The sequence below is a fragment of the Butyrivibrio sp. VCB2006 genome (assembly GCF_000420945.1).
Lineage (GTDB): Bacteria > Bacillota > Clostridia > Lachnospirales > Lachnospiraceae > Butyrivibrio.
Map to the genome: position 1 here is coordinate 288,357 of NZ_ATVX01000003.1, position 42,388 is coordinate 330,744.

A 42,388-nucleotide genomic window follows, 5' to 3' on the forward strand; every position below is an offset into this window, starting at 1 on the left:
AAGTATTATTATGCACTTTGCAGGGGCTCGTTTGAGGAAAAAAAGGGACGACTTGAAAATCTCCTTGTTAGAAAAGAGGATGGCTTTGCTGCTGTAGTTACAGAAGAAGAGAGTAAAACTCTTAAGGATGGCGCCATTACTAGTGATAATGGAGAAAAAATTAGGATAATTGCCGGAGAAGTTAAGAAGGCGATTCTTGAGTATGAGGTTGTGGTGGAAAAGGAAGATGTGTCACTTCTCAAGGTTAAGCTTATGACTGGTAGATTCCATCAGATCAGAGTACAGATGGCGAACCTTGGTCATCCTATAATTGGAGATCAGAAGTATGGATCAGATGAATCTTTGGAATTAACTCAGAAAATGGGGGCAAAGGACGTTTGCCTTGTAAGCTTCAAATATGTTATCAAGCACCCATCTACACACAAGAGGATGGAATTTGAGATAACTCCTGACAATCCTCAGATAAAAGAAATGCTTAATACTACTACATAACAAGGAACAAAGACTAAATGCAGATTCTCTACACAATATATCTGATACTTATATGCACCGTTTTACCTATATATATGAAGGATGGCTATTATGAACTTGGTGAAGCTAAGGCTCTTGGCTACCTTGTTATGAGTGCTCCATTCGCAGCACTCATGATTTATAATGTCATATTTTCGGCCAAATCACGAAAACCAGAAAAGGCAACTAGTATTTCTCTTACAGAGTTCTTTATGTATGGAACTGCATTTTCTATGGCTATTTCACTTTTATTTTCTGTGGATAAAAAAGTTGCCTTTACAGGTTATGCCGGCTGGAGAAACGGATTTTTGATTTCTTTTATAGCGCTTGCAATTGGTTTTGCTTTCAGTAAAAGCAGGTTCATTGTTAAGGACTGGCTTATTGTTCTTATATTAGTTTTTCCATTTTTTGAATTCGTTCTATCTATTCTTAACAGATTCTCTATTTATCCAATTTTGTTTAATGGTCAGGGTAATTCATTCCTTGCCACAATCGGAAACATCAACTGGTATTGTGGATTTCTGTCTATATGGGTTCCGCTTGGCATTGGAATAATGTATCTGCAAAAGAAATTCTCGTGGAAATTTTGGGCGTGCGGAGTGTACGTGGTTACAGGCCTTGTAGCTCTTTTTCTTCAGGGAAGTAACGGCGGAAGCTTAATTCTTTTGGCAAGTTACTTGCTGCTCCTATGGTGGTCCTTAAGCAGTAGAGAGGGATTTTATAGATTTCTTATCCAGCTTTTTGTACTTGGCCTTTCAATGTTTATTGTCTATGTGACTCTGTGGTTTGCCTCAGGGTCATATAACTACGAGGGAAATCTATTGGTATCAATATGCGAGGCCAATATCGGAATAATCCTCATGGCAGCAGCTTTTTTCATCTACAGAGTAAGCAGATTATTTGAAGAAATAAAAGTCCCTTTCAGAGAGAGACTTTATAAATCTATTGCGGGAGTAGGTATTGTTTTGCTTATCGGCGTAGGTTCTGTCTGGACTGTTCTTAGTTTTAGTGATGATTTTGGAAATGGCAGAGGAATCATCTATCGCATGTGCTTGGATATTTATATGGGACTTCCGTCCTGGCAAAAGCTTGTGGGAATAGGTCAGGATTGCCTCTATCCCTATGCCATGGCAGATGCAATATGGAGCAGCTCCTTTAGAAATGTATTTGGAGAACTGGCTCTTACCAACGCTCACTGCGAATTATTATCAGTTCTTATTGAAAGAGGACTATTGGGGGCTTTTCTTTATCTTGGACTTTTTGTTTCAGTGATACTGATGCTTTTCAGGGTAAAAGAAAAGGAGCCCAAAGCAGTATCTCTTGGACTCCCAATAATTTCATATTTTGTCTTTAATCAGATTTCTTTTTCTCAGGTAATGTCTATGCCATACCTCTATATTCTGATAGGGATGGCTACCACCTTAAGTGAGATCGGGAATCGGAATTGAGTCATCCAAATCGTGGAAAAAGGTTCTGGTTTCCACGATTCCATAAAGGGCCTCTTTGTATTCCCAAAGAAACTTCTCATTAATATTTTCTTTTCCATACATCATAACGCGGCCGGTGTAGGCATTAATGGTTGAAACATAACGCTTATCCTGGTCGAATTTCTTAAGGATTTCATCCTTTCTGCGTTTGTGGTGCTTGGCTGCAAATTTTCTGATATCAATCTGCAAATCTACAGGCAGAGGTTTTTCTCTTTCGTGAGCTGCGTGTAGATATTTGTCGTAAGTTTCTTCATCAATTTTCTCAAAATGATCCACAAACTCAAGACAACATGCACCATCTGGTAGTAATAGTCGTACTCTGTCTGCCCCATACACTTCTTCTACCTCGGCAACGACCTGGGGAACTAGTGGCTTGCCATTGTAGTCCAAAATGATAACTTTGTCACCTTTTTTATACATGTGTTATCCTCCCCTATTGTTGATGTCTGGTGATTTATTAATTATACCATGAAACGTGCATTTCCCTTTGTTAATAAAATCTAAAATTGTCTTTTTGTAGAAAAAATTTTGGTTTTAAGTAATTTTTAGGTTGCCTATTTAGAATGACTTCAACAGAAAACAAAAAAACAGTTTTTGCTCTGAACGGAAGGAATAAAGAAATGGCAGGATTTAAAGATGTTTTTGAAAGAATAGAAACGAAATTTCTGTTGGATGATATGCAGTACAAAGAGCTTATGAAGAGGCTGGAAAATATGGCAGCCGTCGACAGCTACGGAAAAACATCCATCTTAAACATATATTTTGATACTCCCGATTATAAGCTGATCGAGAGGTCATTGGAAAAACCCGTGTATAAAGAAAAACTGAGACTGAGGACCTACGGCGTTGCAGAAGATGACACCAATGCTTTTATAGAGATTAAGAAAAAGTATAAAGGTGTTGTCTACAAGAGAAGAATATCAATGCCGTACAAAGAAGCAATGGAGTACCTTGTTGAAGGAAAAAGACCTGAAAAGACAAGTCAGATTTCAAATGAGATAGATTATTTCCTTGGGTACTACAAAGGTATAAGACCGGCAATGGCCATATCCTATGACAGGATAGCAATGGCAGGGATCTATGATCCGGAGCTTAGGATCACTTTTGATACTAACATCAGATGGAGAACAGAAAAGCTCTCCTTAAAGGAAGGAAACACAGGAACTGAGATTTTACTTCCGGGCCAGCATCTTATGGAACTGAAAATAGCAGGAGCCATGTCGGTGGAGATGGCAAGAATTCTGGACGAACTTAACATCAGGCAAACATCTTTTTCTAAGTATGGAAGAGGATATCAGGACTTATTGAGTCAGAATATAGAGAAGGCAAGAAAGGAACAATCCCAAATTGCCACATTTCGAAGAGCAGTTTAAGAACAATGTTTTTGAGGAAAAGGAGATAATACTATGACAACAGATATGATTTTTGGAAGCATAATGGCAAGTGGCACAATTACAGGGGCAACATTCCTGATAGCCACACTTTGCTCTCTTGCAATCGGAATATTCATTGCGTTTATGTACACGATCAAGAATAACTATTCTAAGAGCTATATTGTGACGTTAGCTCTTTTGCCGGCAATAGTACAGGTGGTTATCATGCTTGTAAATGGTAATATTGGCGCAGGTGTTGCCGTTGCCGGAGCATTCTCTCTTGTAAGATTCCGTAGTGCACCTGGAACTGGAAAAGAGATCACAAGCATTTTCCTTGCAATGGCAGTTGGTCTTGCAACAGGTATGGGATATATCGGAATCGCTGCAATGTTCGCAGTAATAATCACACTGGCAAATCTTATTCTGTCCAATTGTGGATTTGGAGACAGCCTCGCAGAGGAGAAAACTCTTAAGATAGCAGTTCCGGAGAGCCTTGATTTTGAAGGTATCTTTGATGACATATTTGAAAGATATACAGCAAAAGCCGAGCTTGAAGAAGTTAAGACTTCAGGCATGGGTAGCATTTATAAGCTTACCTATAAGGTTGTTCTCAGACAGAAGGCCAGCACAAAGGCTATGATCGATGAGATGAGACAGAGAAATGGAAACCTTGAGATCAGCTGTTCAAGACCGGTTATGGTTAAGAGCGAGGAACTGTAATTTAAGCTTCACAAGGATGTAGAAAAAACCGTTATCAGATCCGAATTGTTGTCTGATAACGGTTTTTGTTTTATTTCTGAGTTTTATTTTTGGGAAGCTGTTTCGGGAGCTTAACTATAAACCTGATAATCTTATCTCCGTCCCGTACTGCTTCTATGTTTCCGCCATGGGAAACGGCTATTGCACGGGCAACGGAAAGACCTATTCCATAGCCTCCGGTGTCACGGCTTCTGGAAGAATCTGCCCTATAGAATCTGTCAAATAATCTGTCCAGATTTCCATCCGGAATACAGTCGTAGGTATTTGAAACCTCCAGGACTATATTTTTATCTTTTGACAAGATCACGTGAATGCTGCCCTTTTCTGAGGAATACTTAATAGCATTATCAAGTAGCAAAGATGCCAATTGATTCATGGAGTTCTTATCACCGGTAATGTGTATTCCATCTGTGATATCAACCTGGTAGTTCTTTCCTTTGGATTCGGCTACAGCTTGGAAAGAACTTGCGGTTTCTGCGATGGTCTGGCTTAGGTTAAAGTCTGAGAAAACGACATTTATTCTCTCTTCATCCATTCTGGACAGGGTCAAAAGATTTTTTACCAGACTGTTCATCCTCTTGGTCTGATTGCGGATACTGCTTGTCCATTCATTTTTACCGGATTCAAGTTCCAAAACATCCACGTTTGCTGAGATGACAGCAAGGGGAGTTTTTAGCTCGTGACCAGCGTCTGTGATGAATCTCTTTTGCTTTTCAAGGGATTCCACAACAGGAGCCACAGCCTGACTTGAGAAAATGAATACCAGGATGAACATTGCAATAAGTGCCAATGCTCCAATTAGTAGTGACTGAGTTAACAGTTTAAATGCGTTGAATATAGAGGAACTTAGGTCAATGAATACGATAAAAGAGGATCCGTCATCTTTTGAGGCTTTTTTATAGCGGTAGGAGTGGTACATCCCTTTGATTTTGGAGGAGGAGTATACCTTGGCCGCATAGTCCTTGGCGGAATCTTCGGAAACTGCTGCAATGTGAGACACATCTGTCTCTGTGACATTGCCCTGTGCATCGAATCTTACAACAAAGTATCTCGACTGGTAGGGCATTTCCGCAGATCGGATGTTGTTTAATCTGTTGAAATCAAAGGGTGAATCCGGACCAAAGCGCTCATTGGGTGGGATGAAATCTTCCTCGAAATCTTTTTTGAAAGCCTGTTCCCTCATACCGGGAAATTGTCCGTCGTTGGTGGTCAGAATGGATAACAGGTTATCAGCATCCTGATACATACTATGAAGATTGACGACATTGATTATTCCGATCATTACAGCCAGTATCAGCAAAAGAGATAACATGGCGGTTATTACGAATTTTTTTCTGAGTTTTTTGACCATTTTTATCCTCGCATTTGTTTAGAGAGAAGAAAGAATCAGGTCTCGTTTATTGAATAGCCAAGGCCTCTTGAAGCTTTTATTTCACAGGTTGCGCCAAGGGATGTCAGTTTTTTCCTGAGATTGGATACATATACCCAGACTACGTTTACATCTGCTTCTCCGTCGGCCCAGATGCGGTCCATAAAAGAATCGACAGAGATAATCCTGCCCGGAGATGTCATCAGCATTTCCATCATCTGGAATTCGCGGCCTGACAGGCGGATTTTGTCGTGATCCGGAGTTGAGAGTTCATAACCTGATCTGTCCAAAGTTAGATTACCGCAGGTTAGATTAGGCTGTGAAAAGTCCGCTTTTCTTCTGAGCATAGCACGGACTCTTGCCAGAAGTTCGCCCATATCAAAGGGCTTGGGAAGGTAATCGTCTGCGCCTAGGTCCAGACCTTTTATCCTGTCTTCCACCTCTGTTTTGGCGGTAAGAAATAGAACAGGGGTTGAAAGACCTTTTTCACGGATCTTTTTGAGAACCTCTGTGCCGTCCATTCCTGGCATCATGATATCGAGAATAATACCGTCGTAGTCGCCTGCAAGGGCATAGTCAAGGGCATCGGTGCCGTTATAGACAGCATCTACCGTGTAATTACTATGTTTAAGAATGGCAACAAGCGCGTTGACCAGTTCTGTTTCATCGTCTGCAATAAGAAGTTTCATATTAACCGTCCATTTCCTGCTATCTTTAGTTACTCTTTAATTTTATCAAAAGAAGGCTGTGATTGCTACTTATGTAATTATGTATAAACTATGAACAGATTTAGTGTTTTTGGACATTTGCAGTACATATTTGGAGAGTAAAATATGCATTAACTTGATTTATCAGGGGGGATTGCAATGAAGAAAAGGGGAAGTGCTTTTTCTTTACCCATTATAATAACAATGGCGCTATGCGTTATCTTTAATCTGGCTGCATGGAAGAGTGCGGCTTTTTCTGACTTCTACGTAACTAATATTTTTCCTAAGATCACAAGTATATATGGAAGGATCACCAGCCTTGTTCATTTTTCCGTAGGGGAGAAAATGCTTGTTGCTGTGGTGATTTATCTTACGGTGGTTGTACTTTTTGTTGTTTTCCATACAATTCTTATGCTGTATGGAAAGCTGAAGAAATCTCACGGTAAAAGATATACATCCATGGCAAAGTTCTGCGATGCTATGTCAGATGGGTTATACAGGGTCACACCGGTTCTTTTGGCAATCACAATGGTTGTAATGAGTCTTAACTGCTTTGTACTGTATCACTGCTCTAAGCTTGAGGTGGTTCCTGACAAGGAAAGCGAGCAATACAATCTGGAGGAACTGGCCCAGCTTCGTGACTATATCGTTCGCAAATGCAATGAGTTATCCACCAAGGTGCCCCATGACGAGAACGGGAATGTGAAGTTTGAGGGGGACATGGCGGGGACAGCAATTGCCGCAATGCAGAATATATCAGGGGATTATCCAAGGCTTGGTGGTTATTATGTAACTCCCAAAGCTCTTTATTTTTCTGATTTCATGTGCCAGCAGTACATGCAGGGGTACTATTTCCCATTTTCTATGGAAGCTAATTACAATGACACCATGAATCTTATGAATAAGCCTTTTACCATGTGCCATGAACTTGCCCATACCCATGGATATATTTATGAAGACGAGGCAAATTTCTTTGGATTTTTGGCCTGCATAAGTTCAGATGATATTGTTTTCCAGTACAGTGGCTATCTGGGAGTTCTCAATTACGTCAACAATGATTTTTATAAGGCTGTCAGTGAAAAAGAATATAAGTCTCACGTGAAGATATCGGACAGAGTTAAATATGATAATCAGTTTCTGTCCCAGGAAGGTTGGCAGGAAGTTGAGAAAAAAGCTGTAATCAAGACTGAGACGGTAAAAAAGGCAGCAGATGCCTTTATTGATACTAATCTTAAGGTGAACGGAGTTTCCTCGGGAAAAGTTAGTTACGCTCACGTTGTAGGGCTTATTATGGACTACTACTATGAGAATTGCATATTGGCATCAGCAGGCTAAGAGGTATAATAGGACTATCGGACTTTACACAGAAATGGAGATTTAGATGAAAAAGAAAAGATCAGTTCTATTAACTACGCTTCTTATGATAGTTCTCTTAGCAGGTTGTAAGCCTTCTGAGGAAAAGCTAAGTGAGGCTGAAAGCGCCAGGTCTTCGCTACTTGCTGCGAGAGATACTGCAGAGGAAACCTATCTTGATATTGCAGATACATCAATGAGATCAGAGCTCGATGCACTTGGTGTCCAGGTTGCAGAAATAGAAGCAATCGATTTTACAAATATGAGTGACAAGAAGATCAACGAAGTTCTTCCCAAGATTGCAGAGCTGTCAGAGAGTTACGGCACTGTCCAGGCCAAGCTGTCAGGAACCTATCAGGAAGAGACAGCGGTAAAAAAGGAGCAGGCCAAGAATGTTCAGATTGATGCTTATATCATCAATAAAATGGGTGCTGATCTTTCAAGTATTGTTCTTCATGACTTATCAGCGGATACATATTCTGATGATTTAATAGCTGGAGAAGATGCGCTTACAGCGGGCTACACACTTATGGGTGTTAAGCTTGAGATATATACTGATAGTTCACAGTGGGAGTTTGTAGTAACCGATACTGCGGGAAATACTTACAACGTTCCATGTGAGGATCTGCGAGGCTTCACGGAGAAGGGCGTTTCTTTATCCTTTGAATATGATAAGGAGACGGATTCAGGCGTAGTAACTTTTGGCGGATACTTCTAAAACTTGATTTATTTTACGTTTTTTGTTAAAAATGAACAAAATCTTAAGGAAATCTTAAGATATTATGCACAAGTTCATTCGTGACATTATTTTTTTTCGAGTATATAATCTTATTTCGTACTGAAGCAATTGGCTTGCAATAGAATTGCAAAGTATAGGTAAGAAGAGGAGATTATATATTATGAAGAAGAATATCGTAACATTACTTTCAGCATTAACACTTTCTGCAGCAGTACTTGCTGGTTGCGGAGAGGCTACAGTAGAGACAGCAGTTGAGGAGACATCTGTAGAGGCTTCTGTTGAGGCATCTGTAGAGGTTGTAGAAGAGGCTGTTGAGGCTGCTTCAGACGCTTCATCTGTAGAAGAGGCTGTTGAGGCTGCTTCAGATGCTTCATCTGTAGAAGAGGCTGCTGAGGATGCTTCTGCTGAGGCTTCATCAGTAGAGGAGGCAGTTGAGGCTGCTTCAGAAGCTACATCAGAGGCTTCAAACAACTAATTCAATTAGATTTTTTACACCAGGTAATATAACTAGTTAATAATCAATTGCTTTAGTCAGTACATAACGATAAGAGCCATTACATCATATTCGATGTAATGGCTCTTTTTTCATTCTGTATTATGCGTTTTGTGCACAGTCCTTACAGTATCCGTAAACCTCAAGGTTGTGTCCGGTGATCTCAAAGCCTGGAACTGAATGCTCAATCTCATGACTTATCTCGTGGAGAGGGCAGGTTCCAAGCGGAATCTTTTTGTGACATTTAAGGCAAACCGCGTAGTGTTTGTGTTTTCCTGTCTTTAGTTCATAGACAGCATTTTCTTCCGTGGAAAGGTTTGTCTTGGCAATGATACCCGCTTTTTCAAATGCAATAAGGTTTCTATATATAGTAGAAAAGGCATACATTTCAGAAGGATGCTCTTTGTTGAGAAGAGTGTATATTTCTGCAGCAGAGATAGGTTCCTGAGATGAATAAAGTACTTTGAATATGTCAATTCTCTGCTTGGTCTTCTTGACGCCCTCCGGCCAGTTGCGTTCTATAATTTCATCGTAGGATTCCGGGTGTATCTTACAACTCATAGTTATTCTCCATTTTTAAGATTAAATAGTTATTCCCATTAAATCAATAAGAAGTCCGACTACTGTACCGACTAAGAAAAGTAAAAGAGTTATGTTTATGTTCTCTTTTTTATCATCATTTACTCTAAAGAGCACCAGTAATCCAATGCCGGCGCCAACAAGAAGTCCTGACATCATGGTTCCTAAAGTGATCATCTGATCAAGATAAAGCTCCGTGATGATTACAGAAGCTGCACAGTTAGGAATAAGTCCGATAATTCCTGCAAGAATATGGCTTATTACAGGGCTTGTCTTAAGGAGTCTTGCGAGATTCTCAGATCCGATAAGCTCAATGGCCAGATTAAGAAACAGGGATAACACAAGTACAAAAAGGAATATATGCACAGTGTGAACAAGAGCTGACTTAACTATTCCAAGGAAACCTGCGTCTTCCTCATCGTCGCAGTGGCAATGTTCCTTTTCGCAAAGAGCTTCTATACGGACCGGATCATTTGCGGATCTGCTATGGGCTTTGTGGTAAGCATGAACTACAAAGTCGATTACAAAACCGGCAATGATTCCGATAAGAGCCTTGATTGCAAGAATCTGTATCATAGTCATAATAGGAACCTGTTCGGAAATAAAAAGAGGTACCATCTCGTCTGATGTTGACAGATAAATTGCAATAAGTGTACCAAGAGTAATTACTCTGCCGGCATAGAGGTTGGATGCAGCGGCAGAAAATCCACACTGAGGAAATACACCGATAAGTCCGCCCCAAAGAGGTCCAAGATGTTCAGTTTTCTCTACAATGCCTGAAGTAAACTCTGCAGTTTTATGTTCAAGATACTCCATTATTAAATAAGTAATAAATAGGAAGGGAAGTATCTTAAGTGAATCAATCAGAGCGTCAATAACTACGTCTATTATTAGTCCCATTCTGTAGCCTCCTGTGGTGAGAAATAATTAAATGCAAATGCAAATCATTTGCATTTAGAAAAAGCGATAAAAAAATGAGTACCGCTAATGCAAGTACTCTGTAAAGCGGGTGATGGGAATCGAACCCACGTATCCAGCTTGGAAGGCTGGTGTTCTACCATTGAACTACACCCGCATGGTGCTGACAAGAATATATACTACCTATTTTTATATAGTATGTCAAGGGTTTTTGTGATAAACTATCTGTGTTTGTCATTTGACATAGTGTTTTACTGGTGTTAATATAAATCCTACTAAGTTGGTAGGAAATGCTTTTGCATATATGAAAGGAAGCTTTTTATGTCAGAACAGTCTTTATTACAGGTCAAGGATTTATCAGTATCTATAGATAATGAACTGCCTATACTTCATAACATTAATTTGGATATCAAACCGGGAGAGACTCATGTACTCATGGGACCAAACGGTGCCGGTAAGTCAACTCTTGGCTTCACACTTATGGGAAATCCTCACTATAACGTAACAGAGGGTAATATTCTTTTTGCTGGTCAGGATATTACAACTGCTTCATCAGATAAGAGAGCTAAGGCCGGAATGTTCCTTTCTTTCCAGAATCCATATGAAGTTCCGGGTATTTCACTTAGCAGTTTCATAAGAAATGCATATCATGCACAGACAGGTGCACCTGTTAAGCTTCTTGCCTTCCAGAAGTCACTTAAGGCTGCAATGGAGATTCTTTCAATGGATGAGTCTTATGCAGACAGAGATCTTAACGTAGGTTTCTCAGGCGGTGAGAAAAAGAAGGCTGAGATTCTTCAGCTCCTTATGCTTAATCCTAAGTTTGCAATCCTTGATGAGACAGACTCAGGTCTTGACGTTGACGCTGTTCGTACTGTTTCCAAGGGGATCGAAGAGTACCAGAAAAAGAAGGATGGCGCTCTTCTTATCATTACTCACAGCACCAAGATTCTTGAATCTCTTCACGTTGATTACACTCACGTTCTTGTAAAGGGTAACATCGTTCATACCGGCGATGGATCACTTGTTGATGAGATCAACGCAAATGGTTTCGAGAGATTTGTCTGATATTAGAGGGTGAATATGAGCGATAATAAGCAGGTTGTGGCCGATATCGACCGCAGTTTATATGATTTTAAAGATGTAGAGTCAGAAAAAGACTTTTATCGTATGGCAGAGGGTTTGACCGAGGAGACAGTTCTTAAGGTTTCCGAGGAAAAAAATGACCCTGAATGGATGCGAGACTTTAGGCTTAAATGCCTTAAATTATATGAAGAGATCAAGATGCCAAACTGGGGACCTAGTATTGAAGGCCTTGATATGGATAGGATTTCTTCTTATGTAAGACACAAGTCAGATATGAAGGGCAAGTGGGAGGATGTTCCTGAGGATATCAAGAACACCTTCGAAAAGCTTGGTATTCCTCAGGCGGAGAGGGAATCTCTTGCAGGAGTTGGTGCCCAGTATGATTCAGAACTTGTTTATCACAATGTAAAAGATGAAGTAGCAGCCCAGGGTGTTATCTACACTGACCTTGAGAGCGCACTTCATGGTGAATATGCGGATATGATCAAGGAACACTTTATGAAGCTTGTTCCTCCTACAGATCATAAATTTGCTGCTCTTCACGGTGCTGTATGGTCAGGTGGATCTTTCGTATATGTTCCTAAGGGAGTAAAGGTTGAGATTCCGCTTCAGTCATATTTCAGACTTAATGCAGCCGGAGCCGGACAGTTTGAGCACACACTTATTATTGTAGATGAAGGAGCAGATCTTCACTTCATAGAGGGTTGTTCTGCACCTAAATATAACGTTGCCAATCTTCACGCAGGTTGCGTAGAACTATTTGTTGGCAAGAATGCACATCTTCGCTATTCAACAATTGAGAACTGGTCCAAGAATATGTACAACCTCAATACCAAGAGAGCTGTAGTTGAGGAAAATGGCGTAATGGAGTGGGTATCAGGATCTTTTGGATCACATACTTCATACCTGTATCCAATGACTATTCTCAAGGGCGAAGGTTCCAAGATGGAGTTTACAGGAATTACTTTCGCCGGTAAGGGACAGAACCTTGATACCGGAGCCAAGGTAGTTCATGTTGGAGAGAGAACATCTTCTCACATTTCCACCAAGTCCATTTCCAAGGACGGAGGAATCGGTACATACAGAAGTAGCGTAACTATTCAGAAGACTGCCAAAAAGGCTAAGGCTTCAGTTTCTTGTGATTCTCTTATGCTCGACAGTATTTCCAGAGCAGATACTGTTCCTGCCATGGATATTAGAACCAGTGATGCGGATGTAGGACATGAGGCCAAGATTGGAAGAATCAGCGATGAAGCAGTATTCTACCTGATGTCACGTGGTATCAGCGAAGAGGATGCAAAGGCCATGATCGTAAGCGGCTTTGCTAATCCTGTATCCAAAGAGCTTCCGCTTGAGTATGCGGTAGAGATGAATAATCTCATCAAGCTCGAAATGGGCGGACATTGATCGGGAGGTAGCAGAACATGAATACAGATTTGAATATGAAGGTCAATGTACTGCCGGTTTATACCTACAATTTCCTCAAGGTTAATGACAGCAATATTGAGCTTTCAGATATAAGTATTGATACAGTAGAAAGTCCGGCGGCAGCAGAACTTCCACAGGGAGTATCTGTTAAGAGAGGTATCTCTTTTGACGAAGCCGGCGAAGTTTTTAGAGCTAACAAGGATAGAATTCTTGTTACAACCGGTGTTCCCGGAGACCCTAATGGTGATACATCTGCAAGGGATTCTGAGCAGGCTGTTAGAACCGGTATGGGCATAGATGCTGATAAGCTCTTTATTTCAGCAGGAGCAAAGAGTGAAGTTTATACTGTAGAAGAAAATGCCAAGGTTGAGAAACCTGTTGTCATCCGCTTTGATATGAAGGATGGTAAGGGGGTTTTAGCTTCTCAGGTTATACATGCCAAAAAGAATTCTGAAGTTACAATAATCATGGATTATGATTCAGGAGCTGATAAAGAGGCAGCAGGATTTCTCGGAGTTAGTACAAGAATTCTTGCTGAAGAAGGCGCAAAAGTAACTGTTGTTAAGACACAGCTTCTTGGAAGTAGATATCTTCATTTTGATGATCTTGGCGGTGCATGTTTTGAAAAGGGCGCAATAAGGCTTGTTTCTCTTGAGCTTGGCGCACAGAAGGTTTGGAATGGCAGTTATATCAATTTGGCTGAGAAAGAAGCTGATTTTACCAGCGATACAGGATACCTGTGCCGTGGCGAAGATAAGCTTGATATAAACTTCGTAACTGATCACAGAGGCAAGAAGACTAATGCTCTCATGCAGTTCAAGGGTGTTCTTATGGATAAGGCCCAGAAAACCCTTAGATTCACAATTGACTTCAAGAATGGAAGTTCAGGATCTGCAGGAGATGAACAGGAGGATGCGCTTCTTTTAAGTGAAGACGTTATCAACCGTTCTATGCCTATTATCCTTTGCCAGGAAGAGGATGTAGACGGAAGACATGGCGCAACAATCGGTCAGCTTGGCGAGGACCTTCTTTTCTATATGCAGTCCAGAGGAATTGATGAGGAAGAAGCAAAACGTATCATGATCAAGGCAAGACTTGATAGTGTGGCAAGAATTATTCCTGACCCTGAGCTTATGCAGAGGGTTCAGTATTATATCCAGAATATTATCTAAGGATAATCTTACGAACTGCGCAGATAGAGCGCAGTTCTGCTATGTAGATTGGAGACATTATGAGTAAACTCGAGGATTTTCGCAAGGACTTTGATATCTTGAATTCCGGCGATTACGTATATTTTGATAATGCAGCTACATCTCAGAGACCAAGACAGGTCCTTGATGCAGTTACTGAGTTTTATAAGACTGCCAATGCTAATCCTCTTAGAGGTCTTTATGACTGGAGTGTTGCGGCAACAGATGCTTATGAGAATGCCAGAAAAGAAGTCGCAGACTTTATAGGTGCTTCAAGAAGCGAAGAAATCATCTTTACAAGAAACACCACAGAATCTCTTAATCTTGTGGCATATAGCTATGGAATGGAAAATGTTCATGAAGGCGATGAGATTGTCGTAACAGTCATGGAGCATCACAGTAATCTTCTTCCATGGCAGATGGTAGCCAGGAAAAATGGAGCGAAGCTTGTATTCCTGGAGCCTGATGAAGAGGGCGTAATCAGTAAAGAGGAATATGAATCCAAGATTACAGATAAGACCAAAATTGTAGCTGTAGGACATGTTTCCAATGTTATGGGCATAACCAATCCGGTAAAAGAGATTGCGGCTTATGCACATTACAAGGGAGCCATTGTTGTTGTTGACGGAGCTCAGTCAACACCCCATATGCCTGTTGATGTACAGGCTATCGGAGCAGATTTCTTTGCACTTTCCGGTCACAAGATGCTGGCACCTATGGGCATTGGAGCTCTTTACGGCAGATATGAACTTCTGGAAAAAATGCAGCCATTTTTAACCGGCGGCGAAATGATAGAGTATGTTACAAGAACTGATGCAACCTATGCTGAGATCCCTCACAAATTTGAAGCTGGAACAGTTAATGCAGGAGATGCAGTAGGTCTTGCGGCAGCAATTAAGTATCTTAAAAACGTAGGATTTGATACAATAGAAGAGCAGGAACAAAAGCTTACAAAGCTTCTTATGGAAGGCTTGGAGAAACTTCCTTATATCAAGGTGTTTGGTTCCAAGGATTATAGGAAGCACTGCGGAATTGTGACTTTCACCATGGAGGGTGTACATCCTCATGATATGGCATCTGTCCTCAATGATGATCATGTATGCATTAGAGCAGGACATCATTGTGCTCAGCCACTTATGCAGTTTATTGGGGCAGGATCTACCGCAAGGGTCAGTGTGTATTTTTACAATACAGAAGAGGAAGTTAAGACATTCCTGAAGAAGCTATCCAAGGTAAGAGAGGTTATGGGATATGGAGCTTAAGCAGTTATATCGCGAAATAGTTAATGAACACAATCTTCATCCGGTTCACAAGGGCAAGATGGAGAACGCGGATCTTGTACTTAGAGGAGTAAATCCAAGCTGTGGTGATGATATTACTCTTTATTTGAAGCTTGAAGGAGAAGCAATTTCAGAAGCTTCATATGACGGCAGCGGATGCGCAATTTCACAGGCATCTGTAGATATGATGGTAGACCAGATTATCGGCAAAAAGAAGGACGAGGCAATTAAGCTTGCCGAAACCTTTATGGGTATGATCAAGGGAGAGATTACCGATGAGGAGAGCATTGAGGCTCTTGACGAAGCTGCAGCTCTTCAGGATGTAGCTCATATGCCTGCAAGAGTTAAATGTGCAGTACTTGGCTGGCATACAATGCAGGAAATGCTGGAGCATCCCGAGAAGGCAGTGCCTGAAAACTAAATTGGCGATTAGAAATGGGAGAGTATCGAAGGATGCTCTCCCTTAAGTGTATAAAGGGGTATTTATTTGAATATAGAGCTGATAAGAAGTAACAGAAGGACATTATGCATAGAAGTATCTGCTGACTGCAGAGTAATAGTAAGAGCACCGATGCATATGCCTGAAAAGGAAATAAACAGGTTTATTGGGGAAAAAGCCGACTGGATAGATGCGCATCTTAGGAAAATGGAAAAACGCAGAAAAGAGAAAGAAAATGCTAATATCCAGGGGGATGAGAAAAAGCCGCTAAACGAGCAGGATATAAAGCTTCTGATAACAAGGGCCAAAAGGACTATTCCATCAAAAGTCAGGAAGTATGCGCAGCAGATCGGAGTGACTTACGGACGTATCACTATAAGGATGCAAAAGAGTAGGTGGGGAAGTTGTTCGGGGCAGGGAAATTTGAATTTTAACTGCCTTCTGATGAATGCTCCGGATGAAATAATAGATTATGTGGTTGTTCATGAACTTTGTCATAGAAAAGAGATGAATCATTCGCCGAGATTCTGGGCACTTGTTGAGGAGGTAATTCCAGATTATAAAGAAAAACGAAAGTGGTTGAAAGATCATGGATCGGAATTGATTTTAAAGTGAACCATGCCGACAGACTCGGAACAAAGTTCCTCGTTGTCGCGGCGTTCGCCGTATGAATAATAATAAAAAGGTATCAGTTTGTGAGCAAGCTCCCACTGATACCTTTTATTATTATTCGCATGGTTCACTTTTACGCGCAAAAGAAAAGTACCATCCCCATGGGATATACCCACGAAAACAGTACTCGGCGTGCACCGCCAGGGTCTCGAACCCTGGACAACCTGATTAAGAGTCAGGTGCTCTACCAACTGAGCTAGCGGTGCATTTCGTATTCAACTTGGCGTTGCCATGTCTTAACGACAAGTGATATCTTACTACGTAAATTATATTAATGCAAGCACTTTTTTTAAATTTTTTTAAGTTTTTTTAAGAATGCAGTATTTATGCGGTTTTCAGGACGAAAATTTTGTGGTAAATTAGAATGATGATATGGATTTTTTAAAAAAGGAATAGAAAAATGATTTTTGATACTCATGCTCATTATGATGATGAGCAATTTGATATAGACAGAGAAGAGTTAATTGCCTCTTTTAAGGAGGCTGGAATAGGAAATGTTACCAATATAGGAGCAAATCTTGCGGGGTCACAAAGGTCCATGGATCTTGCTCATAAATATGATTTCTTTTATGCGGCTGTTGGAGTACATCCAAGTGATACGGAAGAATTAAATGAGGAAAACATTAAGGCTTTATATGAATGGAGCAGGGATGAGAAGTGCGTGGCTATCGGAGAGATAGGTCTTGATTACCATTGGCCGGATCCGACACCTGAGGTGCAAAAGAAATGGTTTGTTCGACAGCTGCAAATAGCAAGGAAAGTTAAGCTTCCTGTTATTATCCATTCCAGGGAAGCTGCGGCAGATACGCTTCAGATAATGCATGACGAGCATGCTGAGGATATTGGCGGAGTTGTTCACTGTTTTTCCTACTCCAAGGAAGTGGCTAAACAGTGTGTAGATATGGGTTTTTATATTGGTATTGGCGGTGTGCTGACCTTTAAAAACGGCAGGAAGATGGTAGAGGTTGTCGAAAATACTCCTATGGACAGAATTCTTCTTGAGACGGATTGTCCCTACCTGGCTCCCGAACCCTACAGAGGTAAAAGAAACAACTCAACCTATTTGCCCTATGTTGTAACCAAGATGGCGCAGATCAAGGGCATTAGTGAGGAAGAAGTAATAAGAATCACAACGGAAAATGCTAAACGTATGTATAGGATTAGCTGACTAAATATTGGAGGTAATATGGCGTACTTAGGAAATGCGGCCAGAACAAAAGAAGTTCTTGCAAAATATGGCATGAGTGCCAAAAAGAAATTCGGACAGAACTTTTTGATAGATAGCGGTGTCCTTGATGGAATCGTGAGCGCAGCCGGAGTTACAGATAAGGACTGTGTTTTGGAAATTGGACCGGGAATCGGAAGTCTTACCCAGTATCTGGCAGAGGCAGCGGGCAAGGTTGTGGCAGTAGAAATTGACAAGACCCTGATACCTGTTCTTGCTGATACTTTATCTGAATATGATAACGTTACGGTTATCAATGAAGATGTCCTTAAAGTAGATATAGATGAGATTGTAAGGAAATATAATGGTGGCAAGCCGATTAAGGTTGTTGCCAATCTGCCATATTACATTACAACTCCTATTATCATGAAGCTTTTTGAAAGCGGTGCTCCGATAGAGAGCATAACTGTAATGGTTCAAAAAGAGGTTGCAGATAGAATGGCCATGGGACCCGGGAACAAGGACTATGGATCTCTTTCACTGGCAGTTGGATTTTATGCTTCCGCAGAAGAGGTTATGGATGTTCCGCCAAGCAGCTTTATCCCGCAGCCGGGAGTAGGCTCAGCTGTTGTAAAGCTCACAAGGTACAGCGAACCTGCAGTTAAAGTTCAGGATGAGAAGTACATGTTTGAAGTGATCAGGACCTCTTTTAACCAGAGAAGAAAAACACTTTCCAATTCACTGTCAAATAACCCTGCTCTCAGGGTTTCAAGACAGCAGGTCACTGATGCTTTAGTTGAAATGGGGATTGACGAAAAAGCCAGGGGCGAAATTCTTAGTTTAGAGCAGTTTGCGAGGCTTTCTGATATTTTACAAAGAAGTAGCGCTATGATAAACTAATTTTGTATGTAATTTGGGTACCAAAGAGGAAAAAAGTTTTGGATAAAGTGGAGTATAAAATCAGGGCGGATGAGATTAAGGCTCTGATCGGGGAAGGCAGATATGCCGAAGCAGTGAAAATTGCTGATACTATAGACTGGAAGCGCGTCAAGAGCGTATCAATGCTCTGTACTATCAGTGACTTATATAAGATCAATCGTCGTTTTGAAGAGAGTAGAGATGTCCTTCTGATGGCTTATGACAAGCATCCTACAGGAAGACCGATCGTTTATTCTCTGTGCGAGCTTGCCATTAAGATGGGCGAATTTGTTCAGGCGGTTGAATATTACAAAGAATTTGTCAGAATCGCGCCTAGAGATACAGGCCGATATATCTTACAGTACAAGCTCTACGAGGCACAGGAAGTAAGCCTTGAAGAGCGTATTGCTGTCCTTGAAGAATTCAAAAAACATGATTATAGGGAAAGATGGGCATATGAGTTGGCTTACCTTTATCACAGGGTAGGTCTTACTACTGAGTGCGTAGAAGAGTGCGACGAAATGTTCCTTTGGTTCGGTGAGGGCAAGTATGTTATGAAAGCCCTTGAACTTAAGGCACTTCATGAGCCTCTTTCTCCGGAGCAGCAGGACAGATACAACAGGTATAAGAGTAAAAATGGCATCATCACAGAGAATGCCAATATCCCTGCATCTAATGTGGCTGTTAATGCAGAGACTGTAAATAATCCTGCTCCTTCAGTAGCATATGTACAGGAGAGCAAGCAGCCTACCAAGGAAATGCCACCTGTAACCGACGAGGATATCAAGGAATATACCATGTCCAGAAACGCGGTACAGGAGCCTGTTCAAGACACTGTGGTTTACGGAGAGCCTTTGACAGGAATGGTAGACCAGACAGCCCAGGAACCACCTCAGGATACAGTGATTTATGAGCCAGCTATGCCTAAGGATGAAATCACATATCCTCATATTAACGAGATTAAGGAACCCTCTGTAGATGTAAGTGACTATAACACTATGAACCTGCAGGAAACATTGGCAGAAGGGTTAAAAGAGATATATGCATCTGAAAGTGATGTTGAAGAGCCTAAGCAGCCAACAGGTGAGATGCAGGAAATCTTTTTTGATACACAGACAGTTGATATCCCAACTGCACCACAGATGGGCATTGACATCAAGTATGGCGGAAACGGACCTATTCTTGGAGAGGCCAAGGAATATCAGGAGATAGCTTCTGACCTTGATACAGGTGATATTGAGGTTCCGGATGAGGCGCAGGAAATTCCTGCAGCACCTGTTTATGAGGAAAAGCCCCTTGAGGACGAGGTGCCGGGAGCTGTAATTCATCCGAATGCAAGCTATCAGATGCCTACTCATTTTGAGAATATTCTGGCTCAGGAATCAGATGGCCAGATCAGTATGGCAGTTCAGCCGGAGCCTGAGGTCGAGAAACAGATCACAGGTCAGATCAGTATTGAAGAGTACCTTGGAAACTGGGAGAAATTCAAGCAGGATCAGAAAGAGAAACAGTTCGCTGCAGTTAAAAAGAGAGTTGCAGACGAAACCGGAAATATGTTTGCCGACTATGACGAGCAGGCCAAGGAAGGTCTTCAGGAAAAGATAGAAAAAGCTATTTCCGAAGCCCTTAAGAAAGAACAGTATGACAAAGCCTCCGGAAGAGGTGACTGGTCAGTCAATAAAGAAGATGTAATTAATGCCGCAGTTGATGAAGTAATGGATGAAGCTGAGGCAAAAGAGATAGAAGTTTCAGATTCTGCAGAGCTTGATAAGATTCCAGAGGAGCTTCCAGAGGAAGTTGATGCCGACACGGAAACTGTAGAGCAGGAGCTTGCAGCCAGCAGAGAAGCAGAACCGGAGTCCGAAGATCAAGAAGAGGAGCCTGTAGAAGAGCCTTCAGAAGAAGCTAAGGAGCAGCCAACAGTAGCTCCTGATTCAGAGGAAGCTGATCCGGAGGATGAGGATTCAGAGGATGAAGAAGAGTCTGAAACCAAAGCACAGGCCGAGGAAAAGCCACAGCCTCAGAAAAAGGAAAGCAAAAAGCCAGCGCCTGAGACCGGCAAGAAGCACCTTGGAAACAGAGAAATCGAAGAGCGTGTCAGAACAATGACACCTGAGGAAAAAGAGCTCTTTGGACCATATATCCATCATAAGAAATCAAGAAGACAGATCATCAACGCTATTGATAATCTGAGTATGGATGCATTTACCGGAAATGCAATTGTAACCGGTGAAGAGGGGGCAGGCACAGTTAATCTTGCCAAGGGACTTATCAAGGCAGTTCAGGCATCCGATTCCAACTTTAGTGGTAAGGTTGCCAAGATTACAGCTAACACTCTCAACAAAAAGAGCACAAGCAGCATTTTTGATAAGCTTGCAAACGGCGCACTTATCATTCAGAGAGCCGCTGATCTTACTCAGGAGACAGTTAATGAGCTTCTTCGTATTCTTCAGGAAGAAAACAAGGGACTTATCCTTGTAATGGAAGATACCAAGGAGGACATGGATAGATTCCTTGATAAGAATCCATCTCTCAAGCAGAGCTTTAACGTAAGGGTGGATATTGAAGCTCTTGATGATGATTCTCTTGTAGCATATGCGAGACAGTACGCATATGAAAAGGAATATGCAATAGATAACCTTGGAATTCTTGCTCTTCACACTAGAATTTCAGAAAGACAGACTCTTGACCATGAAGTTACGGTTGCAGAGGTCAAGGATATCGTCGATGATGCGATTTATTATGCTGAGAAGCGTTCACTTTCGCATTTTGTTGATGTCATTGTCAACAAGAGATACGACGAGAACGATATGGTTATCTTAAGAGAAAAAGACTTTATGCATTAAGAATAAGTAACATATAACATGAGGGGGTTATGTATGAGTCAAAAGGTTTTTATATCTGAGGACGACGAATACTTATTTGGGCAGGGAACTCATTACGATATTTATGATAAATTAGGTGCTCACCCATCTGAAGAGAAGGGCAAAAAAGGCTTCTTTTTTGCAGTGTGGGCTCCAAATGCAGCTGATGTTCATGTTGTAGGTGATTTCAATGGATGGGACGAGAATGCCCATCAGATGCAGCGCACCAAGACAGGCAACATTTGGACAATCTTCATTCCCGGAGTAGGAATTGGTGAGCTTTACAAATATCTTATTACTACTCAGGATGGCAGAAAGCTTTATAAAGCTGATCCATATGCTAACTTTGCTGAGCTTCGCCCGGGAAATGCGTCAAGAACAACTGATCTTTCAGGATTTAAGTGGTCAGATTCAAAGTGGTATGAGGGACTTAAAGGCAAGGATATGAATCGCCAGCCAATAGCCATCTATGAATGCCAGATTGGTTCCTGGATGAAGCATCCCGACGGAACTGAGGACGGGTTTTATACCTACAGACAGTTCGCAGATAGAATTGTTGAATATCTCAAGGAAATGAAATATACACATATCGAGCTTATCGGTATTGCGGAGCATCCTTTTGACGGATCCTGGGGATATCAGGTAACTGGTTATTATGCACCTACTGCAAGGTATGGTGAGCCTACAGATTTCATGTATCTTGTCAATAAGCTCCACAAGCATGGCATTGGTGTTATTCTTGACTGGGTTCCTGCGCACTTCTGTCCTGATGAATTTGGTCTTGCCTGCTTTGACGGAACATGTATCTATGAAGATCCGGACCCACGTAAAGGAGAGCATCCTGATTGGGGAACCAAGATCTTTAACCTGGCTAAGCCTGAAGTTAAGAACTTCCTCATTGCAAATGCACTTTATTGGATCCGCAAGTTCCATATTGATGGCCTTAGAGTAGATGCTGTTGCTTCAATGCTTTATCTCGACTATGGCAAAAAAGATGGACAGTGGGTTCCAAATAAATATGGCGATAACAAGAACCTGGATGCAATTGAGTTCTTCAAGCACTTCAATAGTGTTGTAAGAGGAACATATCCTAACGTACTTACAATTGCTGAGGAGTCTACTGCATGGCCTAAGGTTACAGCTGCTCCTGAAGAGGATGGTCTTGGATTTGCATTCAAGTGGAATATGGGATGGATGCATGACTTCTGTGAATATATGAAGCTTGATCCATACTTTAGACAGGGTGCTCATTACATGATGACCTTTGCAATGAGCTACAATGATTCAGAGAATTATATCCTGCCTCTTTCCCACGATGAGGTTGTGCATCTTAAGTGTTCTATGGTTGAGAAGATGCCAGGATATCAGGTTGATAAATACGCTAATCTGCGTGTTGGCTATACTTATATGTTCGGTCACTCCGGTAAAAAGCTGTTGTTCATGGGTCAGGACTTTGGACAGGAGCGCGAGTGGAGTGAGAAGAGAGAGCTTGACTGGTTCCTTCTGGAAAATGATCTCAACAGAGGCATGAAGGACTATGTGGGTAAACTCCTAGAACTTTACAGAAAATATCCTGCTCTTTATGAAGTAGATAATGACTGGGGCGGCTTTGAATGGATAAACGCCGATGACAAGGAACGCAGCATTTACAGCTTCTATAGAAGAGCAATTAACGGTAAGGATAACATTTTGTTTGTCCTTAACATGACACCTATGGAGAGAAAGGGCTTCAAGGTAGGTGTTCCTTTTGAAGGAACTTACACCAAACTTCTTGATAGTGCTCTTGAGTGCTACGGAGGAATGGGAAGCGGAGTTCCTGACAAGATCAAGGCTGTTAAGGGACTTTGTGATTACAAGGATTACAGTATTGAATTTGATCTGCCACCATACGGAGCAGAGGTATTCCTCTTCCAGCAGAAGAAAACAAAGAATTAAAGAATTTTGAAACTAAGCCGAAATAAATGGTGATGAAGGAAGTATATTCTTTCATCACCATTATTTTTGTGAGGTAAAAGATGAATATTACTTTTCAGGCAATTACCGGTCAGAGGAAGGATGAAAGCCTAGATACCCTTAAGATGGATCCTAAGGAGACTTTTTCTTTCAAGACTGGGAAGTCAAGCTCTAGTATTACAGATCCTGTAAGTATACAGCTTGATGCAAGCATTTTCAGTAATGATGCATATTCCTGTCAGGCCAAAAGCGCTGCAGATGTAAGCGATATGGCTAACAACACGGACGTTTTGACACAGCATAACTATATGGCTCTTTTATCAAATACCATGTCAGGGGAAGACTATGCCAAAGCCCTTGAGGAAGGATTTGATATTAAAAATACAGATACTGCAGAAACTGTAACTATCCTTGATAAGATCAAGAGTGTTCTTCTGGAGTCCGGACAAGAAATTGTTGGCTTTAATGATGACATCAGTCTTGATAAACTCGCCAGGATTACAGGCAGTATGTCTTTTGCAAATGAGCTTCAACAGAGCTTTCATGAAAACGACATCCCAGTAACTTATGAAAATAGCAAGGCAGCAGGCGTTGCATTTAGCGAAGTCTCTGATATTCAGGGGCTTGATGATGCTGCGGTTAAATATCTTGTTCTTAATAACATGCGCCCATCCATTGAGAATGTTTATTTTGCTTCTCATAGTACCAATGGACAGAACGTTTCCGGAAGAGGCTTTTATGCGCAGGATGCAGGGGGCTACTATGCTCAGAAGGCTGAAAGCTACGATTGGGAGCAGCTAGATGGCCAGATCGATAAGATAATTGAAGAGGCGGGGCTTGATAAGGAAGACAGTAATGTCAGAGAAGAAGCCCGATGGACAATACAGCAGGGCATTCCTCTGACAACAGAGACGCTTAAGAGAGTTCATACGATAAAAGAAATTTCTTTTCCTATAACAGAGAAGCTTGGAGCTAAGGCAATTGCTGCGGCTATAGCAGATGGAAGAAAGGCGGCTCAGGCTGATCTTTCTGATCCAAGAAGTATCTACGTGAAGGCGCTGGATATAAAGAATGATACCCATCTTTTGGAATCCAGAATGCAGCTGGAAGAAGTTAGACTTCGCATGACTACTGAGGCTAACAGGCAGCTTCTTGACAGTGGTTTCTCCATCGACACAGCGCCAATGGAGCAGTTCATAGAAAGAATAAAGAATATACTTGGTCAGGTTTCGGATGAAGTTGCAGGTTCTGCCGTTGATGAGATTACAGAAGTTACACCTCAGAATCAGGCTTTACTTATAAGTGCCACAATAAACCGGGTTAGTATTATTCAAAATGGCCCTATTGATGTTACCGGAGCCATGATAGATACCATAGAAACCGCCTCTCTGACTCAGATCAGTGCTGTGTCCAAGGACTTAACGCTTCAATATGAGAAGGCGGCGAAAGGCTACGAGCCACTTATGACAGCTCCAAGAGCAGACCTTGGCGACAATATTAAAAAGGCATTTCAGAATGTTGATGAAATTCTTAAGGATCTTGGACAGGAGCTCACTGAAGAGAATAGAAGGGCTGTACGAGTTCTTGGCTACAACAGCATGGAGATGAACCAGGAGAATTTTGAGAAGGTCAGAGCTTTTGACCAGATGCTGAAGACAACTCTTGAGAGGCTCAAGCCCGGTGCGGTTCTTGATATTATCAGAGAGGGCAAGAATCCTCTTTCCATGACAATAGATGAGATTTCCCAGAACCTGGATAAGAATTTCATGGGGGATGGTGACAGTTCAGGAAAAGGCCGTTCAAAGTCTGATGAGAAATATTCCAAATTCCTATACAAGCTTGAGCATCAAAAGGGCATTACCGAAGATGAGAAGGAATCCTTTATTGGAATATACAGATTGTTCCATACCCTTAAGGCAGAAGATTACAGAGCCATTGGCTCAGTTCTTAAGACAGGGGCCGAGATGACTTTAAAAAATCTTTTGATGGCCACAAGAACAGGGCATACATCCAAAAAGGGAATCGATTATGTGGTTGATGATGACTTTGGTGGTGTTGAGGCTGCTTCGAGTTCATCATCTAAATTAAAAATTGATGAACAAATCAGTTTGGCCTTCAGATATCACAGTGCTAAGGCCGATATAGTATATGAGAATCTTGAGCCCGAAAAACTTCTAAAGGCTAAACCTACAGAGAATACTCTTTTACCAAAACTTGCAGAAGATCTGCAAAATGCTGGGGTAGATGAGAATCTTGAAAGGGAATATGCTTCGGAAGTTGTCAGGCAGATAAGAGAAGTTGCCCAGGTCAAGGTTGGTGATAATGCGTTTGAAGAGCTTAAGAGTCTTCAGCTGGAAGCCAACTTTAATAATCTGGAAGCAATGATCTCAAATAGAAGGGACCGGAAGACAGGTAGTATATGGCGTAGGACAGAAGAGCTGTTAAAAGAGATGGCCACCAAAGAGCAGGATATGCTGGTGGACGCTCTTGGTGAGCCAAAGTACGAGGACATATACCAAAAAAGTCTTCAGAACATTTCAGACAGCCTTGAAGAACTGCTAATGGATGAGAAGGATACCTATATTGATGTAAAGGCAATCAATCTCATGCAAAGAAGACTATCTGTAATGAGCCAGGGCTCAGAGAGGGGTTCCTTCGAAGTACCTGTCTACTTAGACGGGCAAAAGATTTCCATGCACATTACTCTTAAGAACGACGAAAGCATGGATTCACGGATGGAAGCCAGTGTTCAAACCTATGAATATGGTCTGATAACAGCCAGTCTATCAGAAAAGAATGGCGTTGTAAGTGGAATGATCACCACAAATTATGACCAGAATACAGAGGAAGTTGAATATCTGGAAAGCGTTAGATCTAAAATGTGCGTCAAATTGGCTGAGAAACTAAAGGAATCTGGCGTAAGTCAGGAAAACATAGCAATCCTTTACCATGCGCAGACACAGCCTATCTCAGTAGGACCAGCTAATGCAAATGCCACGGATGGCAATCAAAAGAAATTAACAGACACTAGTACGCTACTGTCTATGGCAAAAGCATTTATAGAGGCTCTCTAAGGAGGTAGAAATGAAAGTAAATTATAATGTGTCAGCGATGATCGCCAATAACGCGCTTCAGAGAAATGATACTCTTTTATCAGATTCACTGGAGAGATTATCCAGCGGTCTCAAGATCGCTAATGCCAAGGATAATCCTTCAGGTCTTGCCATGTCGAGAAGAATGAATTCCCAAATTGAAGGATTAGGAGTTGCAGGTGATACCTCCAATGACGCAATCTCTATTGTTCAGGTTGCGGACGGTTCCCTGTCAGAGATACAGGATATTCTCCAGAGAATGAACCAGCTTGCTGTTCAGGCAAGTAACGGAACTCTGACAGATTCGGACAGAGAGGCTATCCAGGAAGAGGTTACTCTTTTAAAGCAAGAAGTTGATAGAATGGCAAGTACTACTCAGTTTAATGGACAGAGTATTCTCGATGGTTCTTTTGATCTGAAGGGATATGCTACGATCGGAGATACCTTCTCCGGTTCCAAGACTGATGCATCGGTGAGGGTTGTGAATTACTCGGATGTAGTAGAAGCTGGAGTATACAAGATTTCAGGCATCGATGTTTCTTATATGCATGTGACAGGAACAACCGGTGTGGATAAGAAGGGTATCTTCTTTGAGAATGGCAGTGACCAGACTATCAAGATAGAGAAGTTGAATGAGGATGGCTCTTATTCACCGTATTTGAACAACGGAATGATTGCCACAATCAATGAAGATGTTCTGACTCTCAGTGACAGCACAGGTAAAAAGATTGATATTCAGATAGACAGAGCCCTCAGCGATACAGTATTTGTTGACCTTACTGCAAGCGGAGCAATGACAATGCAGGTTGGAGCCAATGAGGGACAGACACTGGATATTAGAATTCCAAAGGTTAATCTTACAACTCTTGGAATCTACAATCTGGATATGGCCAATCCTGTAGGTGCGCTGGAGGCTATCGAGGATATTAAGGGAGCTCTTTCAAGCATCAGTGCTATCCGAAGCAGACTTGGATCATATCAGAACAGACTGGAGCATACTTCAAACAGTATTGATATCACAGTAGAGAACATGACAGCAGCTTATTCCAGAATTATGGATGTAGATATGGCTGAGGAGATGACAGTATATTCAACTCAGCAGGTTCTTTCACAGGCAGGAATTTCAATGATGGCCCAGGCAAATGAGAGACCATCACAGGTATTGCAGCTTTTGCAGTGAAGAAATTGATCTTTTAGAGAGGACATGCCATGACTCAGGAAAAGAAACAGGAATATACCCTTAGAATAACCCAGGCCAATAAAACCCAGATGATCACTATACTCTATGAGATGGTCATTGATTATATTTGCGATGCAAAAGCCGCTATGACTCTTGCGCAGTATGATATCGCGGATAGGAACCTTGGTTATGCCCAGAATGTGGTAGATGAACTGATCCGATCGGTAAACAGAAAATATGAACTGGGAAGACTTCTTCATAGGCTTTATATCTTTTCCAAAAAGGAGCTTACTGCAGCTGGGGTTCAAAAGAGCGTTAACAGGCTTAGCAAAGTAGAGCAGAATTTCAGAGCTCTTCATGCAGCATATAAAGAAATCGAGAATGAGGATACCAGTGCTCCGACTATGGGAAATATCCAGACAGTCTATGCCGGGTTGACCTACGGAAAATACAGCCTGAATGAGGAAGTTGCATCCTCTTCCTACAACCGGGGATTTATGGCTTAAGAAAATCTTAAGACTATTAATTTTGCATCCGAATTTTATATCATTAAGAATCAATAATAACGAAATTGCAAAGAGCGGATAGAACATATTTCAATATGATTTATGTTCAAAGCCGCTCTTTTTCTGTGATTTTCTAAGTTTATAAAGTGTTCGATTGCAATCGAACAAAAAATTAATTATGCACTTTGATGATGGTAAATGAGGGGGTTTACAAAGCTTTTTTTACATGCTAAATTCTTTAATCGCGAGCTCGACAAAAGAAAAACGAAAGGAGTGGAGAAAGATAAAAGCGGTTTTACTCTTGTTTTTGACGGGAGCGGTTATTACTGATCTGTGCAAGGACAAGATATATAATGTTTGGGTGATACCCGGAATGATCACCGGACTTCTTATGGCGTTTTGCAGCGAACCGGGAAGGTTGTCTGAAGCGCTCATGACGGTGGTTGTCACGTTTTTGGTGCTCATGCCGGTATACTTTTTAAAGGGTATTGCGGCGGGCGATGTAAAACTATTATTGTCTACAGCATCTTTTTTATCATTTCAGGAATGTTATTCCTGTATCTTATATTCTTTCCTGATTGCAGGAGCAATTTCACTTGTAATTATCATTTTTAAGAGAGAAAAGAAAACCTTGCATTTTGCAGTTCCAGTCCTTATTAGCACCATTTTGGTCATGGGAGGAATTGTATGAACAGATATAAACTGGCTATTTGCGATGAAGACGAGATATATTGCAGAAGGCTTGATGAGTACCTTAGAGGAAATCTTGGACTTGGGTTTGAAATCTTTTCTTTTACCAGTTTTGAAATTATGGAAAAATTTCTGGAAAAAACAAAGGTATCTCTTTTGATGATTGCTGAAAGTGCGCTGGAAGGGATCGATGATCTTAGATTATCCGGAAATATCAAGAATGTTCTTGTGCTTGATGAGGGACTTGGCGGAAGCAACAGGGTATCGGAAGATGGTGCTTTTTTAGTAAACAAAAGATACATTAACAAATACCAGCCGGCGTCCCTTATAGTGAATGATATTGTGGGCTTTTGCACAGAGGAATCAGAAGACTTCACAGGATTAGGTCTTCAGTCATCTTCGGGAAAAGGCAGAGTAATAGGCTTATATTCACCTCTTTCAAAATGTGGACAGACAACGCTGGCAGTGAATATTGCAGAGAGACTTGCCCGGGAAGGCAAAGTGGTTTTTCTTAGCTTCGAGAGTTTTTCGACGCTTCCGCAGATGCTGGATATTTCCAGCAATGAGGACATCAATGATCTTATGTATTATGCAGAACTTGAGAGGGATAAATTCGGCCTTTATCTTGAAAAGATCAAAAAGACAAGAAACGGCGTTGATTACATAATGCCCGCCAAGACTGCGATGCAGATAAAGGAGATAGGTCTTTCGAAAGTAAGTAATCTGTATAAGCTCTTGGCAGCAGAATGCGGCTATGACTACATTGTGGTTGATCTGACCCAGTACCCGGATGACTTTTTCGAAATAGCAGCTCTTAGCTACAGGCTTATAGCCATAACAAGGGCTCATGCATCAGACCTGTATAAGTTAAAGCTTTTTGAGGAAGTTTTGATGCAAAGTGGGTTGGAAGAAGTTAGGGAAAAGCTTGTTAAATGTCAGGTACCTGACATACGGGACAAAAAGGCTTATGAGGATTATGTCAGAGATCTTTTGGAGAGTGAGGGGATAACCGGTGGATCAGAAGTTTGAGGCTCTGAAGAGAAACATCCGGCAGCAGATAATCAGTTCCATTGATTATTCCAAGGACATATCCGATGAAGAGATGTATGAACTTGTGGACCAAAAGCTTTCCGAGAACCTTCGACATGCATTTATTTCGGTGGAAGACAGGAAAAGACTTCGTATGCAGGTCTTTAATTCCATAAGGAAGCTGGATATTTTGCAGCAACTGGTGGATGACCCCGGTGTTACGGAAATCATGGTCAACGGCACAGACAATATTTTCATTGAAAGAAATGGAGCTTTGTCCAGATTTAACGGAAAGTTCGAATCAAGAGAAAAGCTTGAAGACGTGGTGCAGCAGATAGTTGCGTCCTGTAACCGAGTAGTAAACCAGTCCCAGCCCATTGTTGATGCAAGGCTTTCCAACGGAAGCCGAGTAAATATAGTACTTGATCCGGTGGCTTTAAACGGCCCTATTATTACGATCAGAAGATTTCCGGATAAGCCGATTGACATCGGAAGGCTTATCGGACTGGATTCAATATCGCCGTATCTGTGCGATTATCTAAGAATTCTTGTAAAGGCAGGCTACAATATCTTTATTTCAGGAGGTACCGGTTCCGGTAAAACCACCTTTCTAAATGCTTTGTCAGATTTTATTCCCAAGGATTTAAGAGTTTTGACAATTGAGGACTCGGCTGAATTGCAGATTATGGGCGTCCCAAACCTTGTAAGACTGGAAGCAAGAAATGCCAATGTTGAGGGGTGCGAGCCCATCACTATCAGGGACTTGATCAAGTCTTCACTCAGAATGCGTCCTGACTGGGTAATAGTTGGAGAAGTCAGGGGCGGTGAGTGCGTAGATATGCTACAGGCTATGAATACTGGTCACATGTCAATGTCAACGGGACATGCCAATAGCGCTTACGATATGCTCTATAGACTAGAGACCATGAGCCTTATGGGAATGGGAGAACTTCCGCTTGCGGCAGTGAGGGGACAAATTGCTGCCGGAATAGACATTATTGTCCATCTTGGAAGGCTCAGAGACAGATCCAGAAAGGTTTTAGAAATCTGTGAGGTGGAAAAAGAACTGGACATTAGCGGAAAAATCAAGCTGAATCCTTTGTTTAGATTTTGTGAAGATACAGGAAACAAGGGAGAGCGAATAAAAGGAGAGTGGAAAAAGGTTGGTGAACTCAAAAACACTGAAAAACTCGTGGCAGCAGGTCTTACAATTCCGGCCAAGGAAAAGTGATCTGGTTTATCTGTTCCAGGGGATGGCCATTGCCACTATGTTCGGAAGGCTATTCTTTGATTCATGGATTGCTGTGGGGATAGTATCTCCTATCTCGATTGTTTGGACTTTATTACAAAGGAAAAACGAGAGTGTTAAGAGATGCAGGCAGATAGGGATTCAATTTAAAGATGCGATATTTTCGGTGCTTACAAGCTTAAAGGCCGGATATTCAATAGAGAATTCCTTTTTGGAAGCAAGGAAAGACATGGATATTTTGTATGGAAAAAATAGCGATATATCTTTTTACCTGTCCAAGATAAGTAAGGGCCTTAGAAACAGCGTACCTTTGGAAAAGCTGATCTTTGGTATGGGAAAAGAAACCGGCAACACGGACATTCAGGATTTTGCCCTGGTTTTTGCCGTGGCCAAAAGAAGCGGCGGTAACATGACGGAGATTATTGACAGAACAATTGGCGTTATATCCGGAAAACTTGAGGTTGAAAAAGAAATAGATGTACTTATAAGTGCCAAGAGGCTTGAAGCAAGGATAATGAACATGGTACCTTTCTTTATTATTTTTTATATCAGTGTCACCAGCCCGGGCTTTTTTGATTCGTTGTATCACAACTTCCTTGGGATAATTCTGATGAGCGTCTGCATGGCAATCTACTGTGTGTCTTATGTTCTTTCCGAGAAAATCGTCAACATTACAATTTGAGGAGGGATTTTGAATTGATAGTTTTGGCTTATTTGATAATCCCTATTACTGTTTGCGTGCTTGTTTTTTTGTCAAAAGATATTAAGCTTGATCAGGACGTTTCGGAAAGCGGTATTTCAAGGCTCTTTTACAGAATTTCTCTTTTCATATACCGGATTCTTAGATCTAAAAGGACAATTGTTAATTCTCAAAAAGTAAGAGCAAGCCTTGCGACCCTTAACAGAGAAACCAATGCGGACAAGCTTGAAGAAAATTACTATGCGCAGAAGATCAGCATTGTTTTGCTTCTTTCTATTTGTGGTAGCTTTCTGGCAATTCTGCTTCACTTATCAACAATCTATGGGGGAAATATCCGGGACGGCAAGTTTATTGACAGGAAAGAGCCGGGGGACGGAGCTTTGGCGCTTAATATTGTTGCCAGTAATGAGGATGGAGAAGCACTGGGGGAGTTCAATATAACAATTGATGAAATGACCTACACCAAGAAAGAGGCAGATGAGCTTTTTGAAAAAGCTGCTTCGGAATTGGAGAATCTGATACTTGGACAGAACGAATCCCTGGAAAAAGTAACCGGAGATCTTAATCTTGTTCAGAAGATTGATGGTTATCCCTTTGAAATATCCTGGAAGGTGGACAATCTTGATGTTTGCAAATATGACGGTGAAATTGACTTTGATTTTGTGCCCAAGGAGGGAGTAATCGTGACTCTTGCAGCGTCGTTTAAATATAACGATGACAGGTGGGAGCAGGTGCTATATGCAAATGTTATTCCAAGGCAGTTGTCTCCGGCAGAAATTGTACAAAAGGAAATTCGGGATCTTATTGAAGAAAGCAATGAGAAAAGTAGATACGAGGCACAGATGGAACTGCCGGGAAAATATAAAGAAGAGACGGTCCTTTGGAAGGAAAAAGAGGAGGACAACAGCCTTTTACTTATGCTTCTTATGATAGTAACCGGCGGAATCTGCTTTGTTCTTAAAGACAAGGAGCTGGCCGGAAAGATAGAGGATAGAAACAAGGGGCTATTGCGGGATTATCCCTCACTTGTCTCACAGATGGTTCTCTATCTTGGCGCCGGCATGACCATGAGAAATATTTTTGGAAAGTTATCTGAGAATTACGTCGCCAAGCTAAAGGCAGGACAGGAAAAGAGCTTCGCCTACGAGGAGATACTTAGGACAACAAGGCAGCTTGCTGCGGGTAAATCTGAGGGTGATGCCTATGAGGAGTTCGGGTATAGATGCGGTGGGCAGCAGTATACAAGACTTAGTACTTTGCTATCGCAAAACTTGCGAAAAGGTAACAGTGAGCTTCTTAAGCTTCTTAATGAGGAGGCAAGAAAGGCTCAGGAAGACAGGCTGGACAGAGCAAGAAAAGCGGGAGAAGAAGCCGGCACTAAGTTGCTTCTTCCAATGATACTAATGCTGCTTATTGTAATGATAATCATTATGATTCCGGCATACATGACTTTCTGACACATCAAAGTGGCAGAAAAAGACAATTCAAATGTGTTTGATAGAGAGGAAATGAAAAATGAAAGAATTACAGATTAGAACTAAGAATTTAGGAAAAAGAATTACAGAAGGAGTTAAGGCCTTTTGGAAGGATGAGTCCGGAATGGGTACAGTGGAGGTTATCCTTATTATCGTTGTTTTGATTGGACTTGTTATTGTCTTTAAAAAGCAGATTTCAGGAATCGTAGAAGACATCTTTAAGACAATTAGGGAAGAAACTCGTGAGATCACAAACTAAAGGATATATCACAGTTTTTTTATCCCTGTCCTTAATGATAATACTATCTCTTGTTCTGGCTCTCTTTCAGGGGGCCAGAATAGGGGCAGTCAGAATGAAAACAGAGTGCGTCTGCGACATTGCGATGAACTCGGTCTTGTCAGAATATAGCAGAGCTCTGTATGAGCAATATGGTCTTCTTATGGTGGATGCCTCCTACGGGACCGGAGCTCATTCAATAACAAATGTCCAGGAGCATTTAAGAAACTATGCGGAAATGAATTTTAAAAGAAGCACTGCTGGAGGTCTTTTGAATGCCCAGACCATGACTGCTATGTACTGTAAAGATGCGAGAATTTCAGGATATTCGGTGGCCACAGATAATAACATGGCGGTACTTGCAAGGCAAATAATGGCATACATGGAAGGGGAGCCGATTGGAAACCTTATGAGTGATGTGCTTGGAAATGCGCAAAGCCTTCAGGACGGCGAACTTGACACTATCGATGTAGATGAACTAGCAAGGGAGAACCAGGAGCTGATTGATTCTTATGAGCTTCCGGAAATAGAAAAAGAAAACGGAGAAAAAGAAGTTATTTCCATAGGCAATCCTGCAGATGTGGTCAATTCTCAGCGTGGGATAGGGGCGTTAAATCTTGCGATCAAAGATAAATCAATAATCTCAACGGCAGTGGTGAATACATCCGAATATGCATCTTGCAGAAACCTTAATAAGGGGACAGGTCTTGACGAATCCGGAACTTCTACGGGACAGAATCTGATTTTGGATGAGTATTATTACGAGAAATGCAGCAGGTATGGAGAGGAGCTGGAGAAATCTCTTTTGAAGTATCAGCTGGAATACCTGATTTATGGCCAGGGAAGCGACTACGGGAATCTTGAGAAGATGGCCAGGACCCTACTTTTCTGGAGACAGGCATCCAATATGCTGTATTTATTTGGGTGTACACCCAAGGTTAATGAGGCCGATCTCCTGGCCAGTGCACTGTCAGTTATTCTTTTTGTTCCAGAGTTAAAAGATCCTATTAAATATTCTATTTTATTTGCATGGACGTTTGCTGAGTCCATCTCCGATCTTCATATCCTCTTTTCCGGAGGAAGAGTTCCACTTTTTAAATCTGATTCCACTTGGAAGCTAAGTCTTACAAATATGTTTTCTTTTAGGGACCATATGAATGGAGGCGACCTTGGAGAAGGTCTTTATTACAAAGACTATCTGAGGATGAAGCTTCTTTTTACTGATGCAGGGACTAAGCTATGCAGAATGGCGGACATAATAGAAATGGATGTTAGGCAAACCGATGGAAATGGAGCATTTAAGCTGGATTACTGCGTTGACATAATACGTGGGGAACTGCTTATCGGTACGAGATTTGGCTATGAAGCAAAGATAGAAAGGATATACGGATATGAGAGGTAGGTGGCAAAAGATATGCCGACATGCAGTCGTGGATGGATACAAAGGCACTTCTGCAAAACCAACAATAAATAAAAGATATATACTCCAGACAATCAGAACTCTAAAGGAAGTGTCTTTTTCTGCATCCATGACTCTTGAAGCATCTATTGCGCTTCCTCTTTTTATCTTTTTCTTTGTAAACATAATCGGAGCTATAGAGATCATCAGGGTTCAGTCGGATGTGGAAGCTGTTCTCCATCAGGTGGGAAATGAAGTGACTATAAGAGCCTACGACATTAGAGAAGGTGAGAACCTCCTTGGGGCAGATGGTGGGGGCACTATTTTGGAAGGGGGCGCGCTAAGCGGATACGCAATCTATGAAGTAAGAAGCAGGCTTTCAGAAAGGCTTGACCGAAATACGGTAATGGATGGATCTTCCGGGCTTAACATGCTTTCCTCCAGAATAATGATGAGCGGAGATATTGTTGATATTGTGGCCAGGTACAAGGTTCATCCGGTTATTCCGCTCATCGGATTTAAGGATTTTCTTGTGGAATCCAGGTATTATGGACATGCCTGGACCGGATATGATATCTCTTTCGGCCCGGATACGGAAGCTATGCAGGAAGAAATGGTCTATGTGACTGAGCACGGAACTGTTTATCACAGAAATGTCGGATGCAAGTATCTTAAGCCCAGCGTAAAGAGCGTGCACTTTTCTGATGTAGGAGGGCTGCGAAATAAAGACCGCTCCAAGTACTACGCCTGCGAGTATTGTGGGGGGAAAGTTGCCGGGGGAGATGTTTTCATAACGGATTATGGAGAAAAATATCATACAAGTGTCAGCTGCCCAGGGTTAAAACGAAAGATTTATACAATTCCAATCTCCGAAGTGGGAGGCAGGGGCCCTTGCAGTGCATGTGGAGGATGATTATGTGGATGATAACAAGAATAGTTTTTATGGTGCTGCTACTTTCTGCGGCGTTTACTGATCTTAAGAGAAAAGAGATACCGATGCTACTGATTGTATTACAGGCATTAACTGCTGTAGTTGCCATGGTATCAGTCATTGTGCAAGGCAATATGTGGCCATATGGATTACTGTCCCTTATCCCCGGGGTAGTCATGATAGTTATTAGCTTTGCGACAAGGGGAGAGCTTGGAGTGGGAGATGGCCTTATTCTCCTGTGTATGGGACCTGTTTATGGAATGGAAACGACCTGCTTAGGGCTTTTTATATCACTACTTTTAAGTTGCCTGTTTTCTATAGGTATTTTGGTGCTTGGAAAGGGAAACCGTAAGACAAGGCTTCCTTTTGTACCTTTTTTGACAATGGGAATGGGGGTGATCGTATTATGCGGAAGCTTCCGGGTTATATGACAGTAGAAGCATCATTTATCGTACCTATGATCATTTGTGTCTTTGTGTTGATCATATATTTCTCAAATTATGTATATGCAAGATGCATTCTCGCGCAGGATAGCTATATTCTGGCTTTTCGTGCCTCCATGGATAAAGAGGCCAATCCGGCTACTGTTGTTGATAGTAAGAAAAATGCTGTGGCCGGGAAAAAATACTATGGAAACAGGTCCCCAACATTTGACTGCAGCACTTCGGGAAAAGAAATAGAGGTGACCGGAGGAACAGAAACAAAGCATTCGGCAATGGGGCGTTTTTTTCTAAAGCCAAAAGGAAGCTGGAAGCTAAAGAGCAGACAGTATGCCAAAAAGAGAGATTATTCAGGACACATAAGGACCGTTAAAAGAATCAGGGATATAGGAACTAAGGAGTAAAAATGGAATATAGATATTGTAGAGAACTTAAACATAATTATTTGATTGTAAAAAACGAGAACCTCGACGTACCCAAAAACGTCAGCTATCAGACAAGGATGCTGGAACGAGGAAATTTATCCGGCTTTATCCCATGTGATATGAGGACCATAAACAATGAGAGCTATCTGTATTATGAGATTAATTCCATGCAGAGTCTTAAGGACAGATTTTCGGTAAAGGGTATGAGTGCTATGGATGTTCGAATGCTCCTGGAAGCTCTGAAGAATTCCCTTGAGAGTCTGTCTGAATATCTTCTTGGCATGGAAAATGTCATTTTGAACAACCAAAGCGTATTTGTTGATCTTTCCACATCACAGTTCAGATTCATGTATTGCCCGTTTGATACAAATAATGCCGGTTTTGCAGGCTTTGTAGACGAGCTTTTTGAAATTGTTGATCATGAAGATGAAAAAGCTGTAGAGATGATTTATTCCTGCTCGGAGAAAATGCAGGTTGAAAGCATGCTTGTTATAGACTGCATTTCACAGGTCTTGGAGGAGGATAATGAAACTACTGAAGAACCCAAAGTCTCGGACACGGCGGCTGACACAAAAGAACTAATGGATACCGACGATTCTTTTTACGAAGATGAATTCGAACCTGAGGAAACTTCAACAAAACTGAAAAAGCCAAGATCAAAGCATTCAAAAATAGACGGAAAAGTTCAGATTATATTTGGCTTTTTATTCATTGGATTGTTGGTAGCGATGATGTATATCAGAATGAATTACGTTCTTTCCAAGCAGGAGGACGTTCTTTCAATTATCGTGATTGTTATCTCTATGATTACAGGACTAATGGCCGTTTTGACAGGGGTTAAGGATATATGCGCAGGAGGCATTTCGGGGATTAAGCTTAAGAACAAGTCAGGTATAGAAGAGGAAAATGAAGAGGACTATGGGTATGATTTTGAAACCTCTGGAGAAGAAGATTTTTTTGCTGATACCGATTATGTTAAGGAAGACAGTTATAAGCGTAAAGTGAGTGTGATATCAAATACTGCGCCTTCGAAAAGAAATCCTGTTACCTGCAGTGAGACTGTTGTACTTATGAGTGAAGAAGATGATGATAAGGATATTACTTTATATAGTAGAAACGCGGACAAAACAATCCGAATTCCCCTTGAAAAGCTGCCCCTTACAATAGGCAAAATGGAAGGCTGCGTCGATAAGGTGATCAGTGATATGAGTATTTCAAGGATTCATTGCAGATTCATGAGAGATAGTCAGGGGCGGGTGTCAGTCGTTGATCTTGGCTCTACGAACGGTACTTTCAGGAACGGACTTAAGCTCAACCCCCAAGAAGAATGCCATATAGAGGAAGGCGATGAAATTAAAATAGGAAGAATCTGTTTTGACTGTAGGTGAAAAATGGTATAATACCCTTAACTAGTTGGAGGGGTATCCATGAAGATTAATATCTATTACGGTGGCAGAGGAATAATTGACGATCCTACGCTATACGTTATCTCACAGATCACTGCAATCTTACAGGAATTAAATGTCAAAGTTCAGCAATACAATTTATATGAGCAGCGTAACGGAATCACCGCGCTTCCTAATACACTCAAGGATGCAGATGGTGTAATTCTTGCGTCCACAGTCGAGTGGTACGGCGTTGGCGGATATCTTATGCAGTTCCTTGATGCATGCTGGTTATATGGAGACAAGGACCGTATTAAAGAGATTTATATGGCGCCTGTTGTTATGTCTACCACACATGGCGAACGTGAAGGAATGATGAGCCTTGCAGCAGCATGGGAAATGCTTGGGGGACTTCCATGTGATGGAATGTGCGGCTATATTGCTGATACTACAAAGCTTGAGAACAGCACAGAATATACCAAGATAATCGAGAAAAAGACTGAGAATATTTACCGTACTATTAATCAGAAAATGCCGGTTTTTCCAGCCAGTAACCAGGCGGTTATCAATAAAGTCTCTGTTGCAAAAGGAATCGACCTTACTCCGCAGGAGTCTGAGCAACTTTCCGAATATGCATCAGATGATAATTATGTTCGTACTCAGAAAGAGGATTTGCAGGAACTTGCAAGTATCTTCAGAGACAAGATGGGCCAGGATGATGCAGCGGTTGGAAATGTGGATGAGTATGTCAAACTTCTCAGTAAGAAATTTACCCCTGTTGCGGGAGTTCGCGCTAAGTATAAAATCACTTTACAAGATAATCCCAAGGCTAAACCTATCATAATTGATGTGGACAACAGCAAATGTGACTGTCGTATAGCCGACGAGGATAATTGCGATGTTGTTATTACTACAGATCAGCATATTCTCGAAGATGTTCTTGAGGGTAGAATGACCTTCCAGAGAGCATTTATGGCGGGCAGTATCAAGATGAAGGGAGACTTTAAGCTTCTAAGGAGTATGGATCAGCTCTTTGATCTAATGGCGTAATCCTAAGCTTAATGCATTGGAATGCCGGATAATTCTAATAATAACAACGAAGAATTCTTCGAAAAGCAAAAACAGATCTATAAAACGTCCTATGTTACATTGGCACTGGTACTTATCAATGTTGTAGTGTTTGCGCTGAGCAACACGATTTTGCAGCTTTTGTATTCGATAGGGATGATGTACACCCCCGGAGTGCTTGAGAATGGTGAGTACCATCGTCTTATAACAGCTATGTTTCTGCACCAGGATATAAATCATCTTTTTAATAACATGATGATGCTTCTTTTGGTAGGGGCAATCGTGGAGCACTACCTCGGACATATCGCATATATTATCATGTATATGGTAGCAGGTATCTTTGGAAATCTACTATCTATGGCCTATGAGGTAAAGAATAATCTTAACTGGGTTTCGCTTGGAGCCAGCGGTGCTGTTATGGGAATAGTTGGTTTTCTGGTTGTGTGGCTGTTTATTAACCGCAAGACGCTTGTGAAAGACAAATCCATGCTTATAAGGCTATTTTTTCTCATGCTGTTTGTAATTGAGTCATGCTTCTTTCAGGCAGGAGCCAATACAGTGGCACATCTGGGAGGCTTTCTTGCTGGCTTCGTTTTTGGAATAATCAATATTATCTTATTTAATAACAGAAAAGACATGGAGGGAATTGCGTAATGAGTGACTGTATTTTTTGTAAAATAGCAAATGGGGAAATACCTTCTAACACTATTTTTGAGAATGATGATTTCAGAGTAATTTTGGACCTTGGCCCTGCTACAAAGGGACATGCTCTTGTTCTTCCCAAAAAGCATTATGCAGATCTTTTTGAAATTCCTGCAGATACTCTTGCTGAGGCTTCAAAGGTTGCCAAGGAAGTTGCGGCTACTATGAAAAAGAAGCTTGGTTGTGATGGTCTTAATCTGGTGCAGAACAATGGATCTGCAGCAGGTCAGACAGTTATGCATTTCCATCTTCACATCATTCCAAGATACGTTAACGATGGACAGCACATTCTCTGGAAGCCAACAAGCCCATCTCCTGAAGAGCTTGTAGAAATCAAGAATACAATTTTGGGCTGATAGCGGCTTTTTCTACTATAATTGAGGAGTTTTGTTTTTATGCGTGAGATTAATGTCGCTGAAGTAACCAAAACAGTTAGGCAGATGTGCATAGATGTTAATTATGAGCTTTCCGAGGATATGCAGGCTGCACTTAAAAAGGCACAAAATGAAGAAGAATCCGAGCTGGGAAAGACTATTTTTTCCAAGCTTCAGGAGAATTTGGTGATTGCAAAAGAAGATCAGATTCCGATTTGCCAGGATACAGGAATGGCTGTCTTTTTCTTTAAAATAGGACAGGACGTTCATTTTGTGGGCGGAAATCTAACAGATGCGATCAATGAAGGCGTAAGACAGGGATATACAGATGGGTATCTCAGAAAGTCCGTAGTTGGAGATCCTCTTATCAGAAAGAATACAGGAGATAATACTCCTGCTGTTGTGCATTACGACATTGTGCCTGGAGATGGTGTAACTATTACCTGTGCCCCAAAGGGATTTGGCAGTGAGAATATGAGCAGAGTCTTTATGCTAAAGCCGGCTGACGGAGAAGAAGGCGTCAAAAATGCCATAGTACAGTCTGTACTGGATGCAGGACCAAATGCCTGCCCTCCGATGGTAGTAGGCGTTGGCATAGGAGGCACTTTTGAAAAATGCGCCGAGATGGCTAAAGAGGCCCTTACAAGACCAGTAGGTCAACACTCGGAAATTGATTATGTAAAAGACATGGAAGAAGAAGTTCTTAATAGAATAAATGCTACCGGAATAGGCCCGGCTGGACTTGGGGGTAAGATTACAGCACTGGCTGTCAACATCAACACCTATGCAACGCATATAGCGGGGCTTCCTGTTGCAGTTAATATATGCTGCCATGTGAATAGACATATAACAAGAGAAATCTGAGACCTAACGGAGTAAATTTATTATATGGAAAAGAAAATCCAGGCGCCTTTAAATAAAGAGGTGGTTAAAGAACTTAGAAGCGGCGATATGGTATATATTAGCGGCACTATATATACTGCGAGAGATGCAGCCCATAAGAGAATGTCAGAAATTCTTGCAAGTGGCGGAGAGCTTCCTATAGATATTAGGGAAAATGTGATCTATTATATGGGACCTTCCCCTGCAAGAGAGGGAAGACCTATTGGATCTGCAGGACCGACAACAGCAAGCAGAATGGATAAGTATACTCCTAAACTTCTTGATCTCGGACTTGGCGGAATGATAGGAAAAGGTAAAAGATCTGCTGAAGTTAAAGAAGCTATAGTTAGAAATAAGTCTGTATACTTTGCTGCTATTGGCGGCGCAGGTGCTCTTCTTTCAAAAGCTATAAAAGCATCAGAAGTAGTTGCCTATGATGATCTTGGAACAGAAGCCATAAGAAAGCTTGAGGTCGAGGATTTCCCTGCAATAGTTGTGATAGACTCTGAGGGGAACGACCTATATAATAAATAAAATAAGACAAACCAATTGACAAAGGCATTTGCTCTTTGTATAATTACATTTGCGTCTTGATTAAATCAGGCGTAAGAATTCACAACCACATATTGGTAGAGGGATTCAGGCATGGAGAAATACTCAAGTGGCTGAAGAGGCGCCCCTGCTAAGGGTGTAGACCGTTCACGCGGTGCGCGGGTTCAAATCCCGCTTTCTCCGTTTAGCACATAACTCCTAAGGATTAAATCCTTAGGAGTTTTTTGTTGCCCTGGATCAATATGATTCGTATAAAGAATTATCCAGTGCAAATACAAATGCATCTACAAATTGGGGTTAAAAAGCTTTGAAGTGCCCATATATAGTGACTTATAAACTTTTTCGAAATTTCTGAAAAAAGTTGTTGCATTTGTAAAAGTGCTTTGCTATAATAACTTTTGCCCGTTGCGAGAGGGCAGCTACCCACACAGAAAGAGGCTTTGACCCAGTAGCTGTTTTCGAAAGGGCAAAAATCTTTTTAAAAAAGTTGTTGACAAGAACTTGAAGCTGTGATATTCTAAATGAGTTGCGGCTGAGAGCTACAACGACAAAGAACCTTGACAAATAAACAGTAATGCAACCCTGAAAAATTCCAAGAGAATTATTCAGAACAAAAATTAGTAAATAACGGACAGAACAAAAGCCAAGCTTGAGTTCTGGCCAGATCAAACTTTTAAACGTGAGAGTTCGATCCTGGCTCAGGATGAACGCTGGCGGCGTGCCTAACACATGCAAGTCGAACGGAGATTT

At 41.4% G+C, this 42,388-nt stretch carries 41 protein-coding genes, 3 tRNA genes and 1 rRNA gene (1 of these 45 running past the window's edge); 38 read left to right on the plus strand and 7 right to left on the minus strand.

Translation table 11 applies throughout. The features are described from left to right. A protein-coding gene (locus G613_RS0104085; RefSeq protein ID WP_029231447.1) for an RluA family pseudouridine synthase crosses the window boundary here: on the plus strand, window positions 1–492 show its 3' portion. It extends 282 nt beyond the left edge of the window; the window shows 492 of its 774 coding nt (coding positions 283–774); its start codon lies beyond the left edge, outside the window; the stop codon is at window positions 490–492. Between the two features lie 17 nt (window positions 493–509). Beyond that, the gene (locus G613_RS0104090) at window positions 510–1,958 is read left to right on the plus strand and encodes an O-antigen ligase family protein (RefSeq protein ID WP_029231448.1); all 1,449 of its coding nucleotides are present in this window, start codon (window positions 510–512) and stop codon (window positions 1,956–1,958) included. On the opposite strand, the gene G613_RS0104095 is transcribed toward G613_RS0104090, so the two are convergent. Then, window positions 1,932–2,417, minus strand: coding sequence for a hypothetical protein (locus G613_RS0104095; RefSeq protein ID WP_029231449.1), 486 nt, complete (start codon window positions 2,415–2,417; stop codon window positions 1,932–1,934). The two genes, G613_RS0104090 and G613_RS0104095, sit on opposite strands and share 27 nt — an antisense overlap. 143 nt (window positions 2,418–2,560) lie before the next feature. Here G613_RS0104095 and G613_RS0104100 point away from each other — a divergent pair, with 143 nt between their 5' ends. Together G613_RS0104100 and G613_RS0104105 are read left to right on the plus strand one after the other, a co-directional pair. Then, window positions 2,561–3,370, plus strand: coding sequence for a polyphosphate polymerase domain-containing protein (locus tag G613_RS0104100; RefSeq protein ID WP_330361441.1), 810 nt, complete (start codon window positions 2,561–2,563; stop codon window positions 3,368–3,370). A 33-nt stretch (window positions 3,371–3,403) separates the two neighbouring features. Then, window positions 3,404–4,090 carry a DUF4956 domain-containing protein gene (locus G613_RS0104105; protein WP_029231451.1) on the plus strand — a complete coding sequence of 229 codons (687 nt, stop codon included), beginning with the start codon at window positions 3,404–3,406 and terminating at the stop codon, window positions 4,088–4,090. A 70-nt stretch (window positions 4,091–4,160) separates the two neighbouring features. On the opposite strand, the gene G613_RS0104110 is transcribed toward G613_RS0104105, so the two are convergent. After that, a complete protein-coding gene (locus tag G613_RS0104110) occupies window positions 4,161–5,480 on the minus strand; it encodes a sensor histidine kinase (protein ID WP_029231452.1) in 1,320 nt (439 codons plus the stop codon). A 35-nt stretch (window positions 5,481–5,515) separates the two neighbouring features. Beyond that, window positions 5,516–6,187 (minus strand): response regulator transcription factor, encoded by a 672-nt coding sequence (locus G613_RS0104115; RefSeq protein WP_029231453.1) that lies wholly within the window; start codon window positions 6,185–6,187, stop codon window positions 5,516–5,518. A 177-nt stretch (window positions 6,188–6,364) separates the two neighbouring features. Between G613_RS0104115 and G613_RS0104120 the strand changes: the two genes are divergently transcribed. From G613_RS0104120 to G613_RS0104130, 3 genes are all read left to right on the plus strand, one after another. Beyond that, window positions 6,365–7,540 carry a DUF3810 domain-containing protein gene (locus G613_RS0104120; RefSeq protein ID WP_029231454.1) on the plus strand — a complete coding sequence of 392 codons (1,176 nt, stop codon included), beginning with the start codon at window positions 6,365–6,367 and terminating at the stop codon, window positions 7,538–7,540. A gap of 46 nt (window positions 7,541–7,586) precedes the next feature. Further along, window positions 7,587–8,276 (plus strand): hypothetical protein, encoded by a 690-nt coding sequence (locus tag G613_RS0104125; RefSeq protein ID WP_029231455.1) that lies wholly within the window; start codon window positions 7,587–7,589, stop codon window positions 8,274–8,276. Between the two features lie 181 nt (window positions 8,277–8,457). Then, a complete protein-coding gene (locus G613_RS0104130; protein ID WP_029231456.1) occupies window positions 8,458–8,772 on the plus strand; it encodes a hypothetical protein in 315 nt (104 codons plus the stop codon). 120 nt (window positions 8,773–8,892) lie between these two features. Here the strand turns inward: G613_RS0104130 and G613_RS0104135 are convergent, their stop codons facing one another. The 3 genes from G613_RS0104135 to G613_RS0104145 form a co-directional block, all read right to left on the minus strand. After that, complete coding sequence (locus tag G613_RS0104135; protein WP_029231457.1) at window positions 8,893–9,351, minus strand: Fur family transcriptional regulator; 459 nt, start codon at window positions 9,349–9,351, stop codon at window positions 8,893–8,895. Window positions 9,352–9,372: 21 nt separating this feature from the next. Beyond that, a complete protein-coding gene (locus G613_RS0104140) occupies window positions 9,373–10,269 on the minus strand; it encodes a putative manganese transporter (RefSeq protein ID WP_029674511.1) in 897 nt (298 codons plus the stop codon). A 104-nt stretch (window positions 10,270–10,373) separates the two neighbouring features. Beyond that, window positions 10,374–10,444 (minus strand) — tRNA-Gly (locus G613_RS0104145). Window positions 10,445–10,608: 164 nt separating this feature from the next. On the opposite strand from G613_RS0104145, the gene sufC reads away from it, so the two are divergent. The 6 genes from sufC (at window position 10,609) to G613_RS0104175 (ending at window position 16,325) form a co-directional block, all read left to right on the plus strand. After that, window positions 10,609–11,355 (plus strand): Fe-S cluster assembly ATPase SufC, encoded by a 747-nt coding sequence (gene sufC, locus G613_RS0104150; protein ID WP_029231459.1) that lies wholly within the window; start codon window positions 10,609–10,611, stop codon window positions 11,353–11,355. 15 nt (window positions 11,356–11,370) lie between these two features. Beyond that, window positions 11,371–12,780, plus strand: coding sequence for a Fe-S cluster assembly protein SufB (gene sufB, locus G613_RS0104155; RefSeq protein ID WP_029231460.1), 1,410 nt, complete (start codon window positions 11,371–11,373; stop codon window positions 12,778–12,780). 17 nt (window positions 12,781–12,797) lie between these two features. Next, window positions 12,798–13,973 (plus strand): SufB/SufD family protein, encoded by a 1,176-nt coding sequence (locus G613_RS0104160; protein ID WP_029231461.1) that lies wholly within the window; start codon window positions 12,798–12,800, stop codon window positions 13,971–13,973. 59 nt (window positions 13,974–14,032) lie between these two features. Further along, the gene (locus tag G613_RS0104165; protein ID WP_029231462.1) at window positions 14,033–15,253 is read left to right on the plus strand and encodes an aminotransferase class V-fold PLP-dependent enzyme; all 1,221 of its coding nucleotides are present in this window, start codon (window positions 14,033–14,035) and stop codon (window positions 15,251–15,253) included. Further along, entirely contained in the window at window positions 15,243–15,692 is a 450-nt protein-coding gene (gene sufU, locus G613_RS0104170; RefSeq protein WP_029231463.1) for a Fe-S cluster assembly sulfur transfer protein SufU, read from the plus strand. Before G613_RS0104165 ends, sufU begins: the two co-directional genes overlap by 11 nt. A 66-nt stretch (window positions 15,693–15,758) precedes the next feature. After that, entirely contained in the window at window positions 15,759–16,325 is a 567-nt protein-coding gene (locus G613_RS0104175) for a M48 family metallopeptidase (protein ID WP_029231464.1), read from the plus strand. A 190-nt stretch (window positions 16,326–16,515) separates the two neighbouring features. Here the strand turns inward: G613_RS0104175 and G613_RS0104180 are convergent. Then, window positions 16,516–16,588, minus strand: a tRNA-Lys gene (locus G613_RS0104180). Window positions 16,589–16,782: 194 nt separating this feature from the next. Here G613_RS0104180 and G613_RS0104185 point away from each other — a divergent pair. The 25 genes from G613_RS0104185 to G613_RS0104310 all read left to right on the plus strand — a co-directional run. Continuing rightward, window positions 16,783–17,550 (plus strand): TatD family hydrolase, encoded by a 768-nt coding sequence (locus G613_RS0104185; RefSeq protein WP_029231465.1) that lies wholly within the window; start codon window positions 16,783–16,785, stop codon window positions 17,548–17,550. An 18-nt stretch (window positions 17,551–17,568) separates the two neighbouring features. After that, window positions 17,569–18,447, plus strand: a complete 879-nt coding sequence (gene rsmA / locus G613_RS0104190) for a 16S rRNA (adenine(1518)-N(6)/adenine(1519)-N(6))-dimethyltransferase RsmA (protein WP_029231466.1) — start codon at window positions 17,569–17,571, stop codon at window positions 18,445–18,447. A 38-nt stretch (window positions 18,448–18,485) separates the two neighbouring features. Continuing rightward, window positions 18,486–21,311 carry a tetratricopeptide repeat protein gene (locus tag G613_RS0104195; RefSeq protein WP_029231467.1) on the plus strand — a complete coding sequence of 942 codons (2,826 nt, stop codon included), beginning with the start codon at window positions 18,486–18,488 and terminating at the stop codon, window positions 21,309–21,311. Between the two features lie 33 nt (window positions 21,312–21,344). Further along, complete coding sequence (gene glgB, locus G613_RS0104200) at window positions 21,345–23,264, plus strand: 1,4-alpha-glucan branching protein GlgB (protein WP_029231468.1); 1,920 nt, start codon at window positions 21,345–21,347, stop codon at window positions 23,262–23,264. Window positions 23,265–23,344: 80 nt separating this feature from the next. Then, window positions 23,345–26,356, plus strand: coding sequence for a DUF6240 domain-containing protein (locus tag G613_RS0104205; protein WP_029231469.1), 3,012 nt, complete (start codon window positions 23,345–23,347; stop codon window positions 26,354–26,356). A gap of 10 nt (window positions 26,357–26,366) precedes the next feature. After that, the gene (locus tag G613_RS0104210; protein ID WP_029231470.1) at window positions 26,367–27,554 is read left to right on the plus strand and encodes a flagellin N-terminal helical domain-containing protein; all 1,188 of its coding nucleotides are present in this window, start codon (window positions 26,367–26,369) and stop codon (window positions 27,552–27,554) included. A 29-nt stretch (window positions 27,555–27,583) separates the two neighbouring features. Continuing rightward, entirely contained in the window at window positions 27,584–28,060 is a 477-nt protein-coding gene (locus tag G613_RS0104215; protein WP_029231471.1) for a flagellar export chaperone FliS, read from the plus strand. Window positions 28,061–28,286: 226 nt separating this feature from the next. Next, window positions 28,287–28,751 carry an A24 family peptidase gene (locus G613_RS0104220; RefSeq protein WP_029231472.1) on the plus strand — a complete coding sequence of 155 codons (465 nt, stop codon included), beginning with the start codon at window positions 28,287–28,289 and terminating at the stop codon, window positions 28,749–28,751. After that, window positions 28,748–29,779, plus strand: a complete 1,032-nt coding sequence (locus G613_RS0104225) for a hypothetical protein (RefSeq protein WP_029231473.1) — start codon at window positions 28,748–28,750, stop codon at window positions 29,777–29,779. Before G613_RS0104220 ends, G613_RS0104225 begins: the two co-directional genes overlap by 4 nt. Next, window positions 29,763–31,010 (plus strand): CpaF family protein, encoded by a 1,248-nt coding sequence (locus G613_RS0104230; protein ID WP_029231474.1) that lies wholly within the window; start codon window positions 29,763–29,765, stop codon window positions 31,008–31,010. The genes G613_RS0104225 and G613_RS0104230 overlap by 17 nt, the downstream gene beginning before the upstream one ends. 229 nt (window positions 31,011–31,239) lie before the next feature. Next, a complete protein-coding gene (locus G613_RS0104235; protein WP_155828027.1) occupies window positions 31,240–31,710 on the plus strand; it encodes a type II secretion system F family protein in 471 nt (156 codons plus the stop codon). A 14-nt stretch (window positions 31,711–31,724) separates the two neighbouring features. Next, window positions 31,725–33,185 (plus strand): type II secretion system F family protein, encoded by a 1,461-nt coding sequence (locus tag G613_RS0104240; protein ID WP_029231476.1) that lies wholly within the window; start codon window positions 31,725–31,727, stop codon window positions 33,183–33,185. Between the two features lie 58 nt (window positions 33,186–33,243). Further along, window positions 33,244–33,462: a Flp1 family type IVb pilin gene (locus G613_RS19805; RefSeq protein WP_029674515.1), complete on the plus strand. Its 219-nt coding sequence runs from the start codon at window positions 33,244–33,246 to the stop codon at window positions 33,460–33,462. A gap of 94 nt (window positions 33,463–33,556) precedes the next feature. Next, window positions 33,557–34,882 carry a DUF5702 domain-containing protein gene (locus G613_RS0104250; protein WP_029231477.1) on the plus strand — a complete coding sequence of 442 codons (1,326 nt, stop codon included), beginning with the start codon at window positions 33,557–33,559 and terminating at the stop codon, window positions 34,880–34,882. Beyond that, on the plus strand, window positions 34,872–35,792 hold the full coding sequence (locus G613_RS18445) for a hypothetical protein (RefSeq protein ID WP_029231478.1): 921 nt from the start codon (window positions 34,872–34,874) through the stop codon (window positions 35,790–35,792). The genes G613_RS0104250 and G613_RS18445 overlap by 11 nt, the downstream gene beginning before the upstream one ends. Window positions 35,793–35,794: 2 nt before the next feature. Next, window positions 35,795–36,241 carry a prepilin peptidase gene (locus tag G613_RS0104260; protein WP_029231479.1) on the plus strand — a complete coding sequence of 149 codons (447 nt, stop codon included), beginning with the start codon at window positions 35,795–35,797 and terminating at the stop codon, window positions 36,239–36,241. Then, on the plus strand, window positions 36,217–36,654 hold the full coding sequence (locus tag G613_RS0104265; RefSeq protein ID WP_155828029.1) for a TadE family protein: 438 nt from the start codon (window positions 36,217–36,219) through the stop codon (window positions 36,652–36,654). The genes G613_RS0104260 and G613_RS0104265 overlap by 25 nt, the downstream gene beginning before the upstream one ends. Before the next feature lie 2 nt (window positions 36,655–36,656). After that, window positions 36,657–38,063 (plus strand): DUF6382 domain-containing protein, encoded by a 1,407-nt coding sequence (locus G613_RS18450; RefSeq protein ID WP_029231481.1) that lies wholly within the window; start codon window positions 36,657–36,659, stop codon window positions 38,061–38,063. A 39-nt stretch (window positions 38,064–38,102) separates the two neighbouring features. Continuing rightward, complete coding sequence (locus G613_RS0104275) at window positions 38,103–39,110, plus strand: SCP2 sterol-binding domain-containing protein (RefSeq protein WP_029231482.1); 1,008 nt, start codon at window positions 38,103–38,105, stop codon at window positions 39,108–39,110. Between the two features lie 21 nt (window positions 39,111–39,131). Then, a complete protein-coding gene (locus G613_RS0104280) occupies window positions 39,132–39,782 on the plus strand; it encodes a rhomboid family intramembrane serine protease (RefSeq protein ID WP_029231483.1) in 651 nt (216 codons plus the stop codon). Next, window positions 39,782–40,186 (plus strand): HIT family protein, encoded by a 405-nt coding sequence (locus G613_RS0104285; RefSeq protein ID WP_029231484.1) that lies wholly within the window; start codon window positions 39,782–39,784, stop codon window positions 40,184–40,186. Before G613_RS0104280 ends, G613_RS0104285 begins: the two co-directional genes overlap by 1 nt. A gap of 39 nt (window positions 40,187–40,225) precedes the next feature. Further along, the gene (locus G613_RS0104290; RefSeq protein ID WP_029231485.1) at window positions 40,226–41,068 is read left to right on the plus strand and encodes a fumarate hydratase; all 843 of its coding nucleotides are present in this window, start codon (window positions 40,226–40,228) and stop codon (window positions 41,066–41,068) included. A gap of 24 nt (window positions 41,069–41,092) precedes the next feature. Then, window positions 41,093–41,620, plus strand: coding sequence for a Fe-S-containing hydro-lyase (locus tag G613_RS0104295; protein WP_029231486.1), 528 nt, complete (start codon window positions 41,093–41,095; stop codon window positions 41,618–41,620). A gap of 113 nt (window positions 41,621–41,733) precedes the next feature. Beyond that, window positions 41,734–41,821: transfer RNA gene (locus G613_RS0104300), tRNA-Ser, on the plus strand. A 492-nt stretch (window positions 41,822–42,313) separates the two neighbouring features. Continuing rightward, a 16S ribosomal RNA gene (locus tag G613_RS0104310) occupies window positions 42,314–42,388 on the plus strand; the annotation flags it as partial.

Excerpts from the sequence above, each read along its gene's own strand:
- G613_RS0104115 (WP_029231453.1), bottom strand. The coding sequence starts at position 6,187 with ATGAAACTTCTTATTGCAGACGATGAAACAGAACTGGTCAACGCGCTT.
- G613_RS0104275 (WP_029231482.1), top strand. The coding sequence starts at position 38,103 with ATGAAGATTAATATCTATTACGGTGGCAGAGGAATAATTGACGATCCT.
- G613_RS0104165 (WP_029231462.1), top strand. The coding sequence starts at position 14,033 with ATGAGTAAACTCGAGGATTTTCGCAAGGACTTTGATATCTTGAATTCC.
- G613_RS0104100 (WP_330361441.1), top strand. The coding sequence starts at position 2,561 with ATGACTTCAACAGAAAACAAAAAAACAGTTTTTGCTCTGAACGGAAGG.
- G613_RS0104130 (WP_029231456.1), top strand. The coding sequence starts at position 8,458 with ATGAAGAAGAATATCGTAACATTACTTTCAGCATTAACACTTTCTGCA.
- G613_RS0104185 (WP_029231465.1), top strand. The coding sequence starts at position 16,783 with ATGATTTTTGATACTCATGCTCATTATGATGATGAGCAATTTGATATA.
- sufB (WP_029231460.1), top strand. The coding sequence starts at position 11,371 with ATGAGCGATAATAAGCAGGTTGTGGCCGATATCGACCGCAGTTTATAT.
- G613_RS0104290 (WP_029231485.1), top strand. The coding sequence starts at position 40,226 with ATGCGTGAGATTAATGTCGCTGAAGTAACCAAAACAGTTAGGCAGATG.
- G613_RS0104280 (WP_029231483.1), top strand. The coding sequence starts at position 39,132 with ATGCCGGATAATTCTAATAATAACAACGAAGAATTCTTCGAAAAGCAA.
- G613_RS0104105 (WP_029231451.1), top strand. The coding sequence starts at position 3,404 with ATGACAACAGATATGATTTTTGGAAGCATAATGGCAAGTGGCACAATT.
- G613_RS0104260 (WP_029231479.1), top strand. The coding sequence starts at position 35,795 with ATGTGGATGATAACAAGAATAGTTTTTATGGTGCTGCTACTTTCTGCG.
- G613_RS18450 (WP_029231481.1), top strand. The coding sequence starts at position 36,657 with ATGGAATATAGATATTGTAGAGAACTTAAACATAATTATTTGATTGTA.
- G613_RS0104090 (WP_029231448.1), top strand. The coding sequence starts at position 510 with ATGCAGATTCTCTACACAATATATCTGATACTTATATGCACCGTTTTA.
- G613_RS0104095 (WP_029231449.1), bottom strand. The coding sequence starts at position 2,417 with ATGTATAAAAAAGGTGACAAAGTTATCATTTTGGACTACAATGGCAAG.
- G613_RS0104110 (WP_029231452.1), bottom strand. The coding sequence starts at position 5,480 with ATGGTCAAAAAACTCAGAAAAAAATTCGTAATAACCGCCATGTTATCT.
- G613_RS0104215 (WP_029231471.1), top strand. The coding sequence starts at position 27,584 with ATGACTCAGGAAAAGAAACAGGAATATACCCTTAGAATAACCCAGGCC.
- rsmA (WP_029231466.1), top strand. The coding sequence starts at position 17,569 with ATGGCGTACTTAGGAAATGCGGCCAGAACAAAAGAAGTTCTTGCAAAA.
- G613_RS18445 (WP_029231478.1), top strand. The coding sequence starts at position 34,872 with ATGAGAGGTAGGTGGCAAAAGATATGCCGACATGCAGTCGTGGATGGA.
- G613_RS0104250 (WP_029231477.1), top strand. The coding sequence starts at position 33,557 with ATGAAAACAGAGTGCGTCTGCGACATTGCGATGAACTCGGTCTTGTCA.
- sufU (WP_029231463.1), top strand. The coding sequence starts at position 15,243 with ATGGAGCTTAAGCAGTTATATCGCGAAATAGTTAATGAACACAATCTT.
- G613_RS0104140 (WP_029674511.1), bottom strand. The coding sequence starts at position 10,269 with ATGGGACTAATAATAGACGTAGTTATTGACGCTCTGATTGATTCACTT.
- sufC (WP_029231459.1), top strand. The coding sequence starts at position 10,609 with ATGTCAGAACAGTCTTTATTACAGGTCAAGGATTTATCAGTATCTATA.
- G613_RS0104285 (WP_029231484.1), top strand. The coding sequence starts at position 39,782 with ATGAGTGACTGTATTTTTTGTAAAATAGCAAATGGGGAAATACCTTCT.
- G613_RS0104120 (WP_029231454.1), top strand. The coding sequence starts at position 6,365 with ATGAAGAAAAGGGGAAGTGCTTTTTCTTTACCCATTATAATAACAATG.
- G613_RS0104160 (WP_029231461.1), top strand. The coding sequence starts at position 12,798 with ATGAATACAGATTTGAATATGAAGGTCAATGTACTGCCGGTTTATACC.
- G613_RS0104295 (WP_029231486.1), top strand. The coding sequence starts at position 41,093 with ATGGAAAAGAAAATCCAGGCGCCTTTAAATAAAGAGGTGGTTAAAGAA.
- G613_RS0104210 (WP_029231470.1), top strand. The coding sequence starts at position 26,367 with ATGAAAGTAAATTATAATGTGTCAGCGATGATCGCCAATAACGCGCTT.
- G613_RS0104125 (WP_029231455.1), top strand. The coding sequence starts at position 7,587 with ATGAAAAAGAAAAGATCAGTTCTATTAACTACGCTTCTTATGATAGTT.
- G613_RS0104135 (WP_029231457.1), bottom strand. The coding sequence starts at position 9,351 with ATGAGTTGTAAGATACACCCGGAATCCTACGATGAAATTATAGAACGC.
- glgB (WP_029231468.1), top strand. The coding sequence starts at position 21,345 with ATGAGTCAAAAGGTTTTTATATCTGAGGACGACGAATACTTATTTGGG.
- G613_RS0104205 (WP_029231469.1), top strand. The coding sequence starts at position 23,345 with ATGAATATTACTTTTCAGGCAATTACCGGTCAGAGGAAGGATGAAAGC.
- G613_RS0104220 (WP_029231472.1), top strand. The coding sequence starts at position 28,287 with ATGCTAAATTCTTTAATCGCGAGCTCGACAAAAGAAAAACGAAAGGAG.
- G613_RS0104265 (WP_155828029.1), top strand. The coding sequence starts at position 36,217 with ATGCGGAAGCTTCCGGGTTATATGACAGTAGAAGCATCATTTATCGTA.
- G613_RS19805 (WP_029674515.1), top strand. The coding sequence starts at position 33,244 with ATGAAAGAATTACAGATTAGAACTAAGAATTTAGGAAAAAGAATTACA.
- G613_RS0104225 (WP_029231473.1), top strand. The coding sequence starts at position 28,748 with ATGAACAGATATAAACTGGCTATTTGCGATGAAGACGAGATATATTGC.